49 protein-coding genes (2 of these 49 cut by a window edge) are annotated in these 57671 nt (G+C 68.7%); 26 read left to right on the top strand and 23 right to left on the bottom strand.

Going from position 1 to position 57671, the window contains the following annotated elements; genetic code table 11:
• The 4 genes from IC535_RS09760 to IC535_RS09775 all read right to left on the bottom strand — a co-directional run.
• Positions 1–278 carry the beginning of a filamentous haemagglutinin family protein gene (locus IC535_RS09760; protein WP_228886057.1) on the bottom strand. Its footprint begins 13327 nt before the window's first position, so only the first 278 of its 13605 coding nucleotides appear in the window; it begins with the start codon at positions 276–278; its stop codon lies beyond the left edge, outside the window.
• 257 nt (positions 279–535) lie between these two features.
• Positions 536–1555, bottom strand: coding sequence for a FecR family protein (locus IC535_RS09765; protein WP_228886058.1), 1020 nt, complete (start codon positions 1553–1555; stop codon positions 536–538).
• Positions 1552–2073, bottom strand: coding sequence for an RNA polymerase sigma factor (locus tag IC535_RS09770; protein ID WP_228886059.1), 522 nt, complete (start codon positions 2071–2073; stop codon positions 1552–1554). The genes IC535_RS09765 and IC535_RS09770 overlap by 4 nt, the downstream gene beginning before the upstream one ends.
• An 8-nt stretch (positions 2074–2081) precedes the next feature.
• The gene (locus IC535_RS09775; RefSeq protein ID WP_228886060.1) at positions 2082–2780 is read right to left on the bottom strand and encodes a hypothetical protein; all 699 of its coding nucleotides are present in this window, start codon (positions 2778–2780) and stop codon (positions 2082–2084) included.
• A gap of 122 nt (positions 2781–2902) precedes the next feature.
• Between IC535_RS09775 and IC535_RS09780 the strand changes: the two genes are divergently transcribed.
• Positions 2903–3295, top strand: a complete 393-nt coding sequence (locus IC535_RS09780; protein WP_228886061.1) for a hypothetical protein — start codon at positions 2903–2905, stop codon at positions 3293–3295.
• Here the strand turns inward: IC535_RS09780 and IC535_RS09785 are convergent.
• The 4 genes from IC535_RS09785 to IC535_RS09800 all read right to left on the bottom strand — a co-directional run bounded on the left by IC535_RS09785 (position 3289) and on the right by IC535_RS09800 (position 11723).
• The gene (locus IC535_RS09785; RefSeq protein WP_228886062.1) at positions 3289–3729 is read right to left on the bottom strand and encodes a TonB C-terminal domain-containing protein; all 441 of its coding nucleotides are present in this window, start codon (positions 3727–3729) and stop codon (positions 3289–3291) included. The two genes, IC535_RS09780 and IC535_RS09785, sit on opposite strands and share 7 nt — an antisense overlap.
• Before the next feature lie 119 nt (positions 3730–3848).
• Positions 3849–5204, bottom strand: coding sequence for a Gfo/Idh/MocA family protein (locus IC535_RS09790; protein ID WP_228886063.1), 1356 nt, complete (start codon positions 5202–5204; stop codon positions 3849–3851).
• Between the two features lie 53 nt (positions 5205–5257).
• Positions 5258–8230 (bottom strand): TonB-dependent receptor plug domain-containing protein, encoded by a 2973-nt coding sequence (locus tag IC535_RS09795; protein WP_228886064.1) that lies wholly within the window; start codon positions 8228–8230, stop codon positions 5258–5260.
• Positions 8231–8363: 133 nt separating this feature from the next.
• Positions 8364–11723, bottom strand: a complete 3360-nt coding sequence (locus IC535_RS09800; protein WP_228886065.1) for a TIM-barrel domain-containing protein — start codon at positions 11721–11723, stop codon at positions 8364–8366.
• 323 nt (positions 11724–12046) lie between these two features.
• Here IC535_RS09800 and IC535_RS09805 point away from each other — a divergent pair, with 323 nt between their 5' ends.
• From IC535_RS09805 to IC535_RS09845, 9 genes are all read left to right on the top strand, one after another.
• Positions 12047–13204 carry an SIS domain-containing protein gene (locus tag IC535_RS09805; RefSeq protein WP_228886066.1) on the top strand — a complete coding sequence of 386 codons (1158 nt, stop codon included), beginning with the start codon at positions 12047–12049 and terminating at the stop codon, positions 13202–13204.
• Positions 13205–13217: 13 nt separating this feature from the next.
• Positions 13218–14141, top strand: coding sequence for an ROK family protein (locus IC535_RS09810; protein WP_228886067.1), 924 nt, complete (start codon positions 13218–13220; stop codon positions 14139–14141).
• A gap of 23 nt (positions 14142–14164) precedes the next feature.
• Complete coding sequence (locus IC535_RS09815) at positions 14165–15493, top strand: D-tagatose-bisphosphate aldolase, class II, non-catalytic subunit (RefSeq protein WP_228886068.1); 1329 nt, start codon at positions 14165–14167, stop codon at positions 15491–15493.
• Between the two features lie 34 nt (positions 15494–15527).
• Positions 15528–16307: a DeoR family transcriptional regulator gene (locus IC535_RS09820; RefSeq protein ID WP_228886069.1), complete on the top strand. Its 780-nt coding sequence runs from the start codon at positions 15528–15530 to the stop codon at positions 16305–16307.
• On the top strand, positions 16304–17419 hold the full coding sequence (gene nagA, locus IC535_RS09825; RefSeq protein WP_228886070.1) for an N-acetylglucosamine-6-phosphate deacetylase: 1116 nt from the start codon (positions 16304–16306) through the stop codon (positions 17417–17419). The genes IC535_RS09820 and nagA overlap by 4 nt, the downstream gene beginning before the upstream one ends.
• 52 nt (positions 17420–17471) lie before the next feature.
• The gene (locus tag IC535_RS09830) at positions 17472–19289 is read left to right on the top strand and encodes an MFS transporter (protein WP_228886071.1); all 1818 of its coding nucleotides are present in this window, start codon (positions 17472–17474) and stop codon (positions 19287–19289) included.
• Between the two features lie 265 nt (positions 19290–19554).
• Positions 19555–22788, top strand: a complete 3234-nt coding sequence (locus IC535_RS09835; RefSeq protein WP_228886072.1) for a DUF6531 domain-containing protein — start codon at positions 19555–19557, stop codon at positions 22786–22788.
• On the top strand, positions 22788–24962 hold the full coding sequence (locus IC535_RS09840; protein WP_228886073.1) for an RHS repeat-associated core domain-containing protein: 2175 nt from the start codon (positions 22788–22790) through the stop codon (positions 24960–24962). The genes IC535_RS09835 and IC535_RS09840 overlap by 1 nt, the downstream gene beginning before the upstream one ends.
• A gap of 6 nt (positions 24963–24968) precedes the next feature.
• The gene (locus IC535_RS09845) at positions 24969–25499 is read left to right on the top strand and encodes a hypothetical protein (RefSeq protein ID WP_228886074.1); all 531 of its coding nucleotides are present in this window, start codon (positions 24969–24971) and stop codon (positions 25497–25499) included.
• A gap of 253 nt (positions 25500–25752) precedes the next feature.
• Here the strand turns inward: IC535_RS09845 and IC535_RS09850 are convergent, their stop codons facing one another.
• The 3 genes from IC535_RS09850 to IC535_RS09860 all read right to left on the bottom strand — a co-directional run bounded on the left by IC535_RS09850 (position 25753) and on the right by IC535_RS09860 (position 27876).
• The gene (locus IC535_RS09850) at positions 25753–26247 is read right to left on the bottom strand and encodes a SecDF P1 head subdomain-containing protein (protein WP_228886075.1); all 495 of its coding nucleotides are present in this window, start codon (positions 26245–26247) and stop codon (positions 25753–25755) included.
• Between the two features lie 150 nt (positions 26248–26397).
• Positions 26398–27096 carry a ComF family protein gene (locus tag IC535_RS09855; protein WP_228886076.1) on the bottom strand — a complete coding sequence of 233 codons (699 nt, stop codon included), beginning with the start codon at positions 27094–27096 and terminating at the stop codon, positions 26398–26400.
• A gap of 240 nt (positions 27097–27336) precedes the next feature.
• Positions 27337–27876 (bottom strand): helix-turn-helix transcriptional regulator, encoded by a 540-nt coding sequence (locus IC535_RS09860; RefSeq protein WP_267472974.1) that lies wholly within the window; start codon positions 27874–27876, stop codon positions 27337–27339.
• A gap of 250 nt (positions 27877–28126) precedes the next feature.
• Here IC535_RS09860 and bioB point away from each other — a divergent pair, with 250 nt between their 5' ends.
• The 5 genes from bioB (at position 28127) to bioC (ending at position 33016) form a co-directional block, all read left to right on the top strand.
• Positions 28127–29176, top strand: coding sequence for a biotin synthase BioB (gene bioB, locus IC535_RS09865; RefSeq protein WP_228886078.1), 1050 nt, complete (start codon positions 28127–28129; stop codon positions 29174–29176).
• Between the two features lie 85 nt (positions 29177–29261).
• Positions 29262–30473: an 8-amino-7-oxononanoate synthase gene (gene bioF / locus IC535_RS09870; protein WP_228886079.1), complete on the top strand. Its 1212-nt coding sequence runs from the start codon at positions 29262–29264 to the stop codon at positions 30471–30473.
• Positions 30474–30489: 16 nt separating this feature from the next.
• Positions 30490–31251 carry a pimeloyl-ACP methyl ester esterase BioH gene (bioH, locus tag IC535_RS09875; RefSeq protein ID WP_228886174.1) on the top strand — a complete coding sequence of 254 codons (762 nt, stop codon included), beginning with the start codon at positions 30490–30492 and terminating at the stop codon, positions 31249–31251.
• A gap of 59 nt (positions 31252–31310) precedes the next feature.
• On the top strand, positions 31311–32093 hold the full coding sequence (locus tag IC535_RS09880; RefSeq protein ID WP_228886080.1) for an SDR family oxidoreductase: 783 nt from the start codon (positions 31311–31313) through the stop codon (positions 32091–32093).
• A 35-nt stretch (positions 32094–32128) separates the two neighbouring features.
• Complete coding sequence (gene bioC, locus IC535_RS09885) at positions 32129–33016, top strand: malonyl-ACP O-methyltransferase BioC (protein WP_228886081.1); 888 nt, start codon at positions 32129–32131, stop codon at positions 33014–33016.
• 132 nt (positions 33017–33148) lie between these two features.
• On the opposite strand, the gene IC535_RS09890 is transcribed toward bioC, so the two are convergent.
• Together IC535_RS09890 and IC535_RS09895 are read right to left on the bottom strand one after the other, a co-directional pair.
• Positions 33149–33760 carry a YdcF family protein gene (locus tag IC535_RS09890; protein WP_228886082.1) on the bottom strand — a complete coding sequence of 204 codons (612 nt, stop codon included), beginning with the start codon at positions 33758–33760 and terminating at the stop codon, positions 33149–33151.
• Positions 33745–34704: a pyridoxal-phosphate dependent enzyme gene (locus IC535_RS09895; protein ID WP_228886083.1), complete on the bottom strand. Its 960-nt coding sequence runs from the start codon at positions 34702–34704 to the stop codon at positions 33745–33747. The genes IC535_RS09890 and IC535_RS09895 overlap by 16 nt, the downstream gene beginning before the upstream one ends.
• Positions 34705–34973: 269 nt before the next feature.
• Between IC535_RS09895 and IC535_RS09900 the strand changes: the two genes are divergently transcribed.
• From IC535_RS09900 to IC535_RS09940, 9 genes are all read left to right on the top strand, one after another.
• Entirely contained in the window at positions 34974–35483 is a 510-nt protein-coding gene (locus IC535_RS09900; protein WP_228886084.1) for a hypothetical protein, read from the top strand.
• 537 nt (positions 35484–36020) lie between these two features.
• Positions 36021–37910, top strand: a complete 1890-nt coding sequence (gene mnmG, locus IC535_RS09905; RefSeq protein WP_228886085.1) for a tRNA uridine-5-carboxymethylaminomethyl(34) synthesis enzyme MnmG — start codon at positions 36021–36023, stop codon at positions 37908–37910.
• Between the two features lie 124 nt (positions 37911–38034).
• On the top strand, positions 38035–38565 hold the full coding sequence (locus IC535_RS09910) for a gamma carbonic anhydrase family protein (RefSeq protein WP_228886086.1): 531 nt from the start codon (positions 38035–38037) through the stop codon (positions 38563–38565).
• A 167-nt stretch (positions 38566–38732) separates the two neighbouring features.
• Positions 38733–39422 (top strand): RDD family protein, encoded by a 690-nt coding sequence (locus tag IC535_RS09915; RefSeq protein WP_228886087.1) that lies wholly within the window; start codon positions 38733–38735, stop codon positions 39420–39422.
• On the top strand, positions 39419–40411 hold the full coding sequence (locus tag IC535_RS09920; RefSeq protein WP_228886088.1) for a stage II sporulation protein M: 993 nt from the start codon (positions 39419–39421) through the stop codon (positions 40409–40411). Before IC535_RS09915 ends, IC535_RS09920 begins: the two co-directional genes overlap by 4 nt.
• Complete coding sequence (locus IC535_RS09925) at positions 40401–42041, top strand: DUF4129 domain-containing protein (RefSeq protein ID WP_228886089.1); 1641 nt, start codon at positions 40401–40403, stop codon at positions 42039–42041. Before IC535_RS09920 ends, IC535_RS09925 begins: the two co-directional genes overlap by 11 nt.
• The gene (locus tag IC535_RS09930; protein ID WP_228886090.1) at positions 42038–43225 is read left to right on the top strand and encodes a DUF4350 domain-containing protein; all 1188 of its coding nucleotides are present in this window, start codon (positions 42038–42040) and stop codon (positions 43223–43225) included. The genes IC535_RS09925 and IC535_RS09930 overlap by 4 nt, the downstream gene beginning before the upstream one ends.
• Positions 43222–44235, top strand: coding sequence for an AAA family ATPase (locus IC535_RS09935; protein ID WP_228886091.1), 1014 nt, complete (start codon positions 43222–43224; stop codon positions 44233–44235). Before IC535_RS09930 ends, IC535_RS09935 begins: the two co-directional genes overlap by 4 nt.
• A gap of 37 nt (positions 44236–44272) precedes the next feature.
• Positions 44273–45571, top strand: coding sequence for a DUF58 domain-containing protein (locus tag IC535_RS09940; protein ID WP_228886092.1), 1299 nt, complete (start codon positions 44273–44275; stop codon positions 45569–45571).
• Positions 45572–45701: 130 nt separating this feature from the next.
• Here the strand turns inward: IC535_RS09940 and IC535_RS18795 are convergent, their stop codons facing one another.
• The 3 genes from IC535_RS18795 to IC535_RS09955 all read right to left on the bottom strand — a co-directional run bounded on the left by IC535_RS18795 (position 45702) and on the right by IC535_RS09955 (position 48102).
• The gene (locus IC535_RS18795) at positions 45702–46028 is read right to left on the bottom strand and encodes a hypothetical protein (protein WP_324250477.1); all 327 of its coding nucleotides are present in this window, start codon (positions 46026–46028) and stop codon (positions 45702–45704) included.
• 328 nt (positions 46029–46356) lie between these two features.
• Complete coding sequence (locus IC535_RS09950; protein ID WP_228886094.1) at positions 46357–47535, bottom strand: glutathionylspermidine synthase family protein; 1179 nt, start codon at positions 47533–47535, stop codon at positions 46357–46359.
• 3 nt (positions 47536–47538) lie between these two features.
• A complete protein-coding gene (locus IC535_RS09955) occupies positions 47539–48102 on the bottom strand; it encodes a DUF1190 domain-containing protein (RefSeq protein WP_228886095.1) in 564 nt (187 codons plus the stop codon).
• 203 nt (positions 48103–48305) lie between these two features.
• Between IC535_RS09955 and ilvD the strand changes: the two genes are divergently transcribed.
• The gene (gene ilvD / locus IC535_RS09960; RefSeq protein WP_228886096.1) at positions 48306–50138 is read left to right on the top strand and encodes a dihydroxy-acid dehydratase; all 1833 of its coding nucleotides are present in this window, start codon (positions 48306–48308) and stop codon (positions 50136–50138) included.
• A gap of 284 nt (positions 50139–50422) precedes the next feature.
• Here the strand turns inward: ilvD and dinG are convergent, their stop codons facing one another.
• The 3 genes from dinG to aroE all read right to left on the bottom strand — a co-directional run bounded on the left by dinG (position 50423) and on the right by aroE (position 53867).
• Positions 50423–52483 (bottom strand): ATP-dependent DNA helicase DinG, encoded by a 2061-nt coding sequence (dinG, locus tag IC535_RS09965; protein WP_228886176.1) that lies wholly within the window; start codon positions 52481–52483, stop codon positions 50423–50425.
• Between the two features lie 179 nt (positions 52484–52662).
• The gene (locus tag IC535_RS09970) at positions 52663–53016 is read right to left on the bottom strand and encodes a hypothetical protein (protein WP_228886097.1); all 354 of its coding nucleotides are present in this window, start codon (positions 53014–53016) and stop codon (positions 52663–52665) included.
• Positions 53017–53021: 5 nt separating this feature from the next.
• Positions 53022–53867 (bottom strand): shikimate dehydrogenase, encoded by an 846-nt coding sequence (aroE, locus tag IC535_RS09975; protein ID WP_228886098.1) that lies wholly within the window; start codon positions 53865–53867, stop codon positions 53022–53024.
• A gap of 54 nt (positions 53868–53921) precedes the next feature.
• Between aroE and IC535_RS09980 the strand changes: the two genes are divergently transcribed.
• On the top strand, positions 53922–54797 hold the full coding sequence (locus tag IC535_RS09980) for a TolB family protein (protein WP_228886099.1): 876 nt from the start codon (positions 53922–53924) through the stop codon (positions 54795–54797).
• 261 nt (positions 54798–55058) lie between these two features.
• Here the strand turns inward: IC535_RS09980 and IC535_RS09985 are convergent, their stop codons facing one another.
• The 4 genes from IC535_RS09985 to IC535_RS10000 form a co-directional block, all read right to left on the bottom strand.
• Complete coding sequence (locus IC535_RS09985; RefSeq protein ID WP_228886100.1) at positions 55059–55331, bottom strand: SHOCT domain-containing protein; 273 nt, start codon at positions 55329–55331, stop codon at positions 55059–55061.
• Positions 55332–55362: 31 nt separating this feature from the next.
• Positions 55363–56352, bottom strand: coding sequence for a porphobilinogen synthase (hemB, locus tag IC535_RS09990; protein ID WP_228886101.1), 990 nt, complete (start codon positions 56350–56352; stop codon positions 55363–55365).
• 39 nt (positions 56353–56391) lie between these two features.
• Entirely contained in the window at positions 56392–57309 is a 918-nt protein-coding gene (locus IC535_RS09995) for a bestrophin family protein (protein ID WP_228886102.1), read from the bottom strand.
• Between the two features lie 121 nt (positions 57310–57430).
• Positions 57431–57671, bottom strand: the 3' portion of a protein-coding gene (locus IC535_RS10000) for a hypothetical protein (RefSeq protein ID WP_228886103.1). Its footprint extends 8 nt past the window's final position; the window shows 241 of its 249 coding nt (coding positions 9–249); the start codon falls outside the window, past its right edge; the stop codon is at positions 57431–57433.

Genomic DNA, 57671 nt, shown 5'->3' on the forward strand with positions numbered 1-57671 from the left:
TTGTCCAGCGAGGTCTTGAGCGTCTCGCGCGCCTTCTGCGCCTGCGCATCGGTGCGGTCCAGATTGGACGGCATGCCGCTGGGCAATCGCCCGCTCTGCACCGCGTTCTGCTGCTGGGCGCCCTTGCCAGCGAACCAGGCAGGGCTGAAGGCCTGCTGCGCCTGAACCCCGGCCACCATGCCGCTGGCCATCAGCATCACCGCGATCGCCTGCGACAGCGGCCGCAGCTGCGGCGTGCGCGCGCTGGAATGGCCAACCGGTACGTTCTGCTGCTTCACCATCGCTGTCACCCGTCGCAATATCGTTCGCTGATAAGGGCAAGCGCGTGTCACCGCGCTGCGGTGCGGCGCCGGTCCCTGGCAGCAGGAGCGAGCGTGGCAGTGCAATGCGTTGCGCTTGTTACGAGGGATAAGACCGTGGTCGGTGAACGCGACTGAACCACTGCAACAAAAAATTCATCTGCACGCGGCGTCGCGTCGATCGGCGCTGCGATTGTCACTACGCTGTCATCGTCCTGTGCTGTGGTGGCGGCCACTCAGCCCAGCAGCACCACCCCACCGGGCATGCTCACCACGCGCGCGCCATAGGCATCGCGCACCAGTTCGACAAAGCTGTCGATCCGCGTGATCGGGATCCGCGCCTGCACCCGGCGCTGCGCCAAGGCCTGGCCGGTGATCACGATGCGACCGGTGCGATAGCGGTTGATCTCGTCCACCACTTCGCCCAGCGGCTGGTCGTCGAACACCAGCCAGCCCTGCCGCCACGCATCCACCCGCTCGGCCGCCACCGGCGCCACCGAGGTGATCCGGTCGGCATCCAGCCGCGCCTGGATGCCCGGCTGCAGCCGCACCGTGCGGTCGCCGCGGCGGACCTGTACCTGGCCGGCCAGGCAGGTGACGCGGGTGTCGCCGTCGATGCAGCGCACGTTGACCCGCGCCGGATCGCCTGCGGTGACTACCGCGCCGGCGGCGTGGATGGCAAACCCGGGCGCGCCGCCGGCAGCCAGGTCAAACTGGGCTTCGCCCTCGCGCAGTTCGATGCCGGCGCTGCCGTCTGCCGGCAGGCGCAGGGCGGTACGCGCGGCCATCTCAACGGCCACTCCCTGGATCTGCAGCTGGCGGCGCTCGCCGGTGGCGGTGTGGTAATCGGCGGCCAGCGCCTGCCACTCCGGCCACAGGCCCAATGGCGAACGCAGGCCGACCCAGCCTACTGCGGCGGCGGCCACCGCGCCGCCGAGGAAGGCGCGACGGCGCAGATCGACCCGTGCGCGCGGCCGCGCCGTGGTGGCACCGCGTCGTGCCGGCGGCGGCGTGGCCAGCGGTGCCGGCGCAGCGGCGGCCGGTGCCGACGTCAGCGCCGGGCCCAGCGCCTGCCACAGCTGGCGCGCCTGCGCGAATGCGCGGGCGTGCTGCGGGTCGGCCGCGCGCCAGCGCCGGAACGCCTCGGCATCGGCTTCGGTGGCGCGCCCGGACTGCAGGCACAGCAGCCATGTCTGCGCCTGCTCGCGCAGCGCGGGGGGGAACGGGGAAGGCGAAGGATTGGGCATACCAGTCATGACGGTTTTCCAGCGCCGGGACCGAAACGCTGCACCAGCGGCCGCTCCAGGCGACCGGCACAATGCTGCAGCGCCTTCTTCAGGTCCTTGCCGATCATCCGCGACGACACCCCGTGCTGATGGGCGATGGCGTCGATCGGTTGTTGGTCGATCCGGGCGGCGATCAGGATGGCGCGCTGGCGCGCCGGCAGTTCATCCAAGGCAGCGGCCAGCGCGGCGAACTGGGCCTGGTCGAAGGCGACCGCGGCCGGATCCAGATGGTCCACGCCTTCGTCCATCAACGCGTCCACTTCCACCGCGCTCAATACCCGGCCCTGCGCGGCGCGCTGGTCGGAGGCGGCATTGACCGCCATCCGGAACAGATAGGCCACCGGGTTGCGCTGCGGCTGCGCCGCGCCCATCCGCTCCACCCGCAGCCAGGTCTCCTGCAGCGCATCCAGGGCCAGGTCGTCCGAACCCAGGCGGCGGCGCAGGCGCCGACGGAAGGCTTCGTAGTGCTCCAGCAGCAACCCGCGCATACCGGCCATCAACGGCCCCGGCACGGTGGGGTGGAATCGGCACTGCGCGGCAACAGCAGCAGCGTCGCCGGCGATTCCACCGCGTCGGGCAGGCCTGCCAGCGGCAGGCCCTGTACGCGCTGGACGATGGCCGCATCGCGCCGTGCATCGCCGCTGGAGCTGAGCAGTTCGGCGCGGGCGATGCGCCCGGCCTCCGGCCACACCGCCAGCGCCGCGCGGTAGCTGCCGGGACGGGTCAATGAGGTGCCGCACAGGGCGCGCTCCAACGATTGCTGGAGGATGACCGCCGCACGCCGCCGCTGCAGGTCGGTGCCGGCGTGCACGCTCGCCGCCGGCGGCGCCGACGCGGGCAATGCAGCCGCTGCCTCCGCCGCGACCAGGGTCACCGCAGCGGCATCGACATAGCGGGGCGCAAGCCCGGTACCCACCAGCATCAACTGCAAGGCCTCCCTCTGGTGATAACGACCGGCGATGGCCGCCGAGCGCAGCCCACCCAGCAGCCCCGCGTCACTAAGCACAGCGACCCCGGTGATTTCCCCGTACTGTTGCAATGCCTGCGGCAAGGGCTGGGCGGGGATGTCGAAATGCAGTGGCGGTGCGGCCGGCGCAGTGCCGTCGGCGGCGTGGGTCGCCCCTGCCACCAGCAGCCCGGCCAGCCACAGCAACCAGGCGGTGCCGCGCAGGCATCGGCATGCGACGCCTGCCACGACCATACTCGGCCTGCTCCCCGTTCTGCGCCCAGTGTCATCAAACTGCATGCAAGACACGCCAGCATCACAACGCCAAGCCGGTCACATTAGGGCGGCTTCATTGCAGAGCGGTGACACCCATGCGTTTCCCGGATTGCCTGTATGCCCCACCGCTGCACGCCGCCCTCGCCGTGGCCCTGGCGGTGCTGCCCGGCCACGCCGTGGCGGCACCGGACGGCGCGCAGGCAACGCCGGCGCCGGCCTGCATCGAGCTGGAGGTCAATGGCGAACGCATCCGCGACTATGCGTGCCTGGCCCGGCGGCTGGCGCCGGCCGACAGCACCGCGCCGTCGCCGGCCGCCGCGGCATCGGAACAACGCGTGCGCCAGGCTCCCAGCACGCTGGGCCTGGCCCACCGCGCCGCCACCCAGCAACGGATGGGCAACAGCTTCGGCATCTCGACCCGGCCACAACGCCCCGCCCCGGCGCCAGCACCGCCGCCGGTGCCGGTGCCGCCGCGGCCGGGTTACTGAGCCGGCGCTGCGGCGGGCGGTTGCAGCGACAGCGACAGCCGCAGCGGCTGGCGCATGTCCGCCGGCGGCGCGGCCGGCAGGGGGTCGCGCTGCAGCACCGCGCGCAGCGCCGCTTCGGTGTCGGCGCGCCGGTCGCCCGGCGTATCCAGCCGCAGTGCGCTGATGCGGCCATCGGCGGCAATCCACACACTCAGCGCCAGCGTGGTGGCCTGCGTACGCGGCGGCAGATCGCCGGCCTGCGCCGCTTCGGCGTCGGCCAGGCGCTGGCCCAGAACCTCGCCAACCTGCTGCGCATAGGCCAGCCAACTGGCCGGCACCGGTGCGGACACGGCGCTGCCGGCGATGGCCAGCCCACCCAGCATCAGCCAGGCGCGGGGGCGCGCCCAACGGGCACGCAGGTGCAGCAGCCACTGCCGCCACGGAAAGGAATGCATACGGACTGCTCTGGGTTGGCCACCGGCCGGTGGGTGCCCACTGTGGGCACGCCAGGTGACAGCACGATGGCGGCCGTCGCGGCGGCACCGGTTATGCCCGGTACCGCCGCGGCGTGCAGTCAGTAGCGGCCGTCGAAGGCGAAGATCGGCTTGCGCTGCTGCCACAGCCCGGCGGTGAAGTCCGGGAAATCCAGGGTCTGGAAACCGCCGGCGATGGACTGCTCGGACAGCGGGGTGATCGCGCTCCAGGTGACCGCATCGTAGATGTCGATCGGCATCGGCGCCCTGGCCTTCAAGGCTTCGACGAAGGCATGGATGACGAACCAGTCCATGCCGCCGTGGCCGGCGCTGGCCGCGGTGGCGGCGTGCTGCTTCCACAGCGGGTGTTCGTACTGGTCCTGGTAGGCCTGGAACGGTTCCCACTTGTGCGGCGGGCTGCGGCCTTCGATATGGATGGACTGGTTCACGTCCATCCACAGGCCCTTGGTGCCCTGCACGCGGAAGCCCATCGAGTACGGGCGCGGCAGCGAGGTGTCGTGCTGCAGCAGGATGGTTTCGCCGTTCTGGCAGGCCAGGGTGGTGGTGACGATGTCGCCGAGCTTGAAGGTGGCCTTGGTGCTGGGATGGGTGGTGCCGCCGCTCTTGGCCACGGTGTACTCATGCAGCCCGCGCGCCTTGCTGGCGAACGCGTTGATGCGGGTGAAGCGGTTGCCGCGGTTGATGCCGGTATACATCGCGCACGGGCCGATGCCGTGGCTGGGGTAGAGTTCGCCGTTGCGCCGCACCGAATGTTCGGTGCGCCAGCGCGCCTCGGACCAGCCCTTGGCGCCGAACTCCACGCCGCTGTCGTAGGGCTGGCCGGGGTCGCCGGAGTTGAACTTCACCCCGCGCAGGTCATGCTGGTAGCCGGCCTGCAGGTGCACCAGTTCGCCGAACAGGCCTTGGCGCACCATCTGCAGCGCGGCCATCACATCGCGGCGGTAGCAGACGTTTTCCAGCAGCATGTACGGGGTGCCGGTGGACAGCTGGGTCTTGAGCACATCCCAATGGTCCTGCAGGGTAATGCCGGCGACCACTTCGCAGCCCACCGCGACCTTGGCCTGCATCGCTGCGATCGCCATCGGCGCGTGGTATTCCCACGGCGTGGCGATGATCACCCCGTCCAGGCCGCGCTGTTCCAGCAGGCGCTTCCAGGCGTTGACGTCGCCGTCCTGGCCGTAGGCCTTGGGCGCCGGTTTGCCGGCCTTGGCGACCATCTCCATGCCGCGCTTGAGCATGATCGGTTCGATGTCGCACAGCGCCACCACCTCGACATCGTCGCGGCGGACCAGTTCCTTCAGCAATACCTGGCCGCGCATGCCGGTGCCGATCAGGCCCAGCCGCACCTTGCGTCCGCGCGCCCAGGCCGGTGTCTGCGGCAGCAGGCTGCTGGCGGCGACGGCCGCGCTGGCGGCGATGAATTCTCTGCGTTTCATGGACAGTACCTCGTGTAAAGATCGCGCCGGCCGGAACCGGCGCGATGGGAGCATCAGAACTTGTAGCCGACGGTCAGACTGTAGCCGCGACCGAAGATGGTGGCGTAATCGCTGGAATCGCCCAGGAAGCTGTTGGGATCGTAGAACGGCAGGCGGTCGAACAGGTTCTTGATGGTGAAGCCGACGTTCCAGTGCGCATCCGGGCGCCAGGCCACGCTCAGGTTGGCGGTCCACCACGACGGGGCGCCGTCGCACTTGCTCTGCTCCACCGGCAGGTAGCCGGCGGTGCAGGTCTGCGGGTTGTTGTCTTCTTCATCGATCTGCTGCAGCGCCCACTTGGTGCCGCCCACGTAGTTGATGAACATGCTGGTGGTGACCTGCTTGTAGCTCCAGTCGGCATTCAACGTGGCGCGCAGGCGCGGGTTGTTGTAGTAGCCGACCAGGTCACCGTAGTACCAGCCGCTTTCGTCGTCCAGGTAGGAACGGTTGCGGTTGGCGATGGTGGCGGCCACGCCGATGTTCAGGTTGCCCCAGTCGCCCAGCGAGAAGCGGCTGCGCGCGTCGATGTCGAAGCCGTCGATCAGGGTCTTGCCGCGGTTCTTGTACTGGCCCACCACGCTGGCCACATTGCCGGCGCTGTAGCCGGGCAGCGTGCCGGGACAGCTGACGCCGCTGGCCGGGTCGGCGCACATGGCGGCCAGCGCGGCCTGGTTGGCGCGGTCGGCCTCGGTGATCGGCGAGCGCGTGGACGAGATGATGTCCTCGTCGCGGGTGTAGTCCGGGGCGACGATTTCGTTGCTGCGGTAGATGAACCAGTAGTCGGCCGACACCGACAGCCACTGGGTGGGCTCGTAGACGAAGCCCAGCGTGGTGATCTTGGCCTTCTCCGGCTTCAGCTCCGGGTTGGGCTGGGTCATGCGCGCCACGGTGCGGCTGCAGTCGCTGTTGAGCAGGGTCTTGCCCAGGTCCACGTCGCCGCCCCGGCCGGACTGCAGCAGCAGGTTGGCGATGGCGTTGGTCTCGTTGCAGCGCAGCTCGTCGCGGTAGCCGCCGAGCTGGGCGAACACCCCGCCGTTGCCGGACTCGGCCAGGCTGGGCGCCCGGAAGCCGGTGGAATAGGTGCCGCGCAGCATCAGCTGGTCGAACATCTGGTACTTCAGGCCGACCTTGGGCGCCAGGTTGGCGCTGAAATCGGGGTACTTGTCCACGCGCAGGGCCGCATCCAGTTCCAGCTTCTCGGTGAGCGGTGCCACGGTCTCGGCAAACAGCGCATAGGTGTTGCGCTTGCCATCGAACCACGAACCACCCTGCTGGGTGATCAGGCCGTTGGCCGCGTCCGGATTGCCGGGGGTGTAGAAGGTTTCGCGACTGGCGTTGAAGCCGAACGCGGCGCGTACTTCGCCGGCCGGCATCTGGAACAGCGGGCCTTCGATCTTGCCGTCCAGGGTATGCAGCCGGGTCCAGGACTGGATGTCGAAGGTCGGGAAGGCCTCGCGGATCAACGCGGCGTTGGCTTCGCTGATCTCACCGAACTTGTATGCCGGATGGTCGGAGATGATCACCCGCCCGGTGCCCGGGTCGATCGAGTACGGGCCGAACGCGCGCTCGAAGCCGGCCAGGTTGACGTTGGTGGTCTGGTAGGTGACCGAGTGGCTGCCGGCGGTGGCGAAGGCGGTTTCCCAGTTCCAGTCGCCGGCGGTGCCGCGCAGGCCGGTCACTACCCGGTAGCTCTGGTCGGTATTGCGCTGGCCGAAGTGGCCGGCGCCCACGTCCTGCAGCAGGTACTGCAGGCCGACCACGCCGCCCATCAATGCCTTCAGTTCGGGCGATGCGTGGTTGTACTCGTTGTTCGGGCCCAGGTACGGGTACAGGAACTGGTTGACGGTATTGCCGGTGTTGCGCGAGAACCAGCTGGTCGGATTGCCGGTGGTGGTGCCATAGGCGCGCGGGGTGCCGCCGTTGGCGGTCAGGTCGATGTCGGTATAGGTCGCTTCGGCGAAGGCTTCGGTGCTGTCGCCGATCAGGAAGTGCGCGTTGACGTAGGCGGTGTTGCGTTCGGACTTGGCACCGGCGTCGATCTCGTTGTTCATCCAGGTTTCCCAGATGCAACGCGGGCCGGCCGCTTCGCTGGTGAGTACGTTGTTGCAGCCCGGCGCAGCCTCCTGCACGCGCCGGCCGGTGGCCGGGTCGAAGGCGAAATAGCTGCCCGGGTTGAACTCACCCGGCTTGCTGCCGACGCCCAGGCGCAGGTTGGGCAGGTAGTTGGGATTGTTGACGTAGTACTGGCTGGGGCGCTTGTCGTAGAAGTCGCTGAGCGGAATCGCGTCGCGGCGGTACAGGTTGACCGAGGCGTACACGTTGTAGCGGTCCGCATCCAGGTCGCCGAAGCCGGCGGTGATGCTGCCCTGGTGTTCGCCGTAGGAGCTGATCCGCGAGGATTTGTCGGTGGTGAGGTTGATCTCCGCGCCCTGGTAGGAGCGCTTGGTGATCACGTTGATCACCCCGGCCACCGCGTCGGTGCCGTAGACCGCCGAGGCGCCGTCGGTCAGCACTTCCATGCGTTCGATCGCCGCGGCCGGAATCGCATCGATGTTGACGAACTGGGTCTGGAAGCCGGCCGGCGCGCCGTAGTACGACAGGCGGCGGCCATTCAACAGCACCAGCGTGCCTTGTGCGCCCAGGCCGCGCAGGTTGGCCTGCGAGGCGCCGTCGGAGCCGGTGAACAGCGAGCGTGCGTCCTGCTGGGCCGGCCGCGCGGCCGGCAGGTTGTCGAGCACCTGCAGCAGGGTGCGCGCGCCCATGTTCTCGATGTCCTGCTTGCTGATCACCTGCACCGGCGAGGCGGTTTCCACGTCGCTGCGCCGGATATTGGAACCGGTGACCTCGATCCGCGACAGCTCGGTGGCCTTGGCGTCGGGCGTGGTGTCCTGCGCGCCGGCAGTGCCGGCCACGGCCAGGGCCATGCCCAGCGCGATGGACAAGGGGGTAGCGGTGATGCGGCGATGGCGATGGCGTTCGGTCAACATCTTTGTCTCCTTGTTCGATCCGCAGCGTGGGGCTGGCGGTGGATGGGTGTTTTCGGGCAAACGTCCCCCGTGCCGCGGCCGGAGGGCCGCAGACGGGAAACGGGAGAGAGCGGTATTTCGAAAGCGGGTTCGATTACGGCGACACGATGCTGGCGGTATCGCCCTCCTGGCCGATCAAGGCGGCATTGGCCCAGTTGCCACAGACCTGCGCCGGGTTGTCGCCCTGCGCCCCCAGCGTGCGCAGGCTCAGCCGTCGCAGGCCGCGCACGTCCAGTTCCGGTTTGACCACGCCCGGCGCCTTGACCAGCCCGCTGTCGTACAGCAGACGGTCCTCGCCCCAGACCTGGAACTGCATGCCGCCGGCAGCGCGGCATTGGTCGTCGATGCCCAGGTCGGCACGCAGCAGGCGCCAGTTGCCGCCCAGCTGCAGGTCGATCCGGCTGCTCGCGCCGACGCCCAGGCCGCGGCGGAAATGCAGGCCGTTCATGCGCATGTCGGCCTGGCCACCGAAGGCATGATCGGTGGCGACGCCGGCCTTCAACGGGGCCGGCAGCGGCAACGCGGACAGATACAGCTGCTGCGCCGGCCCTTCCGGCTGCGGATGTTCCAGCACGTGGAAGCTGGACAACACGATCGGGCCGACATCGCGCGGCTGCAGCGCATCGACCGCCCGCGCCACGCTGCCCTGGGCAGCGGTCACCATCGGGTCGGCAGCGCCGGCGCCGTCGCCTTCCGGATTCTGCGTGCTCAGTACGCGGAAGCGCAGCAGGCGGCCGGCATGGGCGGGGAAGTCGATCTGCTGCTTGCCCTGCTGCAGGGTCAGGCGACCGCGCTTGACCGGTTCGCCCCACTCGCCATTGCTGTCGGCCAGGTAGATTTCGTAGTCGCGGATCTGGCCGTTCTTCCAGTGCTGGTCGTTGCGCGGCGCCAGCTCGATGCCGTCGATCAGCTTGCGTTCGCCGAAACCGAGCACCCATTCGTGCGCACCGGTCTTGACCGCCTGGTTGCGCACGGTGCGGAACCAGGTGGCCGGATCGTCGTCGAAGGCCTTCTCCATTTCATAGCCCTGCTCCTCGGCCGGGCGGTTGACCACCAGCAGGCTGTCGGAGGGCAACGCGCGGCCCAGTTCCGGCGCGGCCGGGAAGGCATCGTCGGCCGGCGCGGCGGCGATCGGCAGATCCAGCTGCAGCGCGAGTGCCTGGCGGATGTCGGTCGGTGCGGTGCGCACGTGCAGGGTGCCGCGGCGCTCGGCCGCATCGAAGTACCAGCCCTCGCCCGCACCCTGCCACGCTGCCTGGTCGGCCAGCATCGGCAGCGCGCGACCCTCCAGCGTCACCGCGGCCGGGCGCTGGCGGCTGAGCACGCGCAGCGCATAGCGGCGCTGCGGCAGCTGGCCGGCGTACTGGCCCTGCACCGGATCGATGCGCACCTGCACCGGGCCCGTGCCCTGCGCCGGGGCCTGCACCGTGATCGCCTGCGTGCTGGACTCGCCCTTCTCATAACGGCGGGTGGCGCCATCGTCTTCGTACAGCGTGTACTGCGAGGTGCCCTGCGGATACAGATCGAAGGTCACTTCGTCGAGCGGCTTCTCACCGTCGTAGAGCATCGCGGGGTACATCGGGATGATCGCCCCGGCACGCACGAACACCGGGATCGTGGCCAGGTCGACCGGACGATCCAGCGATCGCCCGTCCGCGCCGGCCTGCAGCTGGCGGCCGTCCCAGTAATCGATCCAGCGGCCCGGCGGCAGGTGGACGTCGCGGCGCCAGCCGCGGCTGGCGGCCTGGCTGCGGTACACCGGCGCGATCAGCAGCTCGCGGCCGAGCAGGAACTGGTACTTGTGCGCTTCGGTATAGGCCTGCGGATCCTGCGGGTAGTCCCACATCAGCGCGCGCAGCAGCGGGGCACCGGTGGTCGCCGCGTCATGCGCCAGCCCGTACATGTACGGGGTCATGCGCATTTTCAGCTTGAGGTAGTCGCGGTTGACGCTGCGGTAGGGCTCGTCGAACCACCACGGGTGCTTGCGCGCATTGCCGGACCAGCCGGACATGCCCATCAGCACGGGCGTGAAGCTCTTCCACTGCAGGTCGCGGGTGAAGGTTTCGGCGCTGCCGCCGAAGATCGCATCGACGTCGCCGCTGGCATAGGCCATGCCCGACAGCCCCGAGCCGATCAGGGTCGGGATGTGCCAGCGGATGTAATCCCAGCTGCTGCTCTGGTCGCCGGTCCAGGCCACCGCATAGCGCTGGATACCGGCCCAGCCCATCACCGTCCACAGGAACGGACGCGAATCGGAGTTGTTGAGGATGCCGTTGAACGCGGACTGGTTGGCGTCCATCGCGAACTGGTAGCCCTTGCCGGTCCAGGCCACGTCCAGCTTCTGCACGCGGCTGCCGGCGGTGCCCACTTCCCAGGCGATCTTGTCGACGCCGTTCTCGGTCCACAGGCCGGTCCTGAAGCCGTACTTCGCCAGGCCCTGCACGGTCTCGGGCAGCTTCTTGTAGCCGCAGCCGTAGCCGTCGTTGGGCAGGATCCAGCCACCGGGCATGTCGTGGTCGCGGTACTGCCTGGCCACGCTGTCCACCACGTCCGGCGTGGTGCCGGTCGGGCCGTCGCTCCAGCCGTCGGGCACGCTGCCGGGCTTCTTGATGTTGTCGCCATCGTTGTAGCAGTCGGCATCGCCGTAGGAGAACGCCCAGCGCGGCAGCAGGCCGGCGCGGCCGGTCAGCGTGGTGTAGCGGTCCAGCAGGGTGTGCAGGCTCGGCCCGACGAAGTAGTACGCATCGAAACGGTCTTCGCGATGCAGCAGCGTGGCCTGGTCGGCTTGGCGCAGATCGTAGGTGCCATCGCTCCAGGTGTTGCGCAGCATGCCCCAGCCGCGCGAGCTCAGCAGCATCGGCGCGGGGTTGGGCCGATCGCCCTCTTCCCAGCCACCGGAGTACGACACCTCCAGCTCGCGGCCCTTGAATTCGAAGCGGCCATTCTGCTGGCCACCGCCGTAGAAGTGTTCACCGGCCTCGCTGGAGAGCACCTGCACGCTCTGGTCCTTGTCCAGGTCCAGCGGCTGCAGTTCGCGCCACAGGGCGACATCGCGGCCGCCCTCGCGGCGATCCAGCGACAGGCGCAGCGGTTGGCGCTGGATGTGCAGCACCAGGGAATCGGTGCGGATGCGCACTTCATTGCCGTCTTCTTCCAGCTGGTAGGCCACCTTGGCGGCCGCCTGCGGCAGCACGATCGGCGCGGCCTTGTCGCCGGCCGGCAGCAGCGTGCCGTCGCGCCCGGCCTGCACGCGCAGCACGTCCTCGCCCAGCAGCTCCACGCGCAGGAGGGCGCCGCTGTCGGTGCGGACTTCCCAACCGGGATTGCCGTCCCTGGCCGGCACGGCGCTGATCGTGCGCAGGTTGCCCAGCGGCTCGGCCTGGGCCGGTGCGGCCAGCGCCAAGGCCGCCAGCAATGCGACAGACAGACCAGTGCGACGTGTACGGCTTTCCACCTTGCCCCCAAGCCCGCGTTCGGCGGGTATCTGCAACCAGTGCGGCCGACTCTAGGGCAGGGCCTCGAAAGATGTCAACAAATTGCAAAGAAAAAGGAAGGATATTTTCTCTAAAACGAAAGATGACGCAAAGCAACACTTTCCAAACGCCACCTGAATGCGCAATTCGTGTCGCCTGAAACCTTGGTGCACCGCGCCATTACTGGGCAGCGCCCGGGTGATTCCGATCGAAAAGTGTGACCGAGCAAGCTTTTCTTTATCTTTCGATATTTGACATTTCGAAAGAAAACGCGGAAGGTTCGCTCGCCCAACAGGAATTGCGAATGGACGCTTCTCTGCTCTCCGACTTGCCCGCCTGGCAGCGCCTTGGCGGCGCCCATACCGCCGAAGAAATCGCCCAGCAGCCGTCCATGTGGACCGCCCTGGCCGACGTGCTGGACACCGCCCGGGCCCGCCTCGACGCCTTCCTTGGCGACCGCCTGCGCGACCCCGGCCAGCTGGTGATCCTCACCGGCGCCGGCAGCTCGGGCTTCATCGCCGAGATGGTGGCCGACCAGATCAATGCGCAGTGGCCGGCCGAGGTGCGCGCCGTCCACACCACCAGCCTGCTCACCCATCCGGCGCTGTACCTGCGCGGCGACCGCCCGACCCTGCTGGTGTCGTTCGGCCGCAGTGGCTCCAGCCCGGAAAGCGTAGCCGTGGTGGAGCTGGTACGCGACCAAGTGGCCGATGCGCGCTTCCTGGACATCACCTGCAATGCCGAGGGCGAACTGGCCAAGCGTGGCCAGGGCCGCAACGACACGCTGTCGCTGCTGATGCCGGCGGCCAGCTGCGACCGTGCCTTTGCCATGACCAGCAGCCTGAGCAGCATGCTGCTGGCCGCGCTCAGCGTGTTCGACCGCGCGCCGTGGCCGCAGCGCGTGCAGCGGCTGCTCGACCTGGCCGGGCATGGCGAGCGCGCCCTGCAGGGCTGGGACGCAGCAGTGGGCGGGCTGGCCCAGGCCGCCTACACGCGCGTGATCTACCTGGGCAGCGGCCCGTTGGAAGCGCTCGCCCGCGAGGCCGCGCTGAAGGTGCTCGAACTCACCGGCGGCCGCGTGCTGGCGCTGGCCAACACCCCGCTCGGCTTCCGCCACGGGCCCAAGTCCACGCTCAACGGCGACACCCTGGTGGTGATGCTGCGCAGCGCGCAGGCGCTGTCGCGGCGCTACGAGCAGGACCTGCTGGACGAGCTGCGCGGCGACGGCATTGCCGCGCGGGTGATCTCGGTTGGGCCGGACGGCAGCGACCGTGCCGACGGCGACTTCGTGCTCGCCGCACCGGCGCTGCCCGATCCGTGGCTGGCGCCGCTGTGGCTGCTGATGCCGCAGTGCTATGCGCTGCAGCGCTCGGCCGCGCTCGGCATGACCCCGGACAACCCCTTCCCCGACGGCACCGTCAATCGGGTCGTGCAGGGCGTCACCATCCATCCCCATGGCTGAGCAGGCCACGCCCATGCAGAGCTGGTACGGCATCGATGTCGGCGGCACCAAGATCGAGCTGGTGGCCTATGACAGTGAGTTGCGCGAACGGCACCGCCAGCGCGTGACCACGCCCACCCAGGCCTACGACACCTTCCTACAGGCCCTCACCGGCCTGGTGCGCAGCGCCGACCTGGCGCTGGACACCGCCGGCAGCGCGGTCGGCATCGGCCTGCCCGGGGTGCGCGACCGCAGCGGCCGCCAGCTCAGCGCCAACGTGCCGTGCCTGACCGGCCAGCGGGTGGGCGATGACTTGCAGGCCCTGCTGCAACGTCCGCTGCAGTTCGGCAACGACCTGCAGTGCTTCGCCCTGAGCGAGGCGCACCAGGGCGCCGGCGCCGGCTACCCGAGCATGTTCGGCGCGATCCTGGGCACCGGCGCCGGCGGCGGTTTCTGCGTGGGCGGCCGGCTGGTGGCCGGGGCCAACGGCATCGCCGGCGAGTGGGGGCACTGGAGCATTCCGGCCACCCTGCTGCAGCGCCACGCACTGCCGGTGCTGGCCTGTGCTTGTGGCCTGCGCGGCTGCCTGGAGCGTTATGTCTCCGGCAACGGGCTGGCGCTGATCCACGAAGGCCGCGGCGGGCATGCGCTGGATGCCACCGCCGTGGTGGCGCTGGCCCAGGCCGGCGACGCCGTCGCCCAACAGGCATTGGCGGTGCACCGGGACCTGCTCGGCTACAGCCTGGCCAGCCTGATCCTGGCCCTGGACCCACACGTGATCGTGCTCGGTGGCGGGCTGTCCAAGCTGGAACAGCTGTACCGCGACCTGCCCGACGCGATCGCACCGTACCTGTTCGATGGCATGGTCGTGCCGCCGATCCTGCCGCCCCGCTTCGGCGATGCCGGCGGCGCGCGTGGCGCGGCGCTGTTGGCGCGCCAGCAGCATCCCTCCCGCTGAACACCGTTGTTACTGGAGTTGCCATGTCCGCCATCCAATCGCTGATCGCCGCCCACCGCCAGGGCCAACCCGTGGGGCTGTACAGCGTGTGCTGCAGCAATGCGCAGGTGCTGCTGGCCGCGATGCAGGTGGCCAGCCACTATGACACCCTGCTGCTGATCGAGGCCACCTCCAACCAGGTCGATCAGTTCGGCGGCTACACCGGCATGACCCCGCCGCAATACCGCGATTACGTGTTGCAGTTGGCCCGCGATGCCGGCTTCCCCGCCGAGCGGCTGGTGCTGGGCGGCGACCACCTCGGCCCGAATGCCTGGCAGAAGGGCCCGGCCGAGACCGCCATGGCCAATGCGCGCGACCTGATCGCCGCCTACGTGGCCGCCGGCTTCCACAAGATCCACCTGGACTGCAGCATGTCCTGCGCCGACGACCCGACCCCGCTGCCCGATGCGATCGTGGCGGCGCGGTCGGCCGAACTGGCGCGCATCGCCGAGCGCACCGCGGCCGACCACGGCCTGCCGCCGCCGGTGTATGTGATCGGCACCGAAGTACCGATTCCCGGCGGCGAAGCCTCGCTGGCCGGTGGCCTGCAGGTGACCACGCCGGCCGCGGCCGCAACCACGCTGGACATCCACCGGGAGGCGTTCTCCGCCCCGGACCTGCTGCCGGCGTGGGAGCGCGTGATCGCGATGGTGGTGCAGCCCGGCGTGGATTTCGACCACAGCAGCGTGCACTACTACGACCCGGCCGCCGCGCGCGAGCTGTCGGCATTCGTCGAGCAGCAGCCGCGCATCGTGTTCGAGGCGCATTCCACCGATTACCAGACCGAAGCAGGCCTGCATGAACTGGTGCGCGACCATTTCGCCATCCTCAAGGTCGGCCCCGCGGCGACCTACGCGTTCCGCGAAGCGGTGTTCGCGCTGGCGATGATCGAAAGCGAACTGCTGCCGGCCGCGCAATGCTCCGGACTGATCGATGTACTGGACCGCTGCATGGTCGACAAGCCGGGCAGCTGGCGCGGCTACTACCAGGGCGATGAACACGAACTGCGCCTGCTGCGCGCGTATTCGCTCAGCGACCGCAGCCGCTATTACTGGGGCGAGCCGGCGGTGCAGGCCGCGCTGGACACGCTGGTGGCCAACCTGACCGCGCACGCCCCGCCGCAGATCCTGCTCAGCCAGTACCTGCCGGAGCAGCAGCGGGCGATCGAAGCCGGCCAACTGCGGCCGGACCCGCTGGCGCTGATCCGGCACAAGGTCGCCCAGCGCCTGGCCGAGTACGCCCGGGCCTGCAATCGCAACCGCGCGCCGACGAAGAACGAAGCTTCCCGGGCCACGGAGCTTTCGGAACGGTAAGCTTCGGCTTTCCTTCCGAATGGAATCGCCTCCCATGCGCAATACACGGCAGCGCCGCCAACAGATCCTGCAGATGCTGGTCGAGCACGGCAACGTGCAGGTCAGCGAACTGGTCGCCCGGTTCGCCGTGTCGGCGGTGACCATCCGCGCCGACCTGACCCACATCGAATCGCAGGGCCTGGCCACCCGCACCCACGGCGGCGCCACCCTGGTGCGCACGCCGCCGCAGGAACAGGACATTCACGAGAAGGACGCGCTGAACCTGCCGCTGAAGGACAGCATCGGCGTGCATGCCGCGCGGTTGGTCAAGCCCGGCGACAACATCATCATCGACTCCGGCTCGACCACCATGACCCTGGCCCGGCACCTGCGCGGGCACCGCGATGTGACGGTGATGACCAACGGCCTGAACATCGCCTGGGAACTGGCCAACGCGCCGGGTGTGGAGCTGCTGCTCACCGGTGGGCTGCTGCGCAAGCAGTCGTTGTCGCTGCAGGGCAGCCAGGCCGAAGCCAGCCTCAATACCTACAGCTTCGACACCCTGTTCCTGGGCGTGGATGGCCTGGACCTGCAGTTCGGCCTGACCACCCACCACGAAGCCGAAGCCAGCCTCAACCACCGCATGGTCGAGCGCGCGCGCCGCATCGTGGTGCTCACCGACGCCTCCAAGTTCGGCCGGGTCAGCCTGCACCGCATCGCGCGGCTGGACCAGGTCCACACCATCATCACCGACGCCAGCATCGACGCCGAGTACCTGGAAGGGCTGCAGCGGCTGGGCATCGAAGTGATCATCACCGGCTCGCCCCCGCCATGACCGCACCCCGCACGCTACACGGCCGCATCCTCACCCCATCGGGGTGGGTGCGCGGCGATCTGCGTTTCGACCAGCGCATCCTCGCCATCGATACCGCGCACGCCGATCCGCGCGGCGACGAGCAGGTACCGCTGGTCCTGCCCGGCTTCATCGACCTGCACGTGCATGGCGGTGCCGGGGTGGACATCATGCAGGGCGGCGATGCGGCCGCCACCGTCGCCCGCACCCACGCGCGCCACGGCACCACCGCGCTGCTGGGCACCACCATGACCGCGCACGAGGACGACATCGTGCGGGCGCTGCAGGGGTTGGCCGGCGCGATCGGCACGCGCGCGACGGGGATGGCGCGCGTGCTCGGCGTACACCTGGAAGGCCCGTTCATCAGCATCGAACGGTTGGGCGCGCAGCCGCCATTGGTGGTCGAGGCCACCCTGGACGACGTGCGCCGCCTGCATGCGATCGCGCCGATCAAGGTGCTGACCCTGGCCCCGGAGATCGGCCAGCACCAGGCGCTGATTCCCGCATTGAGCGCACTGGGCATCCGCGTGCAGCTCGGCCACAGCGCCGGCAGCTACGAAGACGGCGTGGCCGCGCTGGATGCCGGTGCCGCCGGCTTCACCCACCTGTTCAACGGCATGACCGGCGTAGACCACTACCACCCCGGCATCGCCACCGCCGCGCTGGCGCATGCGCAGTACGCCGAGCTCATTCCCGATCTGCAGCACGTGCATCCCGGCGCGATCCGCACCGCCCTGCGCGCGATCCCGAAGCTGTACTGCGTCACCGATGCCACCGCCGCCACCGGCATGCCCGACGGCGAGTACGCGCTGGGCGTGCAGCGCGTGCACAAATGCCTGGGCTGCGTGCGGCTGTCCACCGGCTCGCTGGCCGGCAGTGCGCTGACCATGGACCAGGCGCTGCGCAACCTGGTCTCGCTCGGACTGGACATCGCCGACGCCTCCAACCGGCTGTCGCGCTACCCGGCCGATTATCTCGGCATCGACGACCGCGGCCGTCTGGCGACCGGTGCCTGGGCCGACCTGGTGGTGCTCGACCACGACCTGCGCGTGCGCGGCGTGGTGGTGGAAGGCGACGACATCGCGCTCGACTGAGCGTTGACCCCGCGCCGCCACGGCGCATGCAATGCAGAACAGGACCGGCACGATGAACGATGTTTCCGCAGCCCTTCCCGTGCACGCCGGCGCCTCCGCGCCACGCTGGCCGGTACGCTATCTGTTGTTCATCGGTGGCATGGGTGGGCTGCTGTACGGCATCGACATCGGCATCATCGCCGGCGCCCTGCCTTACCTGGAAGCCACCGCGACCGCGAGCTGGCACCTGACCAGCCAGCAGCTGGGTTTCGTGGTCGCCGCGGTGCTGCTCGGCAGCGTGCTGTCCTCGCTGTTCGCCGGCATGGTCGCCGACCTGATCGGGCGCCGTGGCGCGATGCTGCTGGCCGGCGTACTGTTCACTGCCAGCATCCCGGTCATGGCGCTGTCCGATGGCTATGGCGCGCTGTTGATGGGGCGGCTGCTGCAGGGCATCAGCGGCGGCCTGATCGGCGTGGTGGTGCCGCTGTACCTGGCCGAAGTGCTCAGCCCGGAGCGGCGTGGCCGTGGCGCGGCGATGTTCCAGCTGCTGCTGACCATCGGCCTGGTGCTGGCGGCGGTGATCGGGCTGTACCACGCCCATGCGGTGGATGCGGCCAGCGAGGCGGTGCGCCACCTGCCTGCGGCCGAGCAGCAGCGCCTGCTGTTCGACGTCAAGGACCATGCCTGGCGCACCATCTTCTGGAGCTGCCTGCTGCCCGGGCTGGTGTTCACCGCTGGCGTGCTGCTGATCAGTGAATCACCGCGCTGGCTGGTCCGTCGCGGCCGCATCGACAAGGCCCGCAGCGCCCTGCAGCGCACCGTCGCGCCGGCCAAGGTCGAGCCGACCCTGCAGCGCATGCAGGCGCCGGAGGACATCCAGATCGGCCGCAACGGCAAGCGCGATCCACTGCTCAGCCGCCGCTACGTGTGGCCGTTCGTACTGGCCTGCCTGGTGCTGGCCTTCACCCAGGCCACCGGCATCAACTCGGTGCTGGCCTACGCGGTCAACATCCTCAACCAGGCCGGGCTGCCCGGCGCGGTGGCCAATGGCGCCGATGTGGCGATCAAGCTGCTCAACGCGGTGATGACCGTGGTCGCGCTGTTGCTGGTGGACCGCAAGGGCCGCAAGTTCCTGCTGATGCTGGGCAGTGGCGGCATCACCGTGTCGCTGCTGGCTGCAGCGCTGCTGTTCGTGCAGAGCGAACGCGGTCGCATCGACGTGCAGGCCCAGCTGCAGCAGCAGGTGGCCGGCAGCAGCCTGTCGCTGCCGCTGGATGCGGCACGGTGGCAGCAGCTGGACGGCAATGCCGGTAGCGGGCCGCAGCAGCTGACCGTGTCCTATGCCTACGGCGGCTTCAGCAACGTGCGCTCGCTGCGCAGCGACAACCCGATCGACGCCACGCTGCAGATCCGCCGCGAGGACGCGGTCTCGGCCGACAGCGTGATCGGCCGTTTCTTCCGCACGCTGCACCTGAATCCATTCCCGGACCCGACGCAGGCGGCCAACGCACCGCTGGTGATCGAGCGCGCCATGCTCGGCCCGGTGCCCTCGCCCACCCATGGCTGGCTGGTGGCAGGCTGCATCCTGGTCTTCGTCGCGTTCTTCGCGGTCGGCCCCGGCGTATGCGTGTGGCTGGCACTGTCCGAACTGATGCCCACCCGCATCCGCTCCAACGGCATGAGCATCGCGCTGTTGATCAATCAATTCGTGTCCACCGTGATCGCGGCGATCTTCCTGCCCACCGTCGGCCACCACGGCTATGCCAGCATGTTCTTCTTCTGGGCCGGCTGCACCCTGCTGTACTTCCTGGTCGCCGCGTTCTGGCTGCCGGAAACCAAGGGCAGGTCGCTGGAGCAGATCGAGGCGGGGTTTACGACGCAGCGGAACTGAGCCATCGAAAGGAAAGGAGACGGGTGTCGTTCCACACCCGTCCATGTCGGTTTCAAGCTAATTTCGGCTTCGCTATTTCAGATTGATGAATTCTCAAATCGAGCATCAATCCATTGAATAATTGAAATTCCACTGCCTCGGGATAGTGACTAGGCTGCCCGCAAGCTGAACAACAAGTTCAGCACGCGATCAAGCCCTCCACTGAACGTGATCATGCGCACCGAGGCGGTCCATGAAGCATCGTCATACCAGAAGTGCGGCATCCATGCTGTTGCTGGTTCCCCTGTCGTTCGCCCCTGCAGGGGTACGGGCAGTGGAACATGTTCCGGGCAGTACACCGACCACGAACTGGGGAACCATCGAAGTCAGGCCACCCATCGATCATCAATACATCGGTGGGGGCGGCGGCTGGTGGTATGGATATGGGTCCGGAGGCCGGCCCGGCGGGCGGGATCCAGGACTTGGCGGCGGCGGGGGCTTGCCCAGCGAGACTACCAAAGAGCAGGAAACCGACGATCGTACCAACGAATGTCCGCAGATCGCCGGCAATCCCGTGGTGCTCTACACGGGCAACAAAGTGGAGGCCGAACTGGATTTCACCAGTGGCGGCGAGATGGGCCTGTACCTGCAGCGACGCTACAACCATCACTGGAGCGCGACCGGTCTGTTCGGCAGCCACTGGTTGAGCAACCTGGATTATTCGCTGGCGTTCACGCGGGCCAAGGACATGGCCTGGGTACAGTGGCCGGACGGTCGGCGGATAAAATTCCTGCGCGATTCCAGCAATGCGCGCTGGAACGAAGACAAGCCGCAGCCACGGCTCCACTTTGTCCGCAATAGCGACAGCACCTATACGCTGCGCAATGAAGACCATGGCGTGGAAATCTACAACGCCGATGGCTACATCATCGAACGCCGCAACCGACAGGGGGTGCGCTGGACGTTCGCTTACGACAACAAGTACCTGCAGCGGGTCACCCATTCATCGGGGCGCAGCATGCAGTTCGTCTGGAGCAACGGCGAGGTAAGCGCCGTCACCGATCCTGCCGGAAACATCTATCGCTACAGCTATACCGCAGATGTGTTCGGCGCGGGCCGTGGCCGCTTGGCCACCACCACCTTGCCGGGGGCGCCGGACACGACCATCAGCTATCACTACGAGGACCCACGGTTTCCCGGCGCACTCACCGGCAAGTCATTCAACGGGGCGCGCTACTCCACCTTCGCGTATGACGCCGCCAAGCGCGCCACGCTGTCCGAACATGCCGGCGGCGTGGAGCGCCATACGTTCTCCTATGTAGTGGAGACCGAACAGCAGGTGACCCCGCCCCCTGCCCCGATTCGCCCGGGCGGGGTCAAGGGCAACGAGGAAACCGGATGGTGTGAGTACAAGCCCGGCTTTGGGTACATCTGCTACGAGCCCCGCTTTGCACCGGGTGGGCAGCTGCTGCGTGCTGCGCAAACCAAGTCGCGGCCGGTCAAGATCAACGTCACCCAGACCAATCCGCTCGGCCGTAGCACCGTTCATGCATTCAATGATGGCAAGCTGGTGTCGGTCACCGGGCTGGCATCACCGCACTGTGCTGCCAGTTACAAGGAGCGCAGTTACGACGCCAACGGCCATCCCGACCTGGTACACGACTTCGCCGACAACCTCACCGATCTCGACTACGACGCACAAGGCTACCTGCTCAGGCAGGTTGAAGCGGTGGGCAGCAGCGCCGAGCGCACGACCACGTATGAGTGGGACCAGACCGACAACCATCTACTCAAAGCCACCGTGCATGGCCTTCGCGAAACCACCTACACCTATGAAGAACGTGGCAACCTCGCCTCGGTGACGGTGGTCAACCTCGGTACTGGTGGCGTACAGGGCCAGCAGCGGTCCACCCACTACCGGTACGGCTATCACGGCAACGGCATGAAGGCCTGGATCACCGAAGATGGGCCGCTGGCGCAGGATGAGATCACGACCCACTACAGCGAGCAGGGCGACCTTCTCAGTATCGGCAATGCACTGGGTCATAGCACCACGTATAGCAATCACAACGGCCTGGGCCAACCGGGTCGCATCACCGGCGCTAATGGCGACGTTACCGAACTGACCCATGACGGCCGCGGCCGGCTGGTGGTGCAGCGGCTGAGCATGGGCAACGATTGGGCCACCACCGCCATGGGCTATGACGGCGCAGGCAACCTCGCGAGCGTGACCCACCCCGATGGCGTGACCGTACGTTATGAGTACGATGCCGCACGCCGCCTGCTACACCAAGTTCAGCCTCACGGCGACGGCACCTATGCATGGGCGCGGTATGGCTATGACGTCGCTTCAAATCTGATTCGCAGTGAAGTGCTGTCCACCGACTATCCTCCTGGCAGCACGGTCATTGGTGCCATCGATGAGGTCAGCCAGGATGGCAGCTGGAACGGGTTCCTGCGCGGCTGGGCCTGCAGTACCGGCTCCAAAACCTCGATCCAGGTCGATGCCTATGCCGATGGTGGTACCTATCTGGGCAGCAGCCAGGCCAACCTGGCCAGCGAGCCGGCGGTCGCCGCGGCCTGCCAGGCCAACGGCAGCGCGTACCGCTTCCATATGCCGATCACCCTGCAACAGCGCCAGCAACTGGGGGGCCGCAGCGTTACGGTGTATGGGCTTTCGCCACTGGGCGGCGCCCACAACCGTGCGATCGGCAATTCGGGTCTATTCACCATCCCGACAGCCACGGTGATCGGCGATATCGGTGGCGTGACCCAGGACGCGGACTGGAACTACTTCGTGGAGGGCTGGGCCTGTTCAGTCGGGGTGGATACGCCGGTCGACGTCCATCTTTACGTCGGTGGCCCCGCTGGCGCGGGTACGTTTGCGTTGGCCGGCACCGCAAACCTGCCCACCGACGGCAGCATCGCCAGCGCCTGCCAGGCGCGTGGCAACGCATACGGATTCCGCCTCCCGCTTGATGCTGGCCTGCGCCATACACACGGCAATCAAGCGATCCATATCCACGCCATCTCGCCGGTGGGCCAGCCACATCTGACCATCAACCGCTCCGGAAGCCATGCTGTGCCGCCTGTGGTGCTCAGTGCGGAGTTTGTCGGTTTCAGTATTGCCCCCGGCCATATCTTCAACGGCGACGCCGGCAACATGACCATCCACGTCCGCAACAGCGGCAATGTAGTCTGGCACGGCAACACCAGGCTGGCTTGGTGGATATGGCAGACCTCGCAGCGCAACTACAGTTTCCTCGGCAGCCCGGTGGCGCCCGGGAGTGTGGCCACCTTCACGCAGGATATCTGGCCTGTCCACAACGGCAACGGTGTCGCTACATTCCGTTACATCGCACAGATGAGTACGGACGGAAACACCTGGGGACCGCAAAGCCAAGCCGATGTGAATGTGGAAAACGACGAGGGCTGGTGTCCGCCCAACAAGCCTTATTGCAATATTCCGCAGGTTGCAGAGCCAACCGATGATCCGCAACCGCCCCAAGGAGGTCGCTGATGTCCGCCTTGAGCTTGACTCTGCTGGCGCTGAACACAGTCACTTTCAGCGTCAGCTACGAGTACGACGAACTTGGCCGGCGTATTGCCGAACGGGGCAACGCCGGGCAGTACGTGCAGTACGCCTACGATTCCGAAAGCCGGGTCATTCAGATCACCGACACGCAGAATCGCCTCACCCGGATGGCCTACGACCCACGGGGACGCCTGCTGACCCAGACCGACGCAGCTGGCGGCGTAACCCGCTTCGCCTACGACCTTGGCGACCAGATAACCCAAGTGACCGATCCACGCGGCCTGGTCACCTCCTATACCTATGATGGCTTCGGCCAACTCTGGCAGCAGCAGAGCCCAGACACAGGCAGTACAACCTGGCAGTACGATGCAGTCGGCCTGCGCACTACGATGAGCCGCAACGATGGCAGCGTGGTGTCCTATGGGTATGATGGTTTGGGGCGATTGACCACGATCAGCGCTGACGGCCAGCAACAGGGCTACAGCTACGATTGGTGTAGTTGGGGAAAAGGACGCCTTTGCGGGCTGTCCGCGTTGGATACCGATACCCACTTCGCCTACAACCCGCGTGGCCAGTTGATGATCCGGCGCGACTGGATCAACGCGGCGGGCGAGCGTACCGACCACAGCACGCATTACGGCTACGACAGCATCGGCCGGCTTGGCGCAATTACGTATCCCGATGGAAATCAGGTCGGCTACACCTATGGCGTGGACGGTCGACTGAGCGCCATGTCAGCGACCATCGATGGCATCGTCCGGCCAGTGATCGGGCACACCAGCTGGAAAACCATCGGTGCACGGGCACGCATGGAGTATGGCAATGGCCTGGCCCGCGGATACGATCATGACCACGACGGCAGGCTCACCACCATGTCGGTACACCAGTCGGACAACACACCCGTGAGCCACTGGTCCTATCAGTACAGTCCAGACAGCGAGATTACCGCCATCAACGATGCGGTCAATCCGGACATGACCCAGCTCATCGGCTATGACGCGCTCAGCCGTCTCAGCCAGTTGACCCGCTTCGGCATCGCTAATCTGCTGTCCTATGACGCTGGTGGCAACCACGACCGCTACCAGGCCGGCAGCACGCTGACCGAGTACAGCATCGATCCACACAGCAACCGGGCGCTGGGTTACGTCCATCCCGACCGCGCGCGCCAGTACCACTACGACGCGCTGGGCAACCGCATCAGCGAGACCGATGGCAGCCGCATCCAGACCTATAGCTATGGTCCTTTCAATCGCATGCGCCAGAGCAACAGCGATGGGGTTACCACCCACTATCTGCTCAACGCCCAGGGGCAGCGGATTGCCAAAACCAATGCAGCCATCACCAGCCGCTACTACTACGGTGGTCAAAACCAGCTGCTGGCCGAGCAGAGCAACGACATCTGGAGCAACTACCTGTGGTTTGGCGGTGAACTGGTGGGCCTGAGCCGTGAGGGTGAGCTGTATCTGGTGCACACCGACCACCTGGGCCGCCCGGAGTTTGTGACGGACGGTACGCAACAGACGGTCTGGAAGGCGTACAACTACGCCTATGGCCGCAGCGTGCAGCAGGACGATATCGGCGGCTTAAACCTTGGCTTCCCTGGCCAGTACCACGATACCGAGTCCGGGCTCTGGTACAACGGCTTCCGCGACTATGATGCGACCATTGCGCGGTATGTGCAATCGGATCCGATCGGGCTCGGCGGTGGAATAAACACATATTCCTATGTCAAAGGAAACCCGATCAGCCTGATCGATCCGCTGGGACTGGAATGGGCGTACAACTCAGCGACGGGAAACCTCTATCACAACGGGACTTATGTATCGACAGGTTACGCAGGTCGTGGCGCCGGTGTTAATAACCCATGGATGCAGAAGGTGGGAAGTGTCGGGCCCTTGCCGACGGGGCGCTACACGATTGGGCCGCAGTACAACAGCCCGAACACCGGGCGGGCAACTATGGTGCTTACGCCAGCGCCTGCCAATGACATGTTTGGCCGAAGTGCATTCCGCATTCACGGCGACAACAGCACGCGGAATCGAACGGCCTCAGAGGGTTGCATGATCTTCGATAGGGATGTTCGAGATCAGATTGCCAATAGCGGAGACAACGACTTGGTAGTAGAACACCCGGCCCTCGTGATTATTCCATTCTGGTAAACAGCCATGAAACTACTTGTACTATCAGCTTTGGCATTCGTCGTATTGTCACCGACATTCGCCGGCGATAGAACAGTCCCTGCGGCGACGCGAGACGGCGACTCAACCAAGGTTGCCACCAGATTTGTCGATGGCATGGCGACTATTGATGAGCATGCTACTGGCCGTGGCTTCAAGGTCACAGTGAAGACAAGCAAGGCTGCTGACAGTCTCTTCAAAGAAGGTTTCAGATGGGGGGGCGAGGATACTTCGGCGCCCCCGAATCTGATTACCTCGATTGTTGTTCAGAGTGGTGCGGACAAACTTTTTGTCCCGCTATCGTCATACAGTGATCTTGGCGACCCGCGCCGAATTACCTTGAAACCCAGTGCCACTGGGTTTGAGCTTGCTATTGCTGGCGGTGATGCAGCTGTCGCTTTCAACGCTACTCTTGTATTTGAGAAGGGGCGGCTCACCCGCAGGCGGGTTGCTCATGGCGAGTTCCCGGACCAAGCATGGGAAGAAACCCGATACGCCTACAATACGCTCGATAACTGACGAGGCAGCAAGCGACCCCAATAACCGAATGGCATTACGCCACATTAGATGCGAGCAGTGGCGATGCTCATTAGACCGCTATGAATCGCCCCGACTTTCCTAGGGATGCTCTGAACAACTCCGCCGAAATTGTGCGGTAGCGCCGGCCGCTGGCCGGCCAGCTGATGGACAATGGCGGCCCACGTTGAGGAACGCCCCATGCGTAAGCTTCCCCGTCACGCCGCCATGGCGGACTCGGTGGGACGTCGGCGCTTCACAGCGCCTTGCCGGTGATCTCGGTGTACATCCGTTGCGCGTCGCCTGCGTCCTCCAACCCGGCGACCTGCATGCTGGCACCGAACGGACCCCGGATGGTGGCCACGGTAAGCACGCGGTCGCCCACGCTGAAAGCCACCCGGCGGCCGATCCTGGCCTGCGTTGCGGCCAGGAGGCGCGGCGCGGCGGCATCGGTCATCTGCACTTGAAGCATCGGCTTGCCGGTGGCGTCCATAACCAGCGCCACCAAAGCCACATCGGCGGTGGTGACCAACGGCGGTTCCTTCAGCAGCAACGGGGTGCCATCGCGGTTCTTCAGCGGCGTGGAGTGCGGGTTGCCGGTTTCATCCACCTCGCGCATCAGGATGCGCGCCTGCGCCAGCGGTGGCGCCCCGGCCGGCTCAGCGGACAGGCCGACGGCCTGACGGGTCTCTGCGCAGCCGGCCAAGGCCGCACAGGTGAGCATCATCACAACCAGCAGATAACCGCGCATGCGCCACTCCTCCGACGGGATGGTTGGCAGTATCGCTGTTATGCCGGGGCATTGCAGCGGATGGAGGGGTCCGGCATGGTGCCCGGCAGCCCAGGGCATACCGGCCCGATGCCTGGACATGCTCGCCGGCCCAACAGATCGCGTCTTCCATCACGGCACCCGCGCGCATACCCACAGGTGCACCTGCGCCGCGCCGGCCCGGCGCAGCGCGCGCACGGCGGCATCCAGCGTGGCGCCGGTGGTCATCACATCATCGACCACGGTCAGCCGGCTCGGCGGGCCGGCCGTCACCGTAAAGGCGTTGCGCACATTGCGGCGGCGCGCATCGGCGTCCAGGTCCGATTGCGGCGCGGTCAGCCGCTCACGCGACAGACCGTGCCACAGCGGGCACTGCAGCGAACGCGCCAGCGGCCGGGCCAGTTCCAGTGCCTGGTCGTAGCCACGTGCGCGCAACCGCTGGCGATGCAGCGGCAATGGCAGCAGCGCGCCGCTGGCGAACGCCGGCACCCGCTGCAGCATCAACTGCGACAGCAACCGGCCGGCCGCCAGGTCCTGGTGGAACTTGAAGCGCAACAGCAACTGATCCACCGGCGCGGTGTACACGAACGCGGCCGCCGCCGCGGCCTGCCGCGGCGGCTCGCGCAGGCAGGCCCCGCAGCGCGCGGCGGGCTCATCGGCCGGCAGTGGCAGCGCGCAGCCTGGGCAGGCGGCGTCGTTCCACGGCAGCGCGGCATGGCAGTCCGCGCACAGGTCCAGCCCGTCGCTGCCGGCTTCATCGCAGACCAGGCAGCGCAGTGGCAGGGTCTGGCGGCCAAGCCAGTCCAGCGCAGCGGCAATGCGGGCGCGCATGTTCTTCGTCCGGCATCAGGCGGTTGCGTTCAAGGCTGCCATCGTTGGCCGGCGCCGGCCGTCGGTACAAGCCGCGCCCTTGCATCAGCCGGGGCCGGCATGCGGCGGCAGACAACCGCCAATGGTGTTCACCGCCGTGGGTCGATCACCATTTCCATCAACTCGATCTCGGGTTGCCTTGCTCCGCCCATCGCCCCGTCCAGCCACAGGTCGGTACGATCTGCGCCTGGGCGGCCATGTTCAGCGCCCTTTGGGAAGACGGGGCGGGCGCTGGCTGGACACCAGGCGGTAGCGGTCGTCCCCGGCCTCGGCCAGGCCGGGGCGGTCGACCTGCGCATCGCCCTGCCGGTCCGCTGCCGCGCCCGCCTCGGCGGCCTGCGGTTCGTGGACGCCGCTGCGGGCGGCCCGATCACGGTCGGCGCCATCGTGCAGGCTGCTTCCCGGCTGCGCTTCGGCCACGGCGTACCCGCCCGGCTTGCGGCGCGGCGCCGGCCGGCGCAGGCGGTTGGCCGCCAGTTGGCGCCCCACCACATCGTCGGCGGCGATCCTGTCGATGTCCTGCTCCAGGCCCAGCGCGGACAACACCCGCAACACCGTGGACAGGCTGGTGCCCGCATCGCCCGCTTCGAGCTTGCCGATGGTGGTGCGGTCCACCCCGACCCGCTCGGCCAGAGTGGCCTGGCTCATGCCGCGGGCGAGCCGGGCCGTGCGCAGCCGCAGGCCAAGCCCGGCGATGCGCCTGGCGTGACCGGGTCTGGTTGGGGGAGTTCGCTTTGCCATGCTGCATTAAAACATCACACGCGGCCGCAATGTCAATTCAATCCATCACGCTCCAGCGGTCTGGCTTCAGATCCCGGACAGAATGGAATGATGGATTAATCCATCCCTCTGGGTCGACATGTAATTTTTATTCGACATTTTCAATGCTTGCATAGATATCCACTGTAAACCTTAGAGCTTATAGATAGGTTGACAGAAGGTGCCCGCCTGACCAGACTGCCGCCCTTTCACCCCTGTCAGGACCACCCTCATGGCTTCGGTCATCCGCCACGACTGGCATCGCGACGAACTGCTGGCCCTGCTGGCACTGCCGCTCCCGGAGCTGCTGCACCGCGCCGCCAGCGTGCACCGCGCCCACTTCGATCCCGCCGAAGTACAGGTGTCCACCCTGCTCTCGGTGAAGACCGGCGGTTGCCCCGAAGATTGCGCGTATTGCCCGCAGGCCCAGCGCTACAGCACCGGGGTGGATGCGCAGAAGCTGATGGCCACCGAGGACGTGGTGGCCAAGGCCCGCCAGGCCAAGGCGGCGGGCGCGTCGCGGTTCTGCATGGGTGCGGCCTGGCGCTCGCCCAAGGATCGCGACATCCCCAAGGTGGCGGCGATGATCGCCGAAGTGAAGGCGCTGGGGCTGGAAACCTGCGCCACCCTGGGCATGCTCAGCGGCGACCAGGCCGTGGCGCTGCGCCAGGCCGGGCTGGACTACTACAACCACAACCTGGACACCGCGCCGGACTTCTACGACTCGATCATCCATACCCGCCAGTACCAGGACCGCCTGGACACGCTGGGCCACGTCCGCGAAGCCGGGCTGAAGACCTGCTGCGGCGGCATCGTCGGCATGGGCGAAACCCGCGACCACCGCGCCGGGCTGCTGCAGGCGCTGGCCAACCTGCCCACCCACCCCGACTCGGTGCCGATCAACCGGCTGGTGCAGGTGGCCGGCACCCCGCTGCACGGCACCGCCGAACTGGACCCGTTCGAGTTCGTACGGATGATCGCCGTGGCCCGGATCGTCATGCCCGCGGCGATGGTACGGCTGTCGGCCGGGCGCGAAGCGATGAGCGACGAGCTGCAGGCGCTGTGTTTCCTGGCCGGGGCCAACTCGATCTTCTACGGGGAAAAACTGCTGACCACCGGCAACCCGGACACCGCGCGCGACCTGGCCCTGTTCGACCGGCTGGGCCTGCGCCCGATGGCGGTGACGGTGGACGCCGCCCACCACGACCACCCGGGCACGGTCCATGCCGACATCACCCAGGCCCAGGGCAGCACCGGCCGGGCCGATGAGCGCGCCGCCTGAGGCCGGCCCGGCGCCGGCCCCGGCCAGGCAGCGCCGCGCCCGGCAACCGGGTACGCTAGCCGCCCATCCATGCCAGCCGACCACCATGGCCCGCCCCGACCTGCACGACCGCATCCAGGCACAGCGCAAGCTCAGCGAGGCGCAGGGCCGCATCCGCGTGCGCCGCACCGTGACCCGTCGCGATGGCGTGCAGTTGGAGATCAATGGCCAGTGGTTGACCGGCTTCTGCAGCAATGACTACCTGGGCCTGTCGCAGCAGTTCGGGGTGGTCAGCGCGCTGCAGGACGCCGCCGCCCGCGAAGGCATCGGCGCCACCGGCTCGCACCTGGTCTGCGGCCACCACGCCGCGCACGATGCCCTCGAGCGGGAAATGGCCGACTGGCTGGGCTACCCGCGTGCGCTGCTGTTCGGCAGCGGTTTTGCCGCCAACCTGGCGGTGCAGCAGGCGCTGTTGAGCGAAGAAGACGATGTCTGCGTGCAGGACCGGCTCAACCACGCCAGCCTGCTGGATGCCTCGCGCCTGGCCGGCTGCCGGCTGCGCCGCTACCCGCACCTGGACAGCGAAGGCGCGCTGCGCCAGCTCAAGCATGCCGCCAATGGCGCGGCGATGCTGGCCACCGACGGGGTCTTCAGCATGGATGGCGACATCGCCCCGCTGCGTTCGCTGTCGCTGGTGGCGCGCATGCAGGAGGCGCTGCTGTACGTGGACGACGCGCATGGCATCGGCGTGGTCGGCCAGCACGGCCGTGGCTGCGTCGCCGACGCCGGGTTGGGGGTGGCCGATGTGCCGCTGCAGCTGGCCACGCTGGGCAAGGCGCTGGGCGGCGCCGGCGCGGTGGTGCTCGGCGATGACGCGTTGATCGGGCACCTGGCCGAAACCGCGCGCCCGTACATCTACACCACCGCGCTGCCACCGGCCCAGGCCGCCGCGTCGCTGGCTGCGGTGAAGCTGGCCCGCCGCGATGATTGGCGCCGGCAGAAGCTGGCCGAGCTGGTCGGTGGGTTCCGCGCCGGTGCACGCCAGCACGGGCTGGAGCTGATGCCTTCCGATACGCCGATCCAGCCGCTGCTGTGCGGCGCCGAAACCACGGCGATGGCGCTGTCGGCCGCACTGGAAGCGTCCGGCTTCCTGGTCGGCGCGATCCGCCCGCCGACCGTGCCTGAAGGCAAGGCGCGGCTGCGCGTGACCCTGTCGGCGCTGCATACCCCGGCCCAGGTGCGCTCGCTCACCGAAGCGATCGCCCATGCGCGCGACACCGTGCTGCGCCAGCAGTCGCTGGATGCCCTGAGCGCGTGAGCCGGTCGCGGTGAGCCTGCATATCGAGGTAGTCGGCCAGGGCCCGGCGCTGGTCCTGATCCATGGCTGGGCGCTGCACGGCGGGGTGTTTGCGCCCCTGGTCGAGCGCCTGTCGGGGCAGTACCAGCTGCACCTGGTCGATCTGCCCGGGCATGGCGCCAGCGGCGACGACGCCACTCCGCTGCGCTTGCCGCACGTGGTCAACGCGATCGCCGCGGCCACCCCGCCGGCAGTGTGGTGCGGCTGGTCGCTGGGCGGGCTGTTCGCCCTGCATGCCGCCGCCACGCTGCCGCAGGTGCGCGCGCTGGCGATGATCGCTGCCACCCCGCGTTTCGTGCGTGGCGACCACTGGCCGCATGCGGTCGAGCCGGCGGTGTTCCAACAGTTCGGCCAGGACCTGGCCCAGGACTATCGCGGCACCCTGGAACGCTTCCTGGCCCTGGATGCGATCGGCTCCGAGCACGCCCGGCAGGAACTGCGCACGCTGCGCGGGATGCTCATCGCCCGCGGCGAGCCGGCCCCACGTGCGCTGCACGAAGGCTTGCGCCTGCTGGAAACCGCCGACCTGCGCGGCGCCCTGCCCGGGCTGGGCAAGCCCAGCCTGTGGCTGGCCGGGCAGCGCGACCGGCTGGTGTCGGCGCACGCGATGCAGGCCGCCGCGGCGCTGGCGCCGGGCGCGCAGGCGCAGGTGATCGCCCACGGCGGCCATGCGCCGTTCCTCGGCCATGCCGACCAGGTCGCCGCCCTGCTGCAACACTTTGTTGCCGCGCTACCCTGAGCCATTGGCCGCACGCATCACCGATCATGTACGCCTGCCAATCACCACGGAGCTGAGCCATGGATCTTGGAATCACCGGACGCTGGGCCCTGGTCTGCGCCGCCAGCAAGGGATTGGGCCTGGGCTGCGCGCGGGCGCTGGTGCGCGAGGGCGTCAACGTGGTGGTGGCCGCGCGAGGCGAAGACGCGCTTGAGCGCGCCGTGCTGGAGCTGCGGGCGCTGCCCGGCGCGCACAGCGTGGTAGGGGTGGTCGCCGACATCACCACCGACGCCGGCCGCCAGGCGGCCTTGGCGGCCTGCCCGCAGGTGGACATCCTGGTCAACAACGCCGGCGGCCCACCGGCCGGCGATTTCCGCCAGTTCAGCCGCGAGGACTGGATCGCCGCGCTGGACGCCAACATGCTGGCCCCGATCGAACTGATCAAGGCGACCCTGGACGGCATGATCGAACGCGGCTTCGGCCGCATCGTCAACATCACCTCGTCCTCGGTGAAGGCACCGATCGACATCCTCGGGCTGTCCAACGGCGCCCGCTCGGGATTGACCGGCTTCGTCGCCGGCCTGGCGCGCAAGACCGTGGCCCACAACGTCACCCTCAACAACCTGCTGCCCGGCCAGTTCGACACCGACCGCCTGCGTGGCAACTTCGCCTACCTGGCGCAGCAGCAGGGCATCGACGCCGGCCAGGTCGCCGAGCGCAAGCGTACCCATATTCCCGCCGGCCGCTTCGGCACCGCCGACGAATTCGGCGCCGCCTGCGCGTTCCTGTGCAGCGCCCAGGCCGGCTACATCACCGGGCAGAACCTGCTGATCGACGGCGGCGCCTACCCGGGCACCTTCTGACCCCACGCAACACCGCGTCTGCATCGAGTACCCCCATGACCTCCCGTTTTTTCGACCCCCACCATGTCCGCCGCGCGTTCTCGCGCGCCGCCAGCAGCTACGATGCCGCCGCCGCGCTGCAGCGCGAAGTGGAAAAGCGCCTGCTGGAATCGCTGGATTACCTGGAAAACCGCCAACCGCAGGTGGTGCTGGATATCGGCAGCGGCACCGGCCACGCCAGTGCGGCGATGAAGAAGCGCTGGCCCAAGGCGCAGGTGATCGCGCTGGACCTGGCCGAGCCGATGCTGCACCAGGCGCGCAGGCAGGCCGGCTGGTGGAAGCCGTTCGCGCGCGTGTGCGGCGATGCGCAGGCCCTGCCGCTGCTGGACCAGAGCGTGGATGTGATCTTCAGCAATCTGTGCCTGCAATGGGTGGAAGACCTGCCGGCGGTGTTCGCCGGTTTCCGCCGCGCACTCAAGCCCGGCGGGCTGCTGGTGTGCTCCACCTTCGGGCCGGAAACGCTGGTCGAACTGCGCGAGGCCTTCGCCCAGGCCGACACGGTGCCGCACGTCAGCCGCTTTGCGCCGATCGCGCAGTTCGGCGATGCGCTGATGATGTCCGGTTTCCGCGACCCGGTGCTGGACCGCGACCTGTTCACCCTGACCTACCCCGACCTGACCGCGCTGATGCGCGAACTGCAGGCCATCGGCGCCACCAACGCCCGCCACGACCGCCGCCATACGCTGACCGGGCGCGGCCGTTTCGACGCCGCGCGCGCCGCCTACGAGCCGCTGCGCCGCGCCGACGGCAAGCTGCCCAGCAGCTGGGAAGTGATCTATGCGCATGCATGGGCACCGGAGGCCGGCGCGCCTATCCGCGAACACGGCCACGACGTGGCCAGCGTACCGGTCTCGGCGATTCCGATCCGGCGGCGCAACACCTGATGCGCAGGGCAGCGGGGCAGAGCCCCGCTCTACGACGTCGAGAACAGACCGCACGCCAACCGTAGCGCCGGGTTCTACCCGGCTGCCGTTGGCGGTTCGCATTGCGCAAGGCAGCGGGGCAGAGCCCCCGCTCTACGCCGGGAACAGGTCGCGGTGGAAGAAGTAGATTTCCTGCACCAGGAACCGCCAGCTGGTGTGGAAGCTGCGGAAACGCGTGCTCGGCGTCGAGGACGCCAGCGCATCGATGCCCAGCTCGCGCGCCAGGCGCAGCGCGCGCGCCATATGCAGCGGATCGCTGACGATGATCACCCGGTGCAGCTTGCGCTGCTGCATCAACCGGCGCGCTTCGATCAGGTTCTGCCGGGTGGTGCGCGAGGCGGTCTCGATCAGGATCGCCTCATCCGGCACGCCCTGCTTGAGCGCATAGCGGCGCGCCACCTGCGATTCGGAAAAGCGCGCGCCGCTGCCGCCATAGCCGCCGGTGAAGATCAGCAGCGGCGCATAGCCGTGCTGGTACAGGTCCAGGCCGTGGCGGATGCGCTCTTCGAACACCGGCGAGGGCTTGGCATCGTAGGCGGCCGCACCCAGCACGATGATCGCATCGGCCTTGGCCGCCTGGTCGCGCTCGCCCACCCACACAATCCAGGTGGTCACGCACAGCAGCCAGGCCACCAGCGCGATGCACAGCCGCCACAGCCAGCCCAGCACGCCCACCCCGCCCCGCCGGCTCATGCGCCCGCCCATGGCAGCGCGTCCAGGTCGACGTTGCCGCCGGACAGCACCACCCCGACCCGCTGCCCGGCAAACCGCGCCGGCGCAGACAGCACCGCCGCCAGGGCGATCGCCGAAGACGGTTCCACCACCTGCTTGAGCACCTGCCAGATCAGCCGCATCGCCGCCACGGTGTCCGCGTCGGTGACGGTGATCACGCTGGCCGCCGGGTGCAGCAGCGCGAAATTGGGTTCGCCCAGGGTGCCGCGCAGGCCATCGCAGATCGTGTCGGGGCTGAAATCGATGCGGCGCTGGCCGGCGGCCAGCGAACGCGCGGTATCGGCCGCGCCCTCCGGCTCGGCCAACACCAGCCGGGTCTGCGCAGCCACCGCCTGCAGCGCCAGCTGCGTCCCCGCCGCCAGGCCGCCCCCGCCCACCGGCACCACCATCACGTCGAACGGGCCATGGCTGTGCAGCAGTTCCAGCGCGGCCGTGCCCTGCCCGGCGATCACCTGGCGGTCGGCGTAGGGGTGCACCAGGGTCGCCCCGGTTTCGGCCTGGACCTGGGCGCACATCGCCTCGCGCGCGGCGATCCCGGCCGCGCAGCGCCACATGGTCGCGCCATGGCGGACGATGTTGGCCAGCTTGGCCGCCACTGCGCCCTCGGGCACCACCACATGGCAGGCGATGTCGCGGGTGCGCGCCGCCAGCGCCAGCGCCGCGCCATGGTTGCCGGACGAATGGGTGACCACCCCGCGTGCGGCCTGCGCCGCGTCCAGCGCCCACACCGCATTGCAGGCGCCGCGGAACTTGAACGCCCCGCCGCGCTGCAGGTGCTCGGCCTTGAACGCCAGACAAGCGCCCGCCAGCCCGTCGAGCACGTGCGAACCCAGCACCGGGGTCACGCTGGCATACGGGGCGATGCGTGCAGCGGCGGCCAGCAGATCGTCGACACAGGGCAAGGGTGAATCGCTCATGACGCAAGATTAACGTATGCCCCGCGCTCGCATCGCCTGCCACCGGGGGATGCCCCGGCCACGGCAATCCTCCATTCAGATCGGCGCAAGCTTCCCGCGCAACGCGCAGCGGGCCCAGGCGCGGCAACCTCGCCTGTGGGCGGCGTCAGCGCCTGCACCCGCCAGCGCGCTCTGGCGTATCGCCCTCCGACACCGTTAAGGTGCGTAGTTAAGGGCCGATTCAATGCGCCGGGCTGAAGCTGCACCTACACCCTCTGGGGGGACCCATCATGAAAATGCGCCTGATCTTCGCCGGTGGCCTGCTGCTGGCCCTGTCCGGCTGCGCCACCTACGACTACGTCGGCGGTGGTGGCGGCAACGGTTACTACCACGGGGCACCGTCGGTGGAATACCGCTACCCCTATGGCTATCCCAACGGTTACGGCAGCGGCTATTACGGCGGTGGCTATTACGGTGGCGGTGGCTACGGCTATCCCGCCTATCGCCCCTACCCGAACTACCGGCCGTATCCAAACTACCGCCCGCCGCACAACCACCGCCCGCCGCCGCGCCCGGGCAACGGCAACGGCGGCAACGTGCGCCCGCCCGATCGCCCGCGTCCTTCCTACAACGGCGGCTCGCCGTGGCGGAACCTGGACTCGGTCGGGTCGCGCCCGCAGCCACAGCAGCGTCCGTCGCCGCCGCCGCAGGCACGTCCGGCCCAGGCACCGCGTCCATCGCAGCCCAGGATGAACGGTTCCCCATGGCGGAATTTGAACCAGCGCACAGTTGAGCCCTGATCCATCTTGATTTTCACGTGCCGAGCGGTTCAATCTAGGCGCGCAGTGACGGCCTCGGTCGAAAAGTGACAAAAGCGACACAGGGCGTCACAAACAGCTCTATGTCGATATCCGACAGGAACATCTGGATCCCCCCTGTTCCGGCCCTGTCGGATGTCGGCACCTCTCAAGCAGAAGGCCCCGCCAATGGCGGGGCCTTTTGTTTCTGGGCGGGCTTGTTCCGGGTGGCCTGCTCCGGGCCCGGCACCGGCCTGGCTGGCCTGGCCGCGGCCACCGGCGCAGAAAAAAAACAGGGCCGGCAGTCCCCCGACTGCCGGCCCTTCTGCTTCCCCGGGATGCGCATGGACCGGCCCCTGTTCCAATTCCCGTCCGTAGCGCCAATGGCGCCTGCCATCCTGGGTGCTATTGGGTTATCTGCAGAAAACGTGCCAACTTGAGGGTTGTTTTCGTCGGCCCGCACGATTGGCGTTAAAATCGCCACCCGCGCCCTGCCCCAGGGCTGATCCGGGCCGTTGCCGCCCGCCCGAGCCCCACCCCATGACCGACTCCTTCTACCGCTACGACGTCATCGTGATCGGCGGCGGCCACGCCGGCACCGAAGCCGCGCTGGCGGCCGCGCGCAGCGGTGCGCGCACCCTGCTGCTGACCCACAACGTGGAAACCATCGGCGCGATGAGCTGCAATCCGGCCATCGGCGGCATCGGCAAGGGCCACCTGGTCAAGGAAATCGACGCACTCGGCGGTGCCATGGCGCATGCCGCCGACCGCGCCGGCATCCAGTGGCGCACCCTTAACGCCTCCAAGGGCCCGGCCGTGCGCGCCACCCGCTGCCAGGCCGATCGCAACCTGTACCGCATGGCGATCCGCCAGATCGTCGAGGCCCAGTCGAACCTGACCGTGTTCCAGGCCGCGGTGGACGACCTGCTGATCGACGGCGATGCCGTGCGCGGGGCGGTCACCCAGACCGGGCTGAGCTTCCATGCCCCGGCCGTGGTGCTGACTGCCGGCACCTTCCTGGCCGGCAAGATCCACGTCGGCCAGACCCAGTACGCCGCCGGGCGCATGGGCGACCCGCCGGCCACCACCCTGGCCGCGCGCCTGCGCGAGCGCCCGTTCGTGATCGACCGCCTGAAGACCGGCACCCCGCCGCGCATCGACGGCCGTTCGCTGGACTACACGGTGATGGACGAGCAGCCCGGCGACGACCCGCGCCCGGTGATGTCCTTCCTCGGCGACGCGGCCGAGCACCCGGCCCAGGTCAGTTGCTGGATCACCCACACCAGCGAGCGCACCCACGAGATCATCCGCAGCGCGCTGCACCGCTCGCCGTTGTACAGCGGCCAGATCGAGGGCATCGGCCCGCGCTACTGCCCCTCGATCGAGGACAAGGTGGTGCGTTTTGCCGAGAAGGCCAGCCACCAGATCTTCGTCGAGCCCGAAGGGCTGGACGTGGTCGAAATCTATCCCAACGGCATCTCCACGTCGTTGCCGTTCGACGTGCAGCTGGCCCTGGTGCGCAGCATCGCCGGCTTCGAGAATGCGCACATCACCCGCCCCGGCTATGCGATCGAGTACGACTACTTCGACCCGCGCGGGCTGGCCAACACGCTGCAGACCAAGACGGTGTCCGGGCTGTTCTTCGCCGGCCAGATCAACGGCACCACCGGCTATGAGGAAGCCGCCGCGCAGGGCCTGCTGGCCGGCATCAATGCGGCCCGCCACGTGCGCGGGGAAAGCGGCTGGTGCCCGCGCCGCGACGAGGCCTACCTGGGCGTGCTGGTCGACGACCTGATCACCCACGGCACCACCGAGCCGTACCGCATGTTCACCAGCCGCGCCGAATACCGGTTGCAGCTGCGCGAGGACAATGCCGATGTGCGCCTGACCGGCATCGGCCGCGAACTGGGCCTGGTCGATGAGCGCCGCTGGCGCGCATTCCAGACCAAGCAGGAGGCGGTGGCGCGCGAATCGGCGCGGCTGGGCGCGCTGTGGGCCACCCCGGGCAATGCACTGGGCCGCGAAGTGGAAGCCGCCCTGGGCGTGGCGGTCAGCCGCGAAACCACGGTGCTGGACCTGATCAAGCGCCCCGAACTGGACTACGCCACGCTGATGCAGGTGCCGTCGCTGGGCCCGGCAGTGGCCGATGCCAAGGTTGCCGAACAGGTCGAGATCGGGGTCAAGTACGCCGGCTACCTGGGCCGCCAGCGCGAGGAGATCGAGCGCCAGCAGCGCCATGAGAACACCGCGATCGCCAACGATTTCGACTATGCCGCCGTGCGCGGCCTGTCGGCCGAAGTGCAGCAGAAACTCGAGCGCGTGCGCCCACAGACCCTCGGCCAGGCCCAGCGCATCCCCGGCATGACCCCGGCGGCGATTTCGCTGCTGCTGGTGCACCTGGAACGCGCAAGGCGCGCACGCGTGGCGTAAGCCCATCCACGCATGGCGTGGATCTACGATCATGCGCGTAGCTCCACGCGTTGCGTGGATATCGCGCGGCATGGTCCATGATGAGCCGGCCAGCGGCCGGCACTACCAACACAGGAACTGCAACATGTCCCCGATCCGCCCCTTCCTCGACAAGCTCCCGGTGCTGGGCCAGCGCTGCTATATCGATCCGGCCTGCACCCTGATCGGCGAGGTGGAACTGGGCGATGACGTGTCGGTGTGGCCGGGCACGGTGATCCGCGGCGACGTCAACCATGTCCGGATCGGCGCGCGCAGCAATATCCAGGACGGCACCATCATCCATGTCAGCCACCACAGCCCCTACAACATGGGCGGCTACCCCACCCTGATCGGCGAAGGGGTCACCGTCGGCCATGGCACCATCATCCACGCCTGCACCATCGGCGACTACTGCCTGATCGGCATGGGCGCCTGCATCCTGGACGGGGCGCGGGTGGAGACCCACGGCTTCGTCGGTGCCGGGGCGGTGGTCGGCCCGGGCAAGGTGGTCGGCGAAGGCGAGCTGTGGGTGGGCAACCCGGCGCGTCGGGTGCGCAGCCTGAGCAGCAAGGAAATCGAGTCGCTGCACTACTCGGCCGACCACTACGTGCGGCTGAAGGACCAATACCTGGGCTGATCACGGTCGCCTGCGTCGTTCCCGCCCCACCTGGCGCCTGCCGCTGGGCATCGACGCGGCCGCACGGTAAAGTCCACAGCCGACCAGGAAGCAGTCGAGAACCGCATGCCCCCGCTGGCAGCCGACCGGAGAGGATTCCGGCGCCCCCTTTCCCGCCGCGTGCGCCCATGAGCGCACCGATGCTGGATACCTACCGTGAAGTGATCACGCCCGAAGGCGTGCCGCTGCACCTGCCGGCTGCCGGCCCGGTGCCGCGTGCGCTGGCCTGGGCGATCGACTTCGGGGTGCGGCTGGGCGCGCTGATCGTGCTCAGCATTCCGCTGGCCTTCCTCGGCGACTTCGGCCAGGGCCTGTATTTGGCGTTGATGTTCCTGCTGATGTGGGCCTACACCATCGTGCAGGAAGCCTGCTGGGGCCGCACCCTGGGCAAGCGCGCGCTGGGCCTGCGGGTGGTGTCGCGCGATGGCGCGCCGATCGGCTGGATGGCCGCGATCACCCGCAACCTGCTGCGCACCGTGGACATGCTGCCGTTCGCCTATGCGCTGGGGCTGCTGTCGAGCCTGTTCGACGCGCACGGGCGCCGCCTGGGCGACCTGGTGGCCGGCACCGTGGTGATCCACGACAGCCCGCGCCCGGTGGTGTCCCTACTGGCCATCGATACCGTACTGGCCCCGCCGCAACCGCTGCAGCCGGCCGAACAGGCGGCCGTGGTCGCCTTTGCCGAGCGCGCGCCACGGCTGTCCGGCCCCCGCCAGCAGGAGCTGGCCGCGCTGGTCGCCCCGCTCAGCGGCGGCGCCGGCCAGGTCGGCGTGCTGCGTCTGTACGCGATCGCCAACTGGCTGCTGGGACGGCGATGAGACAGGAACAGTTCGTCACCCGTTACCAGGGCGAATGGCAGGCGCTGGAACAGTGGCTGGCGCTGCGCGGCGACAGCGCGCGGCGCGCCCGCCAGCACGCCAATGCCGACACGCTCAACGACGAGGACATCCCGCAGCACTACCGGCGGCTGTGCCAGCAGCTGGCGCTGGCGCGCAAGCGCGGCTACAGCCCGCAGCTGGTGGCCCGCCTGCAGGCGCTGATGCAGCAGGGCCACAGCCTGCTGTACCGCACGCCCGCACCACGCTGGCGGCGTGCGCTGGAATTCCTGTTCGCCGATTTCCCGCAGCTGGTACGCAGCCAGGCGCGCAGCATGTGGGTGGCCACCGCGTTGTTCGTGGTGCCGCTGGTCGGCAGTTTCGCGCTGCTGCAATGGCACCCGCAGCTGATCCACCTGCTGATGGACAACGGCCAGATCGCCGAATTCGAACGCATGTACGACCCGGCCTCGCCCCACCTGGGACGCGACAGCGGCACCGACTGGATGATGTTCGGCCACTACATCATGAACAACATCAGCATCGGCCTGCGTACCTTCGCCAGCGGCCTGCTGGCCGGGGTGGGCACGGTGCTGGTGCTGCTGTTCAACGGTCTGACCATCGGTGCGGTGGCCGGCCACCTGCAGCACATCGGCCATGGCGATCCGTTCTGGCGCTTCGTGGTCGGCCACGGCGCGTTCGAGCTGACCGCGATCGTGATCGCCGGCGGCGCCGGGCTGCAGCTGGGCATGAAGCTGCTGGCACCCGGGCGGCGGCGGCGGGTCGATGCGCTGGTCGAGGGCGGGGTGATCGGCGCGCGGCTGTGCCTGGGCGTGGCGGCGATGCTGTTGGTAGCCGCCTTCATCGAAGCCTTCTGGTCGTCCATCGCGCAGGTACCGGCCTGGGGCAAGTACGGCGTGGCGGCAGTGTTGTGGACGCTGGTGCTGGGCTGGCTGTGGCGTGGTGGACGCGGAGCCGGCCATGCGCATTGAGCAGCTGGACGTGGTGCTGCGCGCGCGCAGCGGCTGGGAGGCGATGGAACTGGGCACCGCGCTGGTGCGCCGGCATGCGCGGGCGATCTGGGCACCGTGCCTGCTGCTGGGCCTGCCGCTGTTTGCGCTGGTCAATGCGCTGGCCTGGTGGGCCGATGCGTTCGGCCTGGCCTGGCTGCTGATGTGGTGGCTCAAGCCGGTGTTCGACCGGATCACGCTGTATGTGCTGTCGCGCGGCGTGTTCGGCGACACCCCCGGCACACTGCAGACCCTGCGCGCGCAGCGGCATTGGGGCGGCAGCGGCTTCTGGGGCTACCTGGGCTGGCGCCGTTTCAGCCCGCTGCGCACGCTGCTGCTGCCGGCCAACCTGCTGGAAGGCAACCCGCCCGCGCAACAGGGCGCCCGTCGCCGTGCGATCGCCAGCGACGCCTTCTTCCATGCGCTGTTGCTGACCACGGTATGCATGGTGTTCGAACTGGTACTGGTGGCCGGCGGCATCGCGGCGGTGTTCATGTTCGTGCCGTTCGAACTGCTGTCCGACTCCTGGCGCGCGGCACTGGACATGGTCCGCGAAGACACCCCGGCCTGGGCGCTGCTGGGCCTGAACCTGGCGTTCTGGCTGGCCGCCAGCCTGATCGGGCCGTTCTACACCGGGGCCGGTTTCGGCCTGTACCTCAACCGGCGCACCGAAATGGAAGCCTGGGACGTGGAGATCGCGTTCCGGCGCCTGGCCACCCGCCTGCAGCAGGCAGCGCCGCTGCTGGCGCTGGTGCTGGTGCTGGGCTGGCCCGGCGGTACGCTGCACGCGCAGGAGGCCGCGCCGCACACCGCCGGCGCGCAGGCCGCTTCGGAGCTGGATGCCCTGCTGGGCAAGGACGACGCGGCCGACGATGAAGCGGACGAAGACGAGGTACCGCTGGACCACCGCAACGATCCGGCCAACACCCCCGAGGTGATCTTCGCCGACCGCAGCGCCGATACCGCCGGCTTCCGCCAGGCGGTGCAGCGCGCCTACGAAGACCCGCTGCAGAGCCCGACCCGCAAGGTGAGCCGCTGGCAGCGCACGCTGGACGAAGCGCTGCGCAAGGAAAAGGAAAAGCAGGACGCCGCCAGCGCGCGCGGCGAACGCAGCCGCGCCAAGGGCCCGCTGTTGCCGGCACAGATCGCCGAGTGGATGTTGTGGGGGCTGGTCGGGATACTGCTGGTACTGCTGCTGGTGACCGCACCGCGCTGGCTGCGTTGGCTGCGCGGTTCCGGCGGCCGCCGCAGCGCGGTGGCAGCCACGGTGGTCGAAGAAGCGATCGTGCTGCCCGAGGTGGTGCCGCCCGATCCGGCCGCGCAGGCGCGCACGCTGTGGCAACAGGGCCGCCCGCGCCAGGCGCTGGCGCTGCTGTACCGCGCCAGCGTGGATTCGATGAGCGAGCGCGCGCAGATCAACCTGCCGCCCGGTGCCACCGAGGCGCAGTGCCTGCGCGCATCGCGGCGCATGCCCGACCCGGCCGACCGTGACCTGTTCGCACGCATGGTGCAGGTCTGGCAATACGCGGCCTATGCCGGCCAGTTGCCCTCCAGCGAAGCCTTCGACACCCTGGCCGGCACCCTGCTGCAACAGTTCCGGTGGCGCGCATGAGTACCCGCCTGCGCTGGCTGCTGGTCGGGGCGGTGTTGCTGCTGGTCGGCGTGCCGGCCGCGATCGTGTTCCTGCGCACCCACGAACGGGTCGACGAGATCGAGCAGCTGGCCCCGCGCGGCGAAGCCAGCTACAACCCGTTGTACGTACTCGGCCAGGCACTGCGGGCCGACGGCATCAGCGTGCAGTCGCAGCCGCGCCTGGACCTGGCCAGCATGCCGCTGCAGCCGCACGACACCCTGGTGCTGCTGCAGGACAGCGCCGACCTGCCGCCGCACAGCGCCCAGGCATTGCTGGCCTGGGTGGCACGCGGCGGCCACCTGCTGGTGCGCACGCCACCGGCCGCCCCGACCGACCTGGACAGCAACGGCCCGCTGCTGGACGCCCTGGGCGTGGATGCCCGTGGACACGACAGCAGCTGCCAACCGTTCCATGTGGCCGATGATCCGCACCATATCGAGTTCTGCCAGGGCCGCCGCTTCGTCCTGGCGGCCCCTGCGGGCATGCGCGTGGCGCACCGCTGGGGCGATGACGAGGACGGCCTGGTGTTCGCCCGGCTGGCCCACGGCCAAGGCAGCATCGATGTGCTGGCCGACATGGAGTTCATGAAGGGCCAGGGCCGCCCTGCGCCGGCCGACGCACCGACCGGCAAGACGGGCAGGAACATCGACGGCCTGCACGACAAGGCCCATCGCGACCTGACCCGCTACCTGCTGGCGCCGCGCTACGGCCAGGGCACGATGTGGCTGGTGTACGCCTCGCGCCCGCCGTCGCTGTGGCAGCGCCTGTTCTTCCAGGGCTGGCCGGTGTGGGTGCCGCTGTTGCTGGCCCTGCTGGGCTGGTTGTGGCTGCGCGCGCAGCGCATGGGCAGCCTGTTGCCATCGCCGGCGATCGAACGCCGTTCGCTGCTGGAGCACGTCCGCGCCAGCGGCGAACACCTGCTGCGCTATGGCAAGACCCCGCTGCTGTACGACGCGGTGCGCCGCGCCTTCCTGGGCCGGCTGCGGCGCCGCGCGCCGGCCGCCGCCGCACTCGCCGGCGACGCCCAGGTGCACGCCATCGCCACCTTGCTGCACTGGCCGCACGCCCGCGTCCAGACCGCGTTGCACGCACCGGCCTCGCACGACGTGGCCGGCCTGCGCGAACGCATCCGCCTGCTGATCCAGATGAGAAACCTGCTATGACCGAGCCGACCGTTCCGCCGCCGCTGTCTCCCCCCGAACCGTCGCCGGCCGCCGCCGGGCCGACCCTGGCCGCGCGCGTGGATGCCGTGCGCGAGGCGGTGGGCCGTGCCTTCATCGGCCAGCCCGAAGTACTCGACCAGATCCTGATCGCGCTGCTGGCCGGCGGCCACGTGCTGATCGAAGGCGTGCCCGGGCTGGGCAAGACCCTGTTGGTACGCGCACTGGCGCAGGCACTGGAGCTGGACTACGGCCGCGTGCAGTTCACCCCCGACCTGATGCCCAGCGATGTCAGCGGCCACGCGGTGTACGACCCCAAATCGGAAAGCTTCAAGATCCGCCGCGGCCCGGTGTTCACCAACCTGCTGCTGGCCGACGAAATCAACCGCGCCCCGGCCAAGACCCAGTCGGCGCTGCTGGAAGTGATGCAGGAGGGCCAGGTCACCATCGAGGGCAAGTCGTTCGCGCTGACCCCGCCGTTCCTGGCGCTGGCCACGCAGAACCCGGTCGAGCAGGAGGGCACCTACCCGTTGCCCGAAGCGCAGCTGGACCGTTTCCTGCTCAAGGTGCTGATCGACTACCCGCAGCTGGAAGACGAAAAACGCATGGTCGATGCGATCACCACCGGGCGCAGCGCGGCCGACTTCGATTTGTCCCAGGTGCCGCGCGTGCTGACCGCCGCCGAAGTGGTGGCGCTGCAGCAGGCCACCGCAGCGATCACCGTCGACCCGCAGGTGATCGACTATGCCGTGCGCATCGTCGCCGCCACCCGCCAGTGGCCGGGCATCGCGCTGGGCGCCGGCCCGCGCGGCAGCATCGCGCTGGTGCGTGCCGCGCGCGCGCAGGCAGTGCTGGCCGGGCGCGATTTCGTCACCCCCGATGATGTGCGCGACATCGCCAAGCCGGCGTTGCGCCACCGCATCGCGCTGGCCCCGGAACTGCAGATCGAAGGCCAGTCCGCCGACGATGCGCTGACCGCGCTGCTGGCCAAGGTGGAAGCGCCGCGCAAATGAGCCCGTACCGCTGCCGCCACCATTGCCGGCCGCTGCGATGAGGCCGGCCCCGCTGCTGCTGGCGCTGCTGGTGGGCTGGGCGTTGCTCGGGCTGCCGGTGGCGTTCGGGCGGTGGCCGCAGCTGGCCTGGTATGGCGCCGGCGCGGCCATCGCGCTGCTGGCCCTGGTCGACCTGCTGCGCCTGTGGCGGCAGCCCTCGCCCAGCATCCAGCGCGAGCTGCCCGAGGCATTGGCGCTGAATGTCGAACGCCAGGCCACGCTGCGGGTGGAATCCAGTCTGCGCCAGCGGGTGGAACTGTTCGACCTGGTGCCCGGTGAGTGGGCGCTGCAGGGCTTGCCCCGCACGCTCACGCTCAAGCCGATGGTGGCCAGCAGCATCCAGTACACGCTCACCCCCACCGCGCGCGGGCGCTTCGCCTTCGACGGCGTGCACCTGCGCGTGCACGCGCCGTGGCGGCTGTGGCGCCAGCGCCGGCTGCTGCCACCGGCACTGACCGTACGGGTGTATCCCAACTTCGCGCCGCTGACCCGGTTTGCGCTGTTCAGCGCCGAACAGGCCTCGCGGCTGGTCGGCGCGCATCTCAAGCGGCGCCGTGGCGAAGGCACCGACTTCCACCAGATGCGCGAGTACCGGGTCGGCGACAGCCTGCGCCAGATCGACTGGAAGGCCACCTCGCGCGCGCGCAAGCTGATTTCGCGCGAATACCAGGACGAAAAGAACCAGCAGCTGCTGCTGATGATCGATACCGGCCGGCGCATGATGGCCAGCGAAGGCGGCCTGTCGCATTTCGACCACGTGCTCAACGCATCGCTGGTGGTGTCCTACCTGGCGCTGCGCCAGGGCGACGGCGTGGGCCTGTTCGCCAGCGGCGGCGACAGCCGCTGGGTGGCCCCGCAGCGCGGCATGGGCGCGATCGACGCGCTGCTGCGCGCCAGCTACGACCTGCAGGCGCGCCCGGTGGCCACCGATTACCTGGCCGCGGCCACCGAACTGTCGCTGCGCCAGCGCCGCCGCTCGCTGGTGATGCTGGTCACCAATGTGCGCGATGAAGACATCGAAGACCTGCTGGCGGCGGTGCGCCTGCTGCAGCGCCAGCACCTGGTGTGCGTGGCCAGCCTGCGCGAGCGCGAGCTGGACACGGCGCTGGAGCAGCCGGTGGAAACCCTGCAGGACGCCACCCAGGCCGGCGCGATCGCGCGCTACCTGCAGCAGCGCAACGAAGCCCATGAAGCCCTGCGCAGCCACCGGGTGATGGTGCTGGACGTCACCGCCGATGCGCTGCCCGGCGCGCTGGTGGAACGGTATCTGGCGGTGAAACGCGACGGGTTGCTGTAACCGCGCGTACCGACCAACGGTCGGTACCTACCGGCCTGCGGTCGCCACCCACCACAACGCGGGTAGGCCACGACCGTTGGTCGTGGCGCGCGGTGGATCGGCCCGGTAGGTGCCGACCGTTGGTCGGTACCTACCGGGCCCTGGCCATCAGACGGGCGGTGGCCTTCTGCAGCAGCACGCGGTTGCGTGCCAGCTTCATCCACTGCGGCAGGCGCGAGAACATCGACCCGTTGGCCACGCCGGCCCGCTCGCGCAGCGGCGCCACGGCGTAGTCGTGCAATGCCTGCAGGTGGGCCGGGTTGTACGCCCACAGCAGGCCGGCCGCGGTCTTCTCCACCAGCAGCAGCGGCAAGCCGAAATGCGGGTCGAGCGCTTCAGCACCACGGACCCGCATCACGCCCACCGTGACATCGCTGCTGCGCCCGCACTGGGCGCAGGTGCCGGCAAGGGTACGCACCGGTGGGGAGGCCACCTTGCGTGTCGCATCGGCACTTACCCACTGATGCCCGCAGTAGCCGCACGGCCGGCGACCGCTGTAACGCACCGGCCCCACCCAGTCACCGGGCCCGCAGCGGGCGCAACCGCAACCGCCGTCCAGCGCCACGCTGCACTGGACGCAACGGAAGCGGGACCTGTTCGCGGACGAATCCACCCAACCAGGCGTAGCGCAGCGATGGCAGCGCACGGCAATGCGGTCGGCATAGCGCCACAGCCCGTGGCCATCGTCCAGGTGCCGCCCGGCCAGTGGACCAGGACGCAGACTACGGTTGCGCCGCATCCCCATCTCAGAGATAGATCCGCGTCGGCGCTTCGTCGATGATCGCGTGCGGGACGAAGCGCGCGCTGTCGCGGGTGATGCGGCTGTTGTCTTCGCGGATGCCCATGCCACAGGCCTGGTCGCCCACGATCCAGCTGCCGATCAGCGGATAGCCGCCATCGAATGCGGTGAGCGGGTGCGCGGCCTGGCGGATCGCCGGGCCGGTGTACGGGCCTTCGCTTTCCTGCCAGCTGCCGTCGGCCAGGTGCATGGCCACGTTGGCGCCTTCGCGCGAGAACAGTGGCTTGCGTACCCAGCCACGCGGCAGTTCGCTGCCATCGTCGAACTCGGCGGCCAACAGATTGGGGTGACCGCGGTGGCGTTGCCACAGCAGCGGCAGCACGCCCTTGTTGCTCAGGATCGCCTTCCACGCCGGTTCCAGCAGCTGCACGCCCGAGCCCGGCAAGGCCTGGCCGAACGATTCGGTCATCAGGTCTTCCAGCGGGTACAGCTTGAACAGGCTGCCAATGACGGTGTCATCCATCGCGGTGAAGCGACCGTCTTCGGACAACCCGATGTCCTCGATCGCGATCGTCTCGCCCCGCAGGCCGGCCTGGGCCGCGCAATCGCGCAGGTAGGCCACCGTGCCCTGGTCTTCCTCCGAGCTGCCCACCGCGCTGAAGTACAGCGGCGGCGGCAACTGCGCGGACAGCTGTGCAAAGCGGTCCACCAGGGCTTCGTGGATGGCGTTGAACTGGTCGGCGTGCGGCGGCAGCCGGTTCTGGTTGCGCTGCTCTTCCAGCCATTGCCACTGGAAGAACGACGCCTCGAACAGCGAGGTGGGGGTATCGTAGTTGAGCTCGTAGAGCTTGGCCGGGCCGCTGCCGTCGTAGGCGAAGTCCAGGCGGCCATACAGGTGCGACTCGCGGCGGCGCCAGCTGTCGGCGATCCAGTCGCGGAACGCCGGCGGGATCGCCAGCTGGTCCATCAGCTGCTGGCTGCCCACCACCTCCTCGACCAGGTCCATCGCCATCGCATGCAGCTCGGCGCTGGGGTCTTCGATGTCCTGTTCGATCTGGCGCAGGGTGAAGGCGTAATACGCGGTCTCATCCCAGTACGGCAGGCCATCGATGGTATGGAAGCGGAAGCCGGATTCCTCGGCCCGGGCGCGCCATTGGCTGCGCTCGGCGATACGCACGCGCTGCATCGATCAGCCGCCGACGCTGCTGCGGCCGCTGCTGGTGCTGCCGAAGCCACCGCGGCTGGCAGTAACGGCGCGGTTGGGGGTCGCGTTGACCGGGGCCAGGCCGGCCTTGCCGGCGCCGATGCCGCTGGCGGTGTTCAAGCCGCCGCTGCCACCCGGGGCCGGGCGCGCCCAGCCCTTGGCCTTGTCCTGGTAAGCCGGGCTGGCGGCCGGGGCCTGGGCCATGGCGCCGCCGCGGTTGCTGAGCATCTGCGACATGAAGAAGCCCATCATCATCGGGCCGATGAACGAGTGCCCGCTGGAGGTCTTCTGTTCCACGCACTGTTCGGCGTTGTAATCGGCTTCGCAGGCCGCGCGCGAGGCGTACTTGGGGGCGGCATCGGCCGACTGCTGCTGCGCCTTGGCGAACGCGGTGCGGCAGCTGGACGGGTCGCCGGTGGCCTCGGTACAGGCCTGCACCGAGGTGTACAGCCCTTCCTGCACCTGGACGGCGTCGTCCTTCTGGCAGGCGGTGAACAGCAGCGGCGCGGCGCTCATCAGCAGCAGCGCGGTGGTCCTGGAACGTTTCATGGCGTCATGCCCCCGAATGCGGTTATCTGCCCAATCATGCCTGATCGGGGGCCACAACCAAAACCGGCAACGCCGACTGGATGAACGCGGTTTCAGGTTCTGCCCCGGCCGCTGCGATACCAACGGTTGCAAACGCAACCGCAATTTTTCGGCAGAATCGGGGTGAAACGCGCCCCCATGGCCCGCCAGATCCTGCCAGCCCCATGCCTGAATACCGCTCCCGCACGTCCACCGCCGGCCGCAACATGGCCGGCGCCCGCGCCCTGTGGCGCGCCACCGGCATGACCGATGGCGACTTCCACAAGCCGATCATCGCCATCGCCAACTCGTTCACCCAGTTTGTGCCCGGCCACGTGCACCTCAAGGATCTGGGCCAGCTGGTGGCGCGCGAGATCGAACAGGTCGGCGGGGTGGCCAAGGAATTCAACACCATCGCGGTGGACGACGGCATCGCCATGGGCCACGACGGCATGCTGTACTCGCTGCCCAGCCGCGAGATCATCGCCGACTCGGTCGAGTACATGGTCAATGCGCACTGCGCCGACGCGCTGGTCTGCATCTCCAACTGCGACAAGATCACCCCGGGCATGCTGATGGCCGCGCTGCGCCTGAACATCCCGGTGGTGTTCGTGTCCGGCGGGCCGATGGAAGCGGGCAAGACGCGCCTGTCCGAACACAAGCTGGACCTGGTCGATGCGATGGTGATCGCCGCCGACCCCAACGCCTCCGATGAGACGGTGGCCGAGGTCGAGCGCAGCGCCTGCCCGACCTGCGGGTCGTGCTCGGGCATGTTCACCGCCAACTCGATGAACTGCCTGACCGAAGCCCTGGGCCTGTCGCTGCCCGGCAATGGCTCGACCCTGGCCACCCACGCCGACCGCGAGCAGCTGTTCCGCCGCGCCGGGCGGGTGATCGTGGAGCTGTGCCACCGCTGGTACGGCGGCGAGGATGCCAACGCACTGCCGCGCAACATCGCCAGCATCGCCGCCTTCGAGAACGCGATGACCCTGGACATCGCCATGGGCGGTTCGACCAACACCATCCTGCACCTGCTGGCCGCCGCCCAGGAAGCGGAGGTCGACTTCGACCTGCATGCGATCGACGCGTTGTCGCGGCGCGTGCCGCAGCTGTGCAAGGTGGCGCCGAACACGCCGAAGTACCACATGGAGGACGTGCACCGCGCCGGTGGCGTGTACGGCATCCTCGGCGAACTGGCGCGCGGTGGGCTGCTGCATACCGACGTGCCGACCGTGCACAGCCGCACCCTGGCCGAGGCGATCGCGCGCTGGGACGTGGCGGTGAGCACCGAGGAAAGCGTGCACACCTTCTTCCGCGCCGGGCCGGCCGGCATCCCCACCCAGGTCGCCTTCAGCCAGGCCACGCGCTGGCCGACGCTGGACGTGGACCGCGCCGAAGGCTGCATCCGCGATGTCGCCCATGCCTATTCGGCCGAAGGCGGGCTGGCGGTGCTGCGCGGCAATCTGGCGCCCGATGGCTGCGTGGTCAAGACCGCCGGCGTGGATGAATCCATCCATGTATTCGAAGGCCGCGCACGCGTGTTTGAAAGCCAGGACGCGGCCGTGCAGGGCATTCTTGCCGACCAGGTGGTGGCCGGCGACGTGGTGGTGATCCGCTACGAAGGCCCGCGCGGCGGGCCGGGCATGCAGGAAATGCTGTACCCGACCAGCTACCTGAAGTCCAAGGGGCTGGGCAAGCAGTGCGCGCTGCTCACCGATGGGCGCTTCTCCGGCGGTACTTCCGGGCTGTCGATCGGGCACGCCTCGCCGGAAGCGGCCGCTGGCGGGGTGATCGGGCTGGTGCGCGAAGGCGACCGCATCCGCATCGACATCCCGGCGCGGCGCATCGACCTGCTGGTCGACGACGCCACCCTGGCCGCGCGCCGCGCCGAACAGGATGCGCTGGGCTGGGCGCCGCGTGAAGCGCGCCCACGCAAGGTCACCGGTGCATTGAAGGCGTATGCGCTGCTGGCCACCAGCGCCGACAAGGGCGCGGTGCGGGATCTGTCGAAGCTGTAGGGTCGGCGCGAACGGCATCCACGCATGGCGTGGATCTACGGTTACCGGCAGAGCCCGGCGCTACCGGCGCACGGCCATGCACGCATGACGTGGATCCATGGCGGCCGGCAGAGCCCGGCGCTACCGGCGCGCGGCCATGCACGCATGGCGTGGATCCATGGCAGCCGGCAGAGCCTGGCGCTAACCGGTGCGTGGCCATCCACGCATGGCGTGCGGCCGTGGCATGCGGGCGGATCGTTGCCCGGGTAGCTCCACGCCATGCGTGGATGGCGCGATGAAGGGACCTACCCGATCACCCGCTTGAACGGCGGCAGCGCGTCGATGATGCGCTTGCCGTAGCGGCGGCTGAGCAGGCGCGAGTCGAGGATGATCACCCGGCCGGTGTCGGTGGAGGTACGGATCAGGCGGCCGGAGAACTGGGTCAGCGTGCGCAGCGCGTGCGGGATGGCGATCAGGTTGAAGGCGTTCAACCCGCGGCTTTCGAACCACTCGCTCAGGGTCGAGGTCTGCGGGTCGGTGGGCACGGCGAACGGCACCTGGGTGATCACCACCGTGGTGCACGCCTCGCCGGGCAGGTCCAGGCCTTCGCCGAACGAGTTCAAGCCGAACAACACCGAGCCTTCGCCGGCCGAGGTGCGCCGCAGGTGTTCGTCGATCATCTTCTGCTTGGCACCCTCGCCCTGCACCAGCACCCGCTTGCGCTGTTCGGCCGGCATCAGCTCGGCCACCTTCTCCATCTTCCAGCGCGAGGTGAACAGCACGATGCTGCCCTTGTCCCAGTCCAGTTCCCTGACCAGGTACTTGGCCACTTCCCTGGGGTGGCCTTCCTTGTCGTCGGGCGTGACCGGGAACGCGGGCACGATCAGCTGGGCCTGGTTGGGCAGGTCGAACGGCGAGGACAGCGATACCAGTTCGGCTTCTTCGGGAATGCCGTTGTCGATCGCCAGCGACTGGAAATCGCCGCCGCCGGTCAGCGTGGCCGAGGTCATCACCACCGAATCCACTTCGTCCCACAACAGCTTGCGCAGCACATGCGCGGCCGAGATCGGCGAGCCGTGCAGGACCAGATCGCCATCGCGCGACAGGGTCACCCAGCGCGCCATCGGCGGCTGGCCTTCCTTGTCCTCGCGGCGCCAGGCGGTCCACAGGTTGTGCTGGCCCTCGATCATCTCCAGCGCCATGCCCAGGTTGCGCTGCAGGCGTTCGCGCGCAGCGTCCTCGGGCTTGCCCTTGGCCACCTGGGCCAGCGCGGCATGGGCCCAGTTGAACAGGCTGCGGGTGTCGTCGGCGATGGCCTCGATATCGGCCATCCAGGTCTCCGGTAGGCGGCCGTTGGGCGCGCGCCACATCGGCTCCTGCGCGGCCGGGTCCGGGCGCCAGCCGCGTTCGATCACATCGCGGAAGGCCTTGAGCTGCTTGCTGACCTTGGCCGCCGCCTCGATCGCCTCGTTGGGCAGCAGGTTGCCCAGCTTGTCCTTGTCCACCGCGCGGTAGGAGGCGGCGATCAGCACCTGCAGCCGGCCGGTGCGCTTGGCCATCTCGTCCAGGGCCAGGCTGGCCGCGCCCTGGTCGATGGCCACGCTGCCGATATGGTGGCCTTCGTCGAGCACCAGCAGCATGTCCGACGGCGGGGCGATCAGCGGCTGGCCGTTGTCGCTGTCGCCGATCGACAGCGCCGACAGCAACAGCGCGTGGTTGGTGACCACGATCTGCGCCTCGCGCACGCTGTTGCGCGAGCGCAGCACCGCGCACTGCGCCGAGTAGGCGCACTTGCGCCCGGCGCAGCCCGACGCCGGGGTGGTGATGCGCGAGCGCAGGGTGTTGCTGATGGTGTCCGGGGCGTTGTCCAGGTCGCCGTTCCAGCGCCCTTCCAGGAAGTCCTTGCTCAGCTTCTGCGCCAGGTCCATTTCGATCGGCGCCAGCGGCCGGTCGAACAAGGGCTGCTCGTCCTCGAACATGCCCTCCTGCGCGCCGTCGCCATGCGCTTCGGCGGCGTTGCGCGTGCACAGGTAGCGGGTGCGGCCCTTGGCCAGCGCCACGGTCGCTTCCAGCCCGGTGGCCTTGAGGAAGTTGGGGATGTCGCGCTCGACCAGCTGCGACTGCAACGCCACCGTGCCGGTGCTGATCACCAGTTTCTTCTTGGTGGCCAGCGCGATCGGCACGCCGGCGGTCAGGTAGCCCAGCGACTTGCCCACGCCGGTGGGCGCTTCGACCACGCCGACGCCGCCGCTGTGCGACAGCGCACGCGAGACCACGCCGATCATCTGGCTCTGCGAACGCCGGGTGCTGAAGCCGGGGGTATTGGCCTGCAGCTTGGCGTAGGCATCGCGGATGGCGGCCTTCATCTCGTCGTTCAGCGCACGCGGGGCTTCAACTTTTTCGGTCACGCCGGGGGACACCTGCCTGGATCGGCGGGTATTTTCTCATGCCCGGGGCGCGCTGGCCGGTGCGGATTTCCGCACCGGTTCAGATCCGCGACCGCGCGCACGGATGACGGCCGGAGCGGCCGCCCCGTGCTCCAGGCTCAGGCCGGCCGTGCGGCCTTCAGGCTGCGCAGCGCGCGGGTCATCGCCCACACCAGCAGCACCACCGCCAGCGCCTCCAGCAGGCTCAGCACGAAATGGCCCGCGCCCAGCCAGGTGGACAGGCCCTGCACCGTTTCGTAGTTGCCCTGCGTCACCAGCCAGACCGGCACCACGTTCAGCACCAGCCCGGCCAGGGTGGTCACCGCCAGCAGGGCCAGCGCCGACAGCGCCACGCTGCGCAGCGCGCCGGCCGGCGTATCGACCACCCACACCACCGAGACCGCCAGCGCGATCAGGATCGGCAGGCGCGCGGCGGTCATGGTCAGCAGGGTCACCATCAGGTCCATGTCCATGGGGCTCAGTCCTCGCCGGCCAGCGCGTGTTCGCCGCGCAGTTCGGCATACACCGCATCGGTCTGCGGGCGCACCGCGTGCCACTGCAGGAAGCTCTCGGCGGCCTGCTCGACCAGCATGCCCAGGCCATCGACCACGTTGCGGCACCCGGCCGAACGCGCCCAGGCGATGAAGGCGATGGCCGCCTCGCCGTAGTTCAGGTCCACCGCGGTAGTCATGCTGTTGACCAGGCCCAGCGGCAGCTTGAAGTCGGCGCTGCGGTCGTGCCCGGCCGAGGTGGCATTGATGATCAGCTCGAAGTCGCCCAGTTCGCGCATGTCTTCCCAGTAGCGGGTGATCGCGCGGCCCGGTTCGCCCATCGCATCGATCAGCGCATCGGCGCGTTCGGGGGTGCGGTTGACCACCACCAGCTCCAGGATGCCGGCATCGAGCAGGGCCGGGGCGACGCTGCGGGCCGAGCCGCCGGCGCCGATCAGCAGCGTGCGCCGGCCGCGCAGGTCCAGCCCGTGGCGGTCGGTGAGGTCGCGCACCAGGCCGATGCCATCGGTGGTGTCGCCGTGCCAGCGGTCGCCCTTGCGCAGCAGGGTGTTGACCGCGCCGGCGCGGCGCGCGCGCGAGGTCAGCGTGGTGCACGCCGCGAAGGCGGCCTGCTTGTGCGGCGCGGTGATGTTGGCGCCGACCCCGCCACTGGCGGCGAAGGCCTCCAGCGCGGCGGCGAAATTGTCCGGGGCCGCATCGATGGCGCGGTAGTCCAGCGCGGTGCCTTCCTGGCGGCCGAACGCGGCGTGGATCCGCGGCGACTGCGAGTGTGCGATGGGCTGGCCGAATACGGCGTAATGGTCGGCGGTCATGGGTATGTCTGCTCCGGGCCTAGAATGGAACGCAAACCCCCAACGGAAGCGGCTATGCGCACTCCATTGTCACTGCTCGCGCTGTGCGCCAGTTTACTCTCCATGCCGCAGGCGATGGCGCTTTCCGAATTCGGCATCGAAGGCATGGGCGTGGTCTCGACCCGGGCCAACGAGGCCCAGGCCACGATCGCCCCGGACGGCCAGCGCATCGTCTGGGCCTCCGACCGCGCCGGCGGCGCCGGTGGCTGGGACCTGTGGCAGGCGGTGCTGCGCGACGGCCGCTGGCAGGACCCCACGCCGCTGGCGTTCAACACCGCCGGCGATGAGCTGGACCCGTTCTTCAGCCATGACGGCGCCTGGCTGTACTTCGCCTCCAACGCCAGCGACGGGCCGAGCGGGTTCGACCTGCGCGCGGTGATGATCGGCGCCGACGGCAGTTTCGGGCCGGTGCTGACGATGCCGGTGACGGTCAACACCGACGCCGACGAACGCCGCCCGGCCGTGCGCCCGGATGGCCAGGTGCTGCTGTTCGCACGCAATGGCAAGGGCACCCGCGGCGGCTTCGACCTGTACCAGGCGACCGCCCGGGGCCGGGGCTTCAACACCGCCACGGCACTGCCGGCGCCGCTCAACAGCGCGGCCGACGAACTGGGCGGGGACTGGCTGGGCAACGACGGGGCCCTGGCGATCACCCGGGTCACCGCCGCCGGCTCGCAGGTGTGGCTGGCCGGCTGCGACTACCGGCAGCCGGCCACGCCGCTGATGCTGTCGTTCAATACCGCCGACGGCCGGACCGGCGCGCCGGTGGTGGACGCGTCCAAACCGACCGAGCTGGTCTTGGCCGGGGTGGCGCGCGCACCGCGTGCCGGTGGGCTGGATCTGTACCGGATCAAGCGGCCGGTGCTGCCGGCCGGCGACGGTTGCCGTTGATGCGGTAGGTGCCGACCGTTGGTCGGTACCGGGCATCAGGTGTTGCGCAACAACGCGGCGCGCTGCTGTTCGTACTCCGCTTCGCTGATCTGGTGATCGCCAGCGCATACGCGCTGACGCCCCACGCTTCGCTGCGCAAACCGCGGGCCCCGTCTTACCATCACCCAGACCCCCGCGCCTTCGGCGCCGCCCCCTGACTCAGGGGGCTCCCTTCTCCAGACGGAATGCGGTAGGTGCCGACCGTTGGTCGGTACCGGGGCATCAGGCGTTGCGCAACAACATGGCGCGCAACTGTTCGTACTCGGCTTCGCTGATCTGACCGTCGTCCTTGCGCTGGTTCAACGCGGCCAACTGCGCCTGCAGCGCGGGCGACAATTGCGCCTCACGGGCTACCCGTGCGGCCGCCGACGGCTGCTCCGGTGCGCGCCGGCCAGCGCGCACCACGCCACGGATGACCAGGCCGATCACCACCGCGAAGGCCAGCACCCCGGCACTCCAGGTGACCCACTGCACCCATCCCATCGTCTGCATCATCGTGCCCCTGTCTGCGTGTTGGCGCGTATTGTCAGCGTTCGCGCAGCCAGCGCGCCACCTGCGGGGCAAAATAGGTCAGCACGCCATCGGCGCCGGCGCGCTTGAAGCCGATCAGCGATTCCAGCACGCAGGCGCGTTCGTCCAGCCAGCCATTGGCGAAGGCCGCCTTCATCATCGCGTACTCGCCACTGACCTGGTAGGCGAAGGTGGGCACCCCGAACTGCTGCTTGACCCGGCGCACCAGGTCCAGATACGGCATGCCCGGCTTGACCATCACCATGTCCGCACCCTCTTCCAGGTCCAGCGCGATCTCGCGCATGGCCTCATCGCCGTTGGCCGGGTCCATCTGGTAGGTCTTCTTGTCGGCCTTGCCAAGGCTGGCCGAGCTGCCCACCGCGTCGCGGAACGGGCCGTAGAAGGCCGAGGCGTACTTGGCCGAGTAGGCCATGATGCGCACGTTGACGTGGCTGCCGGCGTCCAGCGCGCGGCGGATCGCGCCGATCCGGCCATCCATCATGTCCGACGGCGAGATGATGTCCACGCCCGCCTCGGCATGCGACAGCGACTGCCTGACCAGCGCTTCCACAGTGATGTCGTTGAGCACGTAGCCGTTGCCGTCGATGATGCCGTCCTGGCCGTGGGTGGTGTACGGATCCAGCGCCACATCGGTCATCACCCCCAGCTCGGGGAAACGCGATTTCAGCGCGCGGATCGCCCGCTGGGCCAGGCCGTTGTCGTCCCACGCCGCGGCCGCGTCCAGCGACTTGCCGGCCGGGTCGATCACCGGGAACAGGTCGATCACCGGGATGCCCAGCTCCAGCGCCTCTTCGGCCACCTTGAGCAGTTCGTCGATCGACAACCGCTCCACGCCCGGCATCGAGGCCACCGGCGCGCGGCCGGCCAGCTCATGCACGAACACCGGGTAGATCAGGTCGTCGGTGGTCAGCGTGTTTTCGCGCATCAACCGGCGCGAGAACTCGTCGTGGCGCATGCGGCGGGGGCGGTAGTCGGGGTGGGCCATGGGGTGCTCCGTGACGGAATCAGTGGGAATGCCGCAGGTTTACTGCAGCAGGTAACGATGCGGTTGCAGCGGCGCCGGCAGCGGCTGCACGCCGAGGCTGTCGAGCAGGTCGATTTCAATGGTGCGCACCAGCGCGTCCAGCGGCAGGTCGTTGGCTTCCAGGCCGAACGGCTCTTCCATCTCTTCGCCGAGCTGGTCCAGGCCGAAGAAGGCGTAGGCCAGCACCGCCGAGACCACCGGCGTGGCCCAGCCCAGCGAGCTGGCCAGCCCGAACGGCAGCAGCACGCAAAACAGCCACGCGCAGCGGTGCAGCAGCAGGGTGTAGGCAAATGGCAGCGGCGTGGACAGGATCCGCTCGCAGCCGGCCTGGATGCTGGACATCGCATGCAGGCGGGTTTCGAACTGGGCGTACAGGATCGGATCGAGGCGGCCGGCGCGCAGCGGCTGCGCCAGTTCGGCGGCGATCATCGCCAGCAGCTGGTCCGGCGCATTGAGCCGCTCACCGAAGCGCGCATGATCGGCATCGTCCACCCAGGGCAGCGCCGCCAACGCCGCGTCGCGGCCACGCAGCCTGGCCGCCAGCGCATGCGCAAAGCCGACCGCCAGCCGGCAGATGCGCGCCCGGCGTGGCGCATCATCGGCCAGCAGCGCGCTGCACAGCCGCGCCAGGCTGCGCGATTCGTAGACCAACTGGCCCCACAGCTTGCGGCCTTCCCACCACCGCTCGAAACAGGCGTTGTTGCGGAAGCTCAGGAAGATCGACAGGACCAGGCCGAGCAGCGTGAACGGTGCCACCGAGACCCGTTCGATGCCCGGCGGGTGCCAGAACTCGGCCAGGGCGGCGACCGCGACCGACAGCAGCAGGATCGCCAGCACCTTGGGCGCCACCGCCGGAACGATGGAGCCGCGCAGGATGTACAGCAGTTGCCAGCCGTGGGGACGAGGGCGAATGATCATCGAAAGCGGGAATGGCGCCCGGGTGGGCGTGGGCCGCCGGCAGCGCCGCCGCGGCAGGCGCTGATTGTACGCCGTTGTGGCCGGCCGCCTGGGCGCTGCGACCGATGGTCGCAGCCGGTACTCAGACGATGCCGCCGCCCAGGCTCAGGCGGACGATGCCGACCACCACCACGATTCCGTTCAGCACCAGCCCGGCCCAGGCCCGGCCGCGCTTGCTGGGGTGGGTGAACAGGATGCCGAGCGCGGCGATCACCGCCCCGACCGCGGCGAACGGAATCAGGAACCAGTTGCCCCAGCCAAGCAGCGGGATAAGCGCCAGGATCATCCACAGCAGCGCCAGAACGCCCCACAACAGACTGATC

Origin of the sequence: Stenotrophomonas rhizophila, from assembly GCF_020857975.1 — a bacterium.
Lineage (GTDB): Bacteria > Pseudomonadota > Gammaproteobacteria > Xanthomonadales > Xanthomonadaceae > Stenotrophomonas > Stenotrophomonas rhizophila_C.

What these genes read in the sequence shown, in the direction of transcription:
- IC535_RS09765 (WP_228886058.1), bottom strand. Translation starts at nt 1,555, where the DNA reads ATGACTGGTATGCCCAATCCTTCGCCTTCCCCGTTCCCCCCCGCGCTG.
- IC535_RS09770 (WP_228886059.1), bottom strand. Translation starts at nt 2,073, where the DNA reads ATGCGCGGGTTGCTGCTGGAGCACTACGAAGCCTTCCGTCGGCGCCTG.
- IC535_RS09780 (WP_228886061.1), top strand. Translation starts at nt 2,903, where the DNA reads ATGCGTTTCCCGGATTGCCTGTATGCCCCACCGCTGCACGCCGCCCTC.
- IC535_RS09785 (WP_228886062.1), bottom strand. Translation starts at nt 3,729, where the DNA reads ATGCATTCCTTTCCGTGGCGGCAGTGGCTGCTGCACCTGCGTGCCCGT.
- IC535_RS09790 (WP_228886063.1), bottom strand. Translation starts at nt 5,204, where the DNA reads ATGAAACGCAGAGAATTCATCGCCGCCAGCGCGGCCGTCGCCGCCAGC.
- IC535_RS09795 (WP_228886064.1), bottom strand. Translation starts at nt 8,230, where the DNA reads ATGTTGACCGAACGCCATCGCCATCGCCGCATCACCGCTACCCCCTTG.
- IC535_RS09805 (WP_228886066.1), top strand. Translation starts at nt 12,047, where the DNA reads ATGGACGCTTCTCTGCTCTCCGACTTGCCCGCCTGGCAGCGCCTTGGC.
- IC535_RS09810 (WP_228886067.1), top strand. Translation starts at nt 13,218, where the DNA reads ATGCAGAGCTGGTACGGCATCGATGTCGGCGGCACCAAGATCGAGCTG.
- IC535_RS09815 (WP_228886068.1), top strand. Translation starts at nt 14,165, where the DNA reads ATGTCCGCCATCCAATCGCTGATCGCCGCCCACCGCCAGGGCCAACCC.
- IC535_RS09820 (WP_228886069.1), top strand. Translation starts at nt 15,528, where the DNA reads ATGCGCAATACACGGCAGCGCCGCCAACAGATCCTGCAGATGCTGGTC.
- nagA (WP_228886070.1), top strand. Translation starts at nt 16,304, where the DNA reads ATGACCGCACCCCGCACGCTACACGGCCGCATCCTCACCCCATCGGGG.
- IC535_RS09830 (WP_228886071.1), top strand. Translation starts at nt 17,472, where the DNA reads ATGAACGATGTTTCCGCAGCCCTTCCCGTGCACGCCGGCGCCTCCGCG.
- IC535_RS09835 (WP_228886072.1), top strand. Translation starts at nt 19,555, where the DNA reads ATGCTGTTGCTGGTTCCCCTGTCGTTCGCCCCTGCAGGGGTACGGGCA.
- IC535_RS09840 (WP_228886073.1), top strand. Translation starts at nt 22,788, where the DNA reads ATGTCCGCCTTGAGCTTGACTCTGCTGGCGCTGAACACAGTCACTTTC.
- IC535_RS09845 (WP_228886074.1), top strand. Translation starts at nt 24,969, where the DNA reads ATGAAACTACTTGTACTATCAGCTTTGGCATTCGTCGTATTGTCACCG.
- IC535_RS09850 (WP_228886075.1), bottom strand. Translation starts at nt 26,247, where the DNA reads ATGCGCGGTTATCTGCTGGTTGTGATGATGCTCACCTGTGCGGCCTTG.
- IC535_RS09855 (WP_228886076.1), bottom strand. Translation starts at nt 27,096, where the DNA reads ATGCGCGCCCGCATTGCCGCTGCGCTGGACTGGCTTGGCCGCCAGACC.
- IC535_RS09860 (WP_267472974.1), bottom strand. Translation starts at nt 27,876, where the DNA reads ATGGCAAAGCGAACTCCCCCAACCAGACCCGGTCACGCCAGGCGCATC.
- bioB (WP_228886078.1), top strand. Translation starts at nt 28,127, where the DNA reads ATGGCTTCGGTCATCCGCCACGACTGGCATCGCGACGAACTGCTGGCC.
- bioF (WP_228886079.1), top strand. Translation starts at nt 29,262, where the DNA reads ATGGCCCGCCCCGACCTGCACGACCGCATCCAGGCACAGCGCAAGCTC.
- IC535_RS09880 (WP_228886080.1), top strand. Translation starts at nt 31,311, where the DNA reads ATGGATCTTGGAATCACCGGACGCTGGGCCCTGGTCTGCGCCGCCAGC.
- bioC (WP_228886081.1), top strand. Translation starts at nt 32,129, where the DNA reads ATGACCTCCCGTTTTTTCGACCCCCACCATGTCCGCCGCGCGTTCTCG.
- IC535_RS09890 (WP_228886082.1), bottom strand. Translation starts at nt 33,760, where the DNA reads ATGGGCGGGCGCATGAGCCGGCGGGGCGGGGTGGGCGTGCTGGGCTGG.
- IC535_RS09895 (WP_228886083.1), bottom strand. Translation starts at nt 34,704, where the DNA reads ATGAGCGATTCACCCTTGCCCTGTGTCGACGATCTGCTGGCCGCCGCT.
- IC535_RS09900 (WP_228886084.1), top strand. Translation starts at nt 34,974, where the DNA reads ATGAAAATGCGCCTGATCTTCGCCGGTGGCCTGCTGCTGGCCCTGTCC.
- mnmG (WP_228886085.1), top strand. Translation starts at nt 36,021, where the DNA reads ATGACCGACTCCTTCTACCGCTACGACGTCATCGTGATCGGCGGCGGC.
- IC535_RS09910 (WP_228886086.1), top strand. Translation starts at nt 38,035, where the DNA reads ATGTCCCCGATCCGCCCCTTCCTCGACAAGCTCCCGGTGCTGGGCCAG.
- IC535_RS09915 (WP_228886087.1), top strand. Translation starts at nt 38,733, where the DNA reads ATGAGCGCACCGATGCTGGATACCTACCGTGAAGTGATCACGCCCGAA.
- IC535_RS09920 (WP_228886088.1), top strand. Translation starts at nt 39,419, where the DNA reads ATGAGACAGGAACAGTTCGTCACCCGTTACCAGGGCGAATGGCAGGCG.
- IC535_RS09925 (WP_228886089.1), top strand. Translation starts at nt 40,401, where the DNA reads ATGCGCATTGAGCAGCTGGACGTGGTGCTGCGCGCGCGCAGCGGCTGG.
- IC535_RS09930 (WP_228886090.1), top strand. Translation starts at nt 42,038, where the DNA reads ATGAGTACCCGCCTGCGCTGGCTGCTGGTCGGGGCGGTGTTGCTGCTG.
- IC535_RS09935 (WP_228886091.1), top strand. Translation starts at nt 43,222, where the DNA reads ATGACCGAGCCGACCGTTCCGCCGCCGCTGTCTCCCCCCGAACCGTCG.
- IC535_RS09940 (WP_228886092.1), top strand. Translation starts at nt 44,273, where the DNA reads ATGAGGCCGGCCCCGCTGCTGCTGGCGCTGCTGGTGGGCTGGGCGTTG.
- IC535_RS09950 (WP_228886094.1), bottom strand. Translation starts at nt 47,535, where the DNA reads ATGCAGCGCGTGCGTATCGCCGAGCGCAGCCAATGGCGCGCCCGGGCC.
- IC535_RS09955 (WP_228886095.1), bottom strand. Translation starts at nt 48,102, where the DNA reads ATGAAACGTTCCAGGACCACCGCGCTGCTGCTGATGAGCGCCGCGCCG.
- ilvD (WP_228886096.1), top strand. Translation starts at nt 48,306, where the DNA reads ATGCCTGAATACCGCTCCCGCACGTCCACCGCCGGCCGCAACATGGCC.
- dinG (WP_228886176.1), bottom strand. Translation starts at nt 52,483, where the DNA reads ATGAAGGCCGCCATCCGCGATGCCTACGCCAAGCTGCAGGCCAATACC.
- IC535_RS09970 (WP_228886097.1), bottom strand. Translation starts at nt 53,016, where the DNA reads ATGGACATGGACCTGATGGTGACCCTGCTGACCATGACCGCCGCGCGC.
- aroE (WP_228886098.1), bottom strand. Translation starts at nt 53,867, where the DNA reads ATGACCGCCGACCATTACGCCGTATTCGGCCAGCCCATCGCACACTCG.
- IC535_RS09980 (WP_228886099.1), top strand. Translation starts at nt 53,922, where the DNA reads ATGCGCACTCCATTGTCACTGCTCGCGCTGTGCGCCAGTTTACTCTCC.
- IC535_RS09985 (WP_228886100.1), bottom strand. Translation starts at nt 55,331, where the DNA reads ATGATGCAGACGATGGGATGGGTGCAGTGGGTCACCTGGAGTGCCGGG.
- hemB (WP_228886101.1), bottom strand. Translation starts at nt 56,352, where the DNA reads ATGGCCCACCCCGACTACCGCCCCCGCCGCATGCGCCACGACGAGTTC.
- IC535_RS09995 (WP_228886102.1), bottom strand. Translation starts at nt 57,309, where the DNA reads ATGATCATTCGCCCTCGTCCCCACGGCTGGCAACTGCTGTACATCCTG.